Origin of the sequence: Streptomyces sp. NBC_01224 (genome assembly GCF_036002945.1) — a bacterium.
Classification (GTDB): Bacteria; Actinomycetota; Actinomycetes; order Streptomycetales; family Streptomycetaceae; genus Streptomyces.
In genome coordinates this window covers 4851438-4908500 of sequence record NZ_CP108529.1, presented here as the reverse complement: position 1 = coordinate 4908500, position 57063 = coordinate 4851438, and the positions used below count along the sequence as shown (strand labels likewise).

The window sequence follows — 57063 nt, the reverse complement described above, 5'->3', positions numbered from 1 at the left end:
CGGCCAGGTGAGCGTCACGTCGACGCCGTCCGGCATCCCGAAGCAGTCGTCCCACGGGCCGGGCAGGGGCGGGATGCGGCGGCCGGTCGGTAGATGGTTCTCGCCACGCTCCTCCTGCCAGGCCGCGTCGAAGGCGATCTCCACGTTCTTGCCGCCGAGATCCCGCAGGAACCAGGGGTGCCAGCCGGCCTGCGCCGGGAACGAATCCCCGTACGTCTCGATGCCGAACGCAAGCGTGAGCGAGTCCTCGGACAACTCGAAGGTCTGGGTCACCCGGCCCGGATACGGCCAGGGGTCGGCAAGGTCGTAGTAGAACGCGGCCTCCCGCTCGCCCACTCGGGCGGTGCGCCAGGCGGTGTCCCTGCCGGTGCCGTGGATGGCGTGCGGCGGGGAGTTCAGCGGCAACCGGTGCGGGACGTCGCCGTTGTGGAAGAGCCCGTTCTCGGTGCGCCCGCACCACGGCACCATCGGGAAGCAGCCGTACCACTCCCCCTGCCGCAGCACCTCGGTGCCACCGATCCGCAGGCTGCTGATGCGACAGCCGTTGGCGGGGTTCACGGTCAGCTCTGCATCGCCGACGGACAGCCGGACGTCCTTCTCGCTGCTACTCACCCGACCGACATTACTGGCGCTGCTACTACCTCCGCCGCCTCAGCGCCCTGCTCACCACGACGGCGGAGGCGAGCGCGAGCGCGGCGGCGGGAGCGATCCAGCGGAGTGTGGCGCCCGCGGTGGTCGAATCGGGTGACGGTACGGGGGCGTACCTGCCGCGCGGCGGCGCGTGGTCGACCTCCTCGGCGCTGCGGCCGATCATGGTGCGCCTGGCGTGCGCGGCCTCGGCCGGGGGGCCGTCGGGGACGGTGAACTCCACCTCCGCCACGGGGTCGAGCGACGGCGGGGGCGCGGGGGCGTCGAAGACGGAGCCCGTGCCCGGGGGTTTCTCGGTGGAGGGTGTCTCGTCCGCAGTGGCGCCGTCGTCGGTGTCGTCGGCGGCTTCAGTGGTGTCCGCGCCGGTCGCGTCGGCCTCCTCGGCCGCCTCCTCGATGGCCTGTTCCACGGCTTCCCCGACGGACCGCTCGGCCCCGCCGAGGTCCTTGCCCGCCTCGTCCTCGCCCGCCAGCGTCTCCGTCACCAGTTGCTGCACAAAGCGGTCCAGCAGTCGGTGGGCCGTCGCGAGCGCCGCCGCCGGGTCCAGCTCCAGGAGGCGGCCGTCGCCACTCGCCGTACCCGCGAACCCGATCGCCGTACCACCGTCCTTCTGCGTCAGGCTGATCGTCAGAGCCAGCTTCGCCGAGCCGGTCCCCCTGGCCTCGACACCCTCGCCCGCCACCAGGATCCCGTCGTTCCCGTCCGGGCCGTCCTGCGGGGAAACGGTGAGCCGCAGCGCACCGCGGTACGTGATCGTGTGGCCGTCGACCCGGACCTTGAGCCGGCCGGACAGCGGGCCCGCGGACGCGTCGGCGTCCTGCTGGAGCCCCGGTACGCAGCGCGCGACGCGGGCGGGATCGCCCAGCGTCCGCCGAAGGGACGGGACCGGAACCGGAACGAACACCTCATGCTCCATGGAAACCGAGCCTACTCAGCCCCGGCCATCACGTCAGCGGTTCCGCGTCGCAAAGCCGACGGGCGTACGGCGTACGGCGTCCGGCTCACCGGTCCTCCCAGTACCGCGGATGTACCAGCGTCGACGGCAGCAGCCCGCGCAGCCGTCCGCTCTCCGCGTCCCGTCCCGCGCGCATCAGCGAGGCCTGCGTCAGCGACCGCAGCTTCGGCGCCCCCGGGGCGAGCCGGAGCACCGGCGCCCTGACCGGCCGGGCGAGGACGAAGCCCCAGCCGTGCTCGGCCTGCGCCCGGTGCGTGGCCCTGTCGGGGCCCGCCGCGAAATCGGAGAGCCGGCCGCTGATCCGGTACGGGCGGGTGTGCAGACCTGCCGCCCTCATCGACGCCTCCACCGTCCAGTACGTACGCGGCCGGGTCACCGGCGGGCCTCCGTGCACCACCAGCCGGCCGCCCGGTGCGAGGGCCTCCGAGACCAGGCCGTAGAACTCCGCCGAGTAGAGCTTCGTGCCGACGGAGATCCCGGGGTCGGGCAGATCGGAGATCACCACGTCGTAGCTGCCGTGCACCGCCCGCAGCCAGTTGAAGGCGTCGGCGTTGACGGCCGTCAGTCGCGGATCGCGGTACGCGTGGGCGTTCAGCGCCGAGAGCGCACGGTCGGTACGGGCCAACCGGGTGACACCGGGATCGAGCTCGACGAGGGTGACGCTGCGTACGTCCGGGTAGCGCAGCACCTCCCGGGCGGCGAGACCGTCACCACCGCCCAGGATCAGAACACGGGCGCGTGGCCCGTTCATCGCCGGGTGCACCAGCGCCTCGTGGTAGCGGTACTCGTCGCGCGCGCTGACCCGCAGCCGCCCGTCCAGATACAGGTCCAGGGAGCTGCGGCCCGCCCCCGTCAGCACCACCTCCTGGACCCCGGTCTGCACCGCGACCCGCACCCCGTCCCCGTACACCGCACGCCGCGCCGCCCGCTCGAAGTCACCGACCAGCGCGGTGACGGTGGCGAGTACGGCGATCACGGCCACGTTGACGAGGATCAGCAGCCACCGGGAGCGCGGGGTGAGGTCCCGCCGGAACACCCACAGCACCAGCGCCCCGCCCGCCGCCGCGTTGACCGCGCCGGTGAACAGCGCCCCGGTGAGCTGTCCCAGCACCGGCAGCAGCAGAAAGGGGAACGCGAGCCCGCCGACCAGCGCACCCACGTAGTCGGCGGCGAACAGATCCGCGACGGTCCCGCCCGCGTCCTGCCGGTCGACGCGCTGGATCAGCGTCATCAGCAGCGGGATCTCCGCCCCGATCAGGACGCCGATCGTGAGCGAGAACCCGACCAGGGCGTACCGCGACTCCCCGATCCAGGCGAACGACGCGTACAGCACGACCGCCGAGGAGCCGCCGACGAGTGCGAGCGCCGCCTCGATCAGCCCGAAACCGACTGCTGCACGGCTGCGTAAACGTTTCGCGAGGAGCGAGCCGACGCCCATCGCGAACACCATCACGGAGAGCACGACGGACGCCTGGGTGACGGAATCACCGATCAAGTAGGAGGCGAGCGCCACCAGTTCGAGCTCGTAGACCAGACCGCAGGCAGCACAGATGAAGACAGCGGCCAGCACGAGACACCGACCGGTCCTCGGCCGCACGGGAAGACGCCCCGCGCCCCCTCGCAGCGACACCTGCTGATCGATCATGATGCGAACGCTACGTCACGACGAGGTGGCCGCCTGTCACCCACAAGGGTGCAAGTGGCGCGCTCACAACGGAGTTGGGCCGCGTCAGAGCGCTGCCGCCGGCATCCGCACTCCCACTCGGGTGCGCGTCACCACCAGCTGCCCCTCCTGCGGGTACGCATGCCAGGTGCGCCACCGCACCTGGCCTTCGGTCCGCTGGGCGAGCATGGCGGTGAAGGCGTGCGGGCTGCCGGGGAACGTCCCGGCGAGACCGTGGGGATGGTCGGTCACGAGCGCGAGGAGCTCCTGCGCACGCCCCGCGAACGAGCCCGCCGAGAGCGTCTCGACGCGCGCCGCGAATTCGTACTCCCACTCTCCGAGCCGCTTGGAGACACCGAGCGGCAGCGGTGTGCTGCTGCCCGGGATGCACGCGACGGTTTCGGAACAGTTGCCCCGGTCCTCCTCCAGGAGCACTTGGTGGGAGGCGCCGAGCAGGCGCAGTTGGAGTCGGGCACCGGCGAGATCGAGGTCGAGCACGGCCAGGGCGGGGAGCGGTTCGCGCCCCAGTGCCCAGGCCAGGTCTGCAGCGCGGGTGTCGGAATAGGCCGTCTGGAGGGTCGTGAGCATGGGTCGGCTCCGCAAACAAGCGTGGACACATGGACAGGGGACGCCTCCGACGTGATGCACGTGGGAGGTGGGAAGCGCCCGATCAGGTCCAACTCGGGTCCGAGGGCTGGATGTTCTCTCAACCGAGGGAATCACGAAGTAAGCCGCATCCACAGCGTTTTTGCCCAACTTGACGCGGTTTCCATCCCCTCGGGGGCCTCTCGGTTCATCTGTTCACCGGTATCTCGGGAAAAGCCCCAACAAAAAGGTGCCCGGCGGGAGTTCATCCGCCGGGCACCTGTGGGGCACCGGAACCGCACGGGCCCGGCACCGGGCGTGTGGCCCTGCCCGGTCACGGATCAGCTGCCCCGTGTCAGCTGCCTCCGCCGCATCCGCCCCCGCCGCCGCACGAGGAGCCGCCACCGCACGAGGAGTGACCGCCGCCGCACGAATGCCCCCCGGAGTGCCCGCCGGAGTGCCCGCTGCTGCTTCCGCAGGACGAGCCACCGCCACCGTCACCCCCCGCCCACCAGCTGCCACCCGCGGCGCTGCCGCCGCTCGCGCCCCGGCGCGCGCCCCGCCCGCGCTTCTTCTTCCGGTTGCCGGCCCCCACCAGCGAGATGACCAGCCCGATCACGGCAAACGCGATCACCACTGTGACAAAGGTTCCCACCGACCTCACGTCCTTCTGTTCCCCCGAAGCGAGGTCCCTCGCTTCCGTCCGCTTCCTGCGTGAGTGGGGGATGCCCCCGGCCCCGTGCGGCCAAAGCAGACTTGAGCAACTCCAGAGCTTCCGCGCAGGACGGCGGCCATGACACGGGGACGACCGCTGCTCAACCGCCGCCTCACCGAGTTCGGCACAACGATCTCCGCGGAGATGTCGGCGCTTGCCGTACGGACCGGCTCCATCAACCTTGCCCAGGGCTTCCCCGACACCGACGGCCCGAAGAGATCAGAGAGGCCGCGGTCCGGGCACTGCGCGCCGGGCACGGCAACTGGTCTCCGAGGTCGCGACACTGCACGACCTGAAGGACGCGCTTGTACGCGACATCTCGGCGAAGGCCGGCGTTCTCCTGGAGCAGGAGGCGGAGCCCGACGAGAAGTGCGAGTTTCCCTCTCCGCGATCCCCACGCCGCGCGAGGCCGCGACCGGCTATGCGTCAGGATGGCCCCGGAGCATCGACGGGTAGCCGAGCAAGAACGGTGGAGACATGAACGCCAGGCCACTGCTGAACCGAAGGCTGAACGGACTCGGGACGACGATCTTCGCGGAGATGTCGGCGCTGGCATCCGCGACGGGCGCGATCAACCTGGGCCAAGGCTTCCCCGACACCGACGGGCCCGAAGAGATCAGAGAGGCCGCCGTCCGTGCCTTGCGGGAGGGCAAGGGCAACCAGTACCCGCCCGGCCCGGGCGTTCCGGAACTGCGCGCCGCGATCTCCGAACACCAACAGCGCTTCTACGAACTCTCCTTCGACCCCGATACCGAGGTCCTGGTCACCGCCGGCGCCACCGAGGCCATCGCCGCCACCATGCTGGCGCTGCTGGAGCCGGGCGACGAGGTGATCGCCTTCGAACCCTTCTATGACTCCTACGCCGCCTGCATCGCGATGGCCGGTGCGAAGCGCGTGCCGCTCACGCTGCGAGCGCCGTCCTTCCGCCCAGACCTGGATGAGCTGCGCGCCAAGATCACCCCGCGGACCCGTCTCCTGCTCCTCAACACCCCGCACAACCCGACCGGGATGGTCCTCTCCGCCGAAGAGCAGAACGCCATCGCTGTACTCGCCGTCGAGCACGATCTGCTCGTCGTCACCGACGAGGTGTACGAGCACCTTGTCTATGAGGGCACGCACCGCCCCATCGCGGCCCTGCCCGGCATGCGTGAGCGCACCGTCTCCATTTCGTCCGCCGGCAAGACCTTCTCGTTCACCGGATGGAAGGTTGGCTGGGTCACGGCGAACGGCCCGCTCGTCTCAGCGGTCCGGACGGCCAAGCAGTACCTGACGTACGTCAGCGCGGGCCCCTTCCAGTACGCGATCGCCGAAGCGCTGCGCCTGCCGGACTCGTACTTTGACAGCTTCCGCGCCAACCTCCGCCGCAAGCGCAACCTGCTCGGCGACGGCCTGCGCGCGGCCGGGTTCGAGGTCTACCAACCCCAGGGCACTTACTTCATCACCACCGACATCACCTCCTTCGGCGAGAAGGACGCCTACGCCTTCTGCCGCGCGCTCCCCGAACGCTGCGGCGTCGTCGCCATCCCCAACTCCGTGTTCTACGACGACCTCGACGCCGGCCGCAGCCAGGTCCGCTTCACCTTCTGCAAGGGGGACGACGTCCTCCAGGAGGCAGCCAGTCGGCTGCGGCACCTGGCGTCTTGAACCCGCGCCCCCTTCATCCCGAATGAAGTACGGACCCCAACCTGACCAGGGGCTTTACGTGTAACCCGGCGCGGTGCGGTGCCAGCCGCCTGCGCCGTTCGGCACCGGTCCCCACGAGAGGAGGGACCGGTGGCGAATGGCGCGGCGTCGTTTTCCGGACGCGCCGGGGCGGGCGGCGCGGAGGAGTCCAGGGGCGAAGGGCCGGGTGCCGGGGGAGCTGTTGACCATGGCGATCAGGACGACGATCCCGGCGATGGTGAGGACACAGCCCGCGGTGATCAGGGTGCGCTGGGTCAGCCGAGCTCCTCCGCAGTAATGTCTCCGCGTCGGCGAGGCCACGCTGCGCGAGCTGTTGGACGCCTGACCGACCGAACGCCCGGCCCGGCGCGTATGCCGTACCCGGCTCCTACACCGGTCACAGGCCGAGCGGACTCTCCCCTCCGGTACGGCCCGCCCGGTCTGCCCGTCCCGAAGTCCCTCGGCGTGCCCGCCGTACCGTTCACCGGCAGCCGTAACGGAGTTTGAGCGGTTTCCACGGGACACACCCCGCACCCCACCGCACACAGGTGAACGGCCGGGGAAGGACGGCGGACGCCGGCGACCGCGTCGTGAACACTCGGGAACGGTTGACGGACGATGCGCCCGCGCCGCCGGAACGCCACAACTCCCCATGTTCCACTGCCCCGGACAAGGCATCGCCGCATCTCCCGGCGCACCGGCGCACATCCAGGGGCGGACAGCTCCGCGTCCTCACAGGCCCGTCACAACTTAACGGCACACCGAACCACTTCCGGATCGGACGCGTAGTCACCAGTGACACATTTATGCCGCACCTCCTGTAGGGAATTCATGACGCGCAGATGGCCGCTCATCACCACGATCACCGTATTGACCGTCGCGCTGGCCTTCGTCGTCGTCCAACTGGTGCGCGGCCAGGACTCCGGGAAGGAACAGGCCGGGGCGAAACCGGCCGCGTCGAGCCCCGGCGTGCCGGGAGGGCTGGAATCCGCGTCGTCGACGCCCAAGAAGCACGCCGGCAAGGGCAAGAGCCCGGCGCCCTCCGGGGTTCACCCCAGCACGGGGACCACTTTCCCCGACACGGGGACCACGAGGCACACCTCACCGACGGGGCAGACGACAGCCCAGGCCAAGATCCCGGAACACGCCGCGGACAAGGCCCGTACGACGACCCCGGCGCCCGTCGTCATCAAGCCGGTCGCGAAGCTGCACGCCGCCACGTCCTGGAAGTCCGACCGGCTGCAGCTGGGCATGCAGGCCGACGGCAACCTCGTGCTCTACGACCGGCAGGAAAAGCGGGTGCTCTGGGCTGCCGGCACCTCCGGCAAGGACAACATGGCGGCCTTCCAGGATGACGGCAATCTCGTCATCTACACCGCAGCCGGTCGAGCGATATGGGCCTCGAACCCCGCCGGCTTCACCAACGCCACCCTGGTCATCCAGCCCGACGGCAACGTCGTCATCATGGCCGGTGGGAAGCAGGTGTGGGCCACGAACACGCACATCTGACGCCGACAGCAGGCCCGTCCCGGGCGCCCCACAGCCGCCACCACGCCTCTTCTTCCCCAACGCGAGGAACGTGACGCCATGCCCCTGCTGTCCAGCATCAGCATGGCCGCGTATCTGATGTCCGGCGGCAGAAGGCTGCTGATTCTGCTGGGCATCGCCTTCGTGGTGCTGTCGATCGGCGTCACCGTTGCCGTCCGGATGCAGATGCGTGGCCAGGCACGCAAGAAGAAGATGCGAGCCCCGGACCTCTACCTGGAGCATCTGGTCGAGGTGCGGGGCGTCGCCCGGCAGGTCGCCGAGAACCAGCGGCTGGTCGCGGCGTGGTCCTTCCCGTCCCCCTACCGGCTGTGAGCGATCGCCGCCGCGCGCCGACGGGTGTGGGAGCGCCGCGCCACCGACCCCGACTTCCTGCGGATATGTGTCGGCGTCGGGACGGCGCCGCTGTCGACGCCCATCCGGCCGGCCACCCGGAACGATCCGACGGTGGAGTACGACACCCGGGCCAAGGCCGCCGCCGACCGGCTGATCGAGTCGATGTCCACGGTCAGCAGCCAGCCGGCGGTGGTTGATCCGGGGCGCGCCGGTGTCGTCAGCGTGCTGGGGTCGTCGGATGCGGCCCGCGGGGTGGTAAGAGCCCTTCTGTGCCAGCCGGCGGTGCGGCACGCGCCCGACGACGTGGGCATGGCCATCGTCACCGGCGGCGAGGACTGGGAGTGGGCCAAGTGGCTGCCGCACACCCACGAGCCGGATGCCACCGGTGAGGCCAAAGTGGTGCCGCTGGCCGCGGAGGACTTCGAAGGCATCGCCGGCTACCTGCGGACGCGACTGGAGCAGGCCGCGGAACGGCCGGACGTCAGGCATACCGAGGCCGGCGCCCCGAGGGCGGCGCCGGCCTCAGCCATGCTGGGCCCGGCCGTTCTCCGACTGGTCGAGCCAATGCCCGTCCTCGTCGTCCACCGAGGCTCGGAGAAACCATCGGTCCCGGATCGAATACGGGTCGAGGCCCGCAGAGCCGCCGCGCCTGTCGGGGGCACACCGCTCAGCAGGACCCGAGCCCCTGCGCTATCGCCCTGCCGCCCGCCAAAGGCCATTACAACCACCCGATCGTGGTGGAGCCAGAAGAACTCGGAAATGTGGGCGCGAACCACCCCCTTGAGCGCCCCCGACCTGCCAGGACCGGGGCCAAAAGAACTCGGAACCCTGGTCCCAAAACAAGTGCTTACAAACAGCCCCCGGTCTGCCCGTCCAGAAGTCCCTCGGCGTGCCCGCCGTACCGTTCACCGGCAGCCGTAACGGAGTTTGAGCGGTTTCCACGGGACACACCCCGCACCCCACCGCACACAGGTGAACGGCCGGGGAAGGACGGCGGACGCCGGCGACCGCGTCGTGAACACTCGGGAACGGTTGGCGGACGATGCGCCCGCGCCGCCGGAACGTCGCAACTCCCCATGTTCCACTGCCCCGGACAAGGCATCGCCGCATCTCCCGGCGCACCGGCGCACATCCAGGGGCGGACAGCTCCGCGTCCTCACAGGCCTGTCACAACTTAACGGCACACCGAACCACTTCCGGATCGGACGCGTGATCACCAGTGACACATTTATGCCGCACCTCCTGAGGACATTCATGACGCGCAGATGGCTGCTCATCACCACGATCACCGTATTGACCGTCGCGCTGGCCTTCGTCGTCGTCCAACTGGTGCGCGGCCAGGACTCCGGGAAGGAACAGGCCGGGGCGAAACCGGCCGGAGCGAAACCGGCCGCGTCGAGCCCGACCGACGACAAGAGGAACAGCGACGGCCCCATCCCGGCCGGCTACCTCGGCACCTGGTCGGGCTCCATCGACAACGCCGCGGGCCACTCCACCCGGGAACTCGTCATCCAGCAGGGCACGGTCGGCCGGAGGGTCCTCACCCTCACCGCGGACGGCCCGCTCGACGGTGGCGGCTCCTACCACTGCGTCTTCCAGGCGGACCTGACCGCGGAACCGTCCCCGACCGGCCCGGTGGAGGTCGGCCCCTCCACGGTCGTCGTCGGCGAACCCATGACGTCCTGCACCGCGGGCAAACCCACCACGCTCACCCTGCTCCCGGACGGCTCTCTGCGCCGCGAGAACACGGACACCGGCGAGAAGCTCACGTACACCAAGGCCGACTGATCAGCGCAGCAGGGCAGACACCGCGTTCAGCAGCAACAGCGTGTGGACGAACCGGTCCGGCGCGGTCGGCGGGAAATACCACGCCAACGGCCATGTACGGCCGGCCAGGGCGGGGATCGGCACATAACTGATCCGGCCCACCGCCGCGTTGAACGGAATCGCTCCGGCCGGCCAGGACTTGCGTACGGTACTTCCGGCCGGGACGAAGAAGTACACCGCCCGCCGCCCGTTCGCCTCGGTGACGACGGGCCCCGGCTCGCCGCCCGTAATCGCCTCCATCAAGAAGGCGAGCCGCCGCCCTTCGTCACCGTCCACGCGCACGGCTTCGAATTGCGCGCCCGCCTTGCGGAGTTGAAATCCGGAAGCCGGAATCCATTCACGTTTCAGTTCACTTCTCGGCGCATCCACGGGACCAGTCCGCCCCCGGTTGGCTAGCGTCTCCCTTGACTGACGAGGGGGGTCACAAACCCGTCGACCTGCGCGAACTCCCCTGAACCTCAGTTGAATCCGGCGGGGCCGGGTAGTGACCGGTTGAGACCGGTCGAGTCGAAAAGGGATCGCAGCCGTAGCGGAGTTGGAGCGGATTCCACGGGACACACCCCGCACCCCACCGCACACAGGTGAACGGCCGGGGAAAGCCGGCGGACCCCGGCGACCGCGTCGTGAACACTCGGGAACGGTTGACGGACGATGCGCCCGCGCCGCCGGAACGCCACAACTCCCCATGTTCCACTGCCCCGAACAAGGCATCGCCGCATCTCCCGGCGCACCGGCGCACATCCAGGGGCGGACAGCTCCGCGTCCTCACAGGCCCGTCACAACTTAACGGCACACCGAACCACTTCCGGATCGGACGCGTGATCACCAGTGACATATATATGCCGCACCTCCTGAGGACATTCATGACGCGCAGATGGCCGCTCATCACCACGATCACCGTATTGACCGTCGCGCTGGCCTTCGTCGTCGTCCAACTGGTGCGCGGCCAGGACTCCGGGAAGGAACAGGCCGGGGCGAAACCGGCCGCGTCGAGCCCGACCGACGACGCCGAGTCGCTGCAGGGCCTCGGCTGGTGGCCCCTGCACCAGTCCGGCACCGCGAAGGCCGGCGAGCACGACGCCGTGGTCAGGGGCGGCACGCAGTGGACCGACGGCCCCGAGGGCGGCGCCGTGCAACTGGACGGCACCAGCGGATACGCGGACTCCAACACCCGGCTCGACACCGTGGGCAAGGACTACTCGGTCGCCGCGCGGGTGCGCCTCACCCCCCAGGGCATGACCGGCATCCACACCGCCCTGTCCCAGGACGGCGACCGGATCAGCACATTCTTCCTCCAGTACTCCGGCCCGGACGGGAACTTCGCCTTCAGTTTCGGCGGTGCCCGTACGGTCGCGAAGACGCCCGAGAAGCCGCAGCCCGGCCGCTGGTACCACCTGACCGGCACGTACAGTCAGAAGGACCACCGGATGCAGGTCTACGTGGACGGCCGGCTCGCGGGAACCAGGGTGGCCTCCAGCAGCGTGAAACCCACCGGCACTGTGGTGATCGGACGCGGCAAGTTCGATGGGAAGGCGGCCGACTACTGGAACGGCGACATCGCCGACATACATGTCTACAACCGGGAGTTGACGTCCCGTGAGGTGGGCTCGCTTTCCTCTCGCGAACCGGGCTGACCGGCGCTGACGGGGCGAGTTCACCGCCGCCGCAGGCTGACGGGCGCCGCACGGGCGCACGGCGGCTCGCGGCGGCGCCTGCCGGTTGTCCCGCAGCCGGCGGAACCCGCCTTCCCCACAGACGACCGGAGAGGAAGGGCCCTTGTCGGCCAGCGCTTCGACCGAAGGCCTCATACCTGGCCCCCGCGCCGCGGAACCCCACCCCGACGAGTTCCTCAGAGCGCTCTACCACTTCCACGGCAGCGCCTTGCTGCAGTTCGCCGCACGGCGGCTGGAGGGCGACTGGCACCGCGCCGAGGACGTCGTCCAGGAAGTCGCGATACGCGCCTGGCGGCACGCCGAGGAACTCGACCCGACCACGGATTCGGTACGGCCCTGGCTGTTCACCGCGCTGCGCAATCTGGTCATCGACGGCCACCGGGCCCGCCAGGCCAGACCACCGGAGACCGGTGACCCCGAACTCGCCCACCTGCCGGTGTCCGACGGCGTGGACCACATGCTCACCTCCCAGGTGCTCATCGACGCCTTGCGGGACCTGCGGCCGGCACAGCGCGAGGTCCTGCTGCACGTGCACTACCTGGGACGCAGCGTCAACCAGACGGCCGAGGTCCTCGGCGTGCCGCCGGGCACGGTCAAGTCGCGGACGTACTACGCCGCCCGCGCCCTGCGCGAGGCGCTGCACAGCCGCGGGCTGTACGCGGGCGACGTGTACCGCGAGGCCGGATGACACTTATGCCAGACGTCCCGCGTGCCGGGTGATCTCCAGGCCGAGCGGCCCGGTGTCTAGCGATCCGCCCGCACCGGCACGCCAGCGCCACCCCGTGGGTGCCTCGCCGACCACCAGCAGCGCGTCCCCGCGCCGCAGACCGGCCAGTGCCCCCTCCCGTCGCGGGAGCTGCGAGGCGTCCACGACGAACAGGTGCGGCGCCTCGCCCTGGACGGCGATCCGGCTGCTGCCCTCGATCAGCCGGAAGATCTGGGTGACGTCGGGCGAGCCGGGCTCCGGCGCTCCCGTGCCCGCCGACGCCGCCACCGTGGCGAACGCATCCTCCAGGCTGGCCGCGCTGTGCAGACGCGAGGTCCGCGGCTCGTCGCCGGAAAGGAGCCCGCCGTCGGCCAGGGATCCCACCAGGGTGACCTCGGCGAGCGCCCCCACCGGGCCGGCGAGCGCCTCGGTGACGACGGCCCGCACCAGGCTGCGCACCTCCTTGTCCGGCCCCGTCACCGACACGGGCCCCGCCGCCCGGGAGAGGTCGACCAGCACGCGGTCGGGTCCGTCCAGGCCCACCGTCACCGTCAGCGCGTACGGCAGGGCCGGTTCGCCCTCCGGGCCGGGGCGGTGCAGATCGTCGGGCGAGATCGTCCAGCGCTCGCCGTCCGCCTCGACTCTCCAGGGCGCGGGGGCGGCCTCCTCGGCCCCGGCCAGCAGCAGTGCGAGCCGCTCCTCGGAGTAGACGACGGCGTACAGGTCGGGCAGCGACCGGCCGGAACGCAGGCATTCGCCCGTCAGCCGGCGCAGGCCCGCGTTGACCACGTCCAGCGCCTCCCGGCCCACGACGGCCGCCGAGGCCGCGACGGGCTTCGGCGGGCGGGGTGGCCGGCGTCGCTCGGTGACGATCAGCGCGGCCACCGCGCCGATCAGCGCCAGCCCCAGCACCACGGCCAGGACGTACCAGATCATCTTCTGACTCCTTGTCGGGACGCCCCGGCGGCGGAGCCGGGACGGTCGAGAACGGGGGCTGCACAGTCGCTGCGCCGTGCCCCCGATGGCCACTACGGCGCCCGTCGGCGGATGGTTCACCGGTGCGCCGGGTGAACCATCCGCCGACGGGCGCCGTAGGTCCCGTCAGTGGCACGGCAGCCGCCGAGTGCGGCTGCCGAGGCCCCCCATTCACGCCGGCTGGAGGACGTTCTCGTGTCGTTGATGTTGACCGTGGTCGAGGAGGGCGGTGACGCGTTCGACGTCCACCTCGACGCCGATCCCGACACGCCTGTGCGCGCTGTCGCGGAGGCGCTGGCCGGGGCAGGAGGCGTCCACCGGCCCCCGGAGGGCCTCGGCCTGTATGCCGGCGACCGGCTGCTGCCCGCCGATATGCGGCTGCGGGACGCGCCGCTGCACCACGCGGCCATCGTGGGCCTGGGCCGCCCCGCGGGCACCGTGTCGGCCGAACCGGCCGGGCTGGTGGAGGTCCGTACGGTCGGTGGGACCGGCGCGGGCACCGTACACCGGCTCGACATGGGGGAGTACCGGATCGGGCTGGCCCACGACGGGACCGCCCAGGTGCTGCGCGCCGTACCGGACCGTCCGTTCGCCGTCCTGGCGGTGGGCCCCCAAGGACGCTGCCGTATCACGCCCGACGCCTCCGCGCCGGGCGACGGCACCCTGCAACTGGACCGCGAGGACCTCGCCGAGGCGACCGCCTGGCCGGCCGGCGCACAGCTCCTCGTCGGAGACAGCCTGCTCGAACTCGCCCTCCCGCAGAAGCCGGACGCGGCCGTGCAGCCGTCGGAGGACGGCACCGGCTGGGACTACAACCGGCCGCCGCGGCTGCGGCCGGCCGAGAACGCCACCCGCTTCACCCTGCCCTCCCCGCCCGCCCCGCCCGCCGCCCGGCCGCTCCCGTGGATCACCGCGGCGGCCCCGCTGGTGATGGCGGGGGCCGGGGCGCTGATATTCGACCGTATGTCGATGCTGCTGTTCGGGCTGCTCTCCCCGGTCGCGATCCTCGGCAACTATCTGATGAGCCGGCGTACCGGGCGCCAGACCCACTCCGGCAGTGTCGCCGCCTACGAGGAGAAGAAGGCACGCATCGAGGGCGACGCGGCGAAGGCCCTGGCGGCCGAACGCACCGCCCGGCGCCGCGGTTTCCCGGACCCGGCCGAGGTCCTCCTGACCGCCGTCGGCCCCCGGCGCCGCCTGTGGGAACGCCGTACCTCCGACGCCGACTTCCTCGAACTGCGCATCGGAACCGCCGATCTGGCCTCCGACGTGGTGCTCCAGGACCCGACGAAGGACGAACACCGCCGCGAGGACCCGCGGACCGCGTACGACGTCCCGGTGACCGTTCCGCTGCGGGAGCACGACGTCCTGGGCATCGCCGGCGAGGGCCCGGCCGCGCGCGCCGTGTCGCGCTGGGCGGTCGCCCAGGCCGCTGTCCTGCACAGCCCCCGTGACCTCCAGATCTATCTGCTGACGACCGGCGAACGGGGCCGGGACGGCTGGTCCTGGCTGCGCTGGCTGCCGCATGTGCGCAAGAAGTCCGGCGACACCCCGGCCAGCATCGGCTACGGCACGGAGACCTGCGCCCGGCGGGTCGCCGAACTCACCGCGCTGATCGTCGAGCGCGCCGGACGGCAGGACCGGCGGAGCCGGCCCGCCGGGCCCGACGTGCTCGTCATCCTCGACGGAGCCCGCAGGCTGCGTTCGCTGCCCGGCGTGGCGCAGATCCTGCGCGACGGACCGGCCGTCGGCGTCCGCGCGGTCTGCCTGGACGCCGAGGAGCGGCTGCTGCCCGAGGAGTGCCACGCCGTCGTCGCCGAGGAGCCCGGCGGAACCGTACGGGTGGGACGCTCCGGGAGGGGCACCGTCGGGGGCATCCGGCCCGACGCGGTGTCCCTGGACTGGTGCCGTTCGCTGGCCCGCGCGATGGGCCCGCTGCGGGACCCGGGCGGTGCCGACGAGGAGGCCGCGGTGCTTCCCGGCTCCGCGCGGCTGCTCGACGTCCTCGCCCTCGACCCGCCGCAGGCCGCCGGCATCCGGGCGCGCTGGACGGCCGGGGGCCGCTCGACCCGGGCAGCCGTCGGCGTCTCCCTGGACGGCCCGTTCTACCTGGACCTGCGGCGCGACGGCCCGCACGGGCTGGTCGCCGGCACCACCGGCTCCGGCAAGTCCGAACTCCTCCAGACTCTGGTCGCCTCGCTCGCGGTGGCGAACCGTCCGGACGCGATGACGTTCGTCCTGGTCGACTACAAGGGCGGCTCCGCGTTCAAGGACTGCGTCGACCTGCCGCACACCGTCGGCATGGTCACCGACCTCGACGCCCACCTCGTCGAGCGGGCCCTGGTGTCGCTGACGGCGGAACTCACCCGGCGCGAGCACATCCTCGCCGCGGCCGGCGCCAAGGACATCGAGGACTACGTCGAGCTGCTGGAGCGCAACCCGGCGGGCCGCGCGCCGATGCCCCGGCTGCTCATCGTCATCGACGAGTTCGCCTCGATGGTGCGCGACCTGCCGGACTTCGTGAAGGGTCTGGTCAACATCGCCCAGCGGGGCCGCAGCCTCGGCATCCACCTGATCCTGGCGACGCAGCGCCCCAGCGGCGTCGTCTCCTCGGAGATCCGCGCCAACACCAACCTGCGCATCGCGCTGCGGGTGACGGACGCCGGAGAGAGCACGGACGTCCTCAACTCCCCCGAGGCCGCCGGGATCTCGCAGGGCACCCCCGGTCGCGCCTATGTGCGCCTGGGCCAGAACTCCCTCGTGCCGTTCCAGTCCGGACGGGTCGGCGGCCGTCGGCCCGGTGCCGCGGCGATCTCGCTGCCGGCACCCTGGGCGGTGACGGTCGGCTGGGAGCGGCTCGGCGAGCCGCTCCCGGCGCGGCCCCGCGGCGCGGCCGTACCCGCCGAGGTGGAGACCGACCTCACCGGGCTCGTCACGGCGATCCGCGAAGCGGACCGGGAGATGGGCATCCCCGCGCAGCACAGCCCCTGGCTCCCGCCGCTGCCCGAGGTCCTGGTCACCGGCGAGCTGCCGGCGCCCCCGCCCTCGGACTACGACCTCGCGCCCGTCGCGTACGGCGTGGTGGACCTGCCCGCGCAGCAGGCCCGGCTGCCTCTGGTGATCGACCCGGCGACGCTCGGGCACCTGCACATCATCGGCTCGCCCCGGCAGGGCAGGTCGCAGACACTGCGCACCATCGCCGGCACCCTGGCCTCCGCCCATTCCCCGGACCGGCTGCACATGTACGGCATCGACTGCGGCAACGGCGCGCTGCTGCCCATCGAGGGGCTGCCGCACTGCGGGGCCATCACCCAGCGCACCCAGCCCGACCGGGTGGCCCGGCTGCTCGCCCGGCTGTCCGAGGAGCTGACCCGGCGCCAGGAGATGCTCGCCGCCCGTGGCAGCGCCGACCTGCCGGAGCTCCGCCGCGCCCTGCCGGAGGCCGAACGGCCGCCGCACATCGTGCTGTTCATCGACCGGTGGGAGGTCTTCGACAAGCAGCTCGGCGAGTACGACTCCGGGAACCTGCTGAGCTCCGTGCTGACCCTGCTCCGGGACGGCGCGAGCGTCGGCATCCACCTGGTGATGACCGGTGACCGGGCGCTGTTCTCCAGCCGGGTCAACGGCTCCACCGAGGACAAGCTCGTGCTGAAGCTGAACGAGAAGTCCGAGTACGGGATGATCGGCATCACCCAGCGCAACGTGCCCGACGAGATCCCGCCGGGCCGCGCGTTCCGTGCCGCCGACAAGGCGGAGGTGCAGATCGCGCTCCTCACGGACAACCCGGAAGGCCAGGCGCAGGCCGTGGCGCTCCAGCGGATCGCCGAGTACTGCCGCGAGCAGGCGGCCCAGCTGCCGGACTCCACCCGGCCGTTCCGCGTCGACACCCTGCCGGACCGGCTCACCTGGGAGGAGGCGATCCGGTACGTGCCGCAGCCGCTGCCGTCCGCACGGTGGGCCCTGTCCGGTGTCGGCGGCGACGAACTCATCGCGTCCGGGCCGGACTTCGCCATCACGTCGACCTTCCTCGTCGCCGGGCCCGCCCGCTCCGGCCGCAGCACCGTCCTGGCGACTCTGGCACTGTCGCTGCTGTCGACCGGGATGCCGATCGTCGTCGGCGCGCCCTCCAGGTCGCAGCTGCGCCAACTCGCCGGACGGCCCGGTGTGCTCGCGGTCTTCGACGAGTCCGACATCGACCCCACCGCGCTGGAGGAGGCACTGGCGTCCTCGCCGCAGGGGGCCGTGGTGATACTGGACGACGCCGACCTGCTGCTGAAGACGAAGGCCGAGCCCGTCCTCACCCAGATCGCCAAGTCCGGTGCCGAGAACGGCCGGGGCCTGGTGATCTCCGGGCAGACCGACCGGCTCTCCTCCGGCTTCTCCGGCTGGCACACCGAGGCCCGCCGCAACCGGTGCGGTCTGCTGCTGAAGCCGCAGAACATGAGCGACGGCGAACTGATCGGCGTCAAGGTGCCCCGCAGCCGCCTGGGCGCGACCCGCCCGGGGCGGGCGATCCTGCACCTGGGCGACGGCGTGCTGCGCACCGTCCAGGTCCCGGAGACGGTGCTTCCGCCGGCCGGGAGCTGAGCGCCTGTGCGAGGGTTCCGACACCGGCTGTGAGGTCTCACGGCAGAGGGCTCCCGCCCCGGCGATCGCCGGGGCGGGAGCCCTCACGCATGACGGGACGCGGCCCGGATCAGGTCGATCCCTCCACGTAGCTGGGGTCGTGCTTGATCGTGCTCGTCGTCCCGTTGGGGACGGCGCCGTTGATCGCCCAGGCGAGACCGGCCAGTCCGATGAGGTTCGAGCTCTGGTCGATCCACCCCGCCGTCTTCGTCCAGATGTTGGTGATACCCGGCAACTGCTTCAGGATGTCCGGTGTCTTCCACACGCCACCGGGGATGTTCTTCAGCAGGTTCGCGACCAGGTCGCCCGGGTTCTTGAACCCGGTGAACGACTTGATGGTGGGGATCACGCTCTTGATGTTGATCTGGATCGCCTTGAGATCGCTCGTGACGGTCTTGAGGGTGTTCGCGATCCCGCCCAGATTGGCGATCTTGATCAGGCCGATGCCGCCGAGCACCAGCCCCAGGCCGCTGAGGACCATGTCGAGCACATCCCACTCGCCCGACTGAATACTGTCGACGATGTTCATGATGAAGGGGATGGCGGCGGTGACCAGACTGGCGATCGTCAGGATGAGCCCCAGGCCCTGCAATCCGGGGATGAGCATGGCGATGATGCCCAGGGCGGCGCTGATGAAGCCGAGCACCTTCTTGAAGATGTCCTTGATCTTCTCCCACAGGCTCTTGCCCGGGACCGCCTCGCTCGTCGCGTCGTCCAGGGCGCGGGCCGCCGTCGAGGCGTCCGTCTCGCGCAGCTCCCGCGCGTCCTCGGCGAGCATGCGGGCGGCATCGAGATCCCGCTGGGCGCTGTCGGCGTCCCCCTGCGCCGCGGACTGGTCGTTCCGGGCATTCTCCATGGCCTGCCGCGCACTGCGCCGGGCCGCCTCGTCGTCCGGCGGGGGCGGATCCGCCGCGTCCAGGCCGCTGATCACGGACCCCGCCGCGGCGGCGGCATCGGTGGCCCGCTGCAGCCGCTCCTTGGCGTCCCGTCCTTCGACCAGGGCGTTGTCGGCCTTGCGCTGATGGTCCCCCAGCTGGTCGGCGTAGGTGTCCAGCGCGCGGGCCGCCTTGTCGTACGAACTGTGCAGCTTCTCCACCTGATTGGCCAGGTCCCCGAGCTTGTGCCGGAGTTTGTCCATGGCCTTGCCCTCGCCGAGCTGGCTGTTCTTCAGACCGCTGACGATGGGGAGCGCCTGGTCCGCGTCGCCGGCGACGGCCCGGTACTGGCCCGCGAGCTTCCCGAGCATCTCCGCATCGCCCGGCGTCGGGTCGTCCGAGAACCCGAAGACCGTCTCCCAGTCGGACACCGCTGGCCGCGCCATTGCCGCGCCCTCACTTTCCGTTCTCGTCCGTGCCCTGCGGGCTCTGTGCGACCGGCACAGCTGTGCCCTTGCTCTCGACTTCCACGAAGCGCAGCGTCCCCGCGATGGCGTCGAACACCTCGAAGAACTGGTCCTTGAGCTCCACATTGGGCGTGGAGCTGGAGACCAGCAGGTATTCCCGGCGGTCCGGGATCGGGAACAGCGTGTGCAGCAGCGCCGTACGCACCGGCGTGCCCTTGTAGTCGATGTCCTCGATCGAGGCGATCCGCCCGACCGGTCCGACGTCCGGAAGCTCCAGCAGATCCACCTCGCGCGGCGGGTACCCGCTGCTCTGCGGGTCCCCGGCCTGCATGCTCGCCCCGAACAGCACCTCGGCCAGATCCGCCGACTGGTCCTCCGGCACGGGCATCCGCAGCACGACGGACGTGGCGCTGAGCATCGCGTCCCCGCCGGGGAACCTGACCATCCCCGCCGCCTGGAGCGCCCCCCGGGCGTAGGCCTCGCGGGCGGTCCGGCGGGTGTCGCGGATCAGGCCGTCGAGCCGCTCGCGGGAGAGCTGCGGAACCCCCTTCGCCTGGTGCTCGATACGGCGGCGGATGGACGCGTCCCGGGTGCTCGGGTCGAGGTCCAGATACCACCAGGAGCCGGGGTAGCGCAGCTTGTAGTGCGCGGGCGCCCCCGTAGCCCGGTCCGTGACCGGATGCGTCATGACGCATGTCCCTTCTGCCAGCAGGCTCTCGTCAGGTCTTCTTGGAGTCGTCGAGCGTCTTGACGGTCTCGTCGTCCGTCTGCGTGAAGGCGTCGGAGATCTTCTTCGTGTTCTCGGAGAAGACCTTCACGTTGTCCTGCACCTTCTCGTGGCCCTTGCCCCATGCGTCGTCGAAGTCGGCGAGGGAGTCGGCGAGCGTCGAATCGCCCACATCGTCCTTCGATCCGACGTCGCTGAGCCGCGCGGTGTTGTTGATCCGCTCCCCGATGTCCTCAAGTGACTTGACCGTCTCGTTCAGGTCCTCAAGGGGGACGCTGATACGGGTCATCGGTTCCTCCTCTCCGGCCGCCGTCCGGTCCCGCCGCAGAAGGGCGGGACCGGACACAAGGGCACGTCAGCCGATGGAGCCGGACGTCTGGTCGTCGGTGTCGACGAACGCGTCGGCGACCTGCTTGATGAACTCGCTGACGCCCTGCAGGCCCTCGATCGCCTTATCGGTACCGTTCTTGTACTCCTCCCAGAACGGGCGGAACTTGGTCTCGGAGCCCGGCGTCGCGTAGGCCGCCTCGACCATCTCGTCCATCTTGGTGTTGGCCTCGTGGAGGCTCTGCTGCATCAGTTCCTTCTGGTGCTGCAGCCAGGTCGACGCCTCCCGCATCTCTTCCGGGCTGATCTTGATGTTGCCGCCGGGCATGTCGGTTCCTTCTCTCGTTTCGGGTCGCCGCGGTCGCTGAGCCGCGCACACCGGGCTGTACGGGGCACCCGGCGGGGCGGTTCATGTCTGTTGCGGAACAGTGACGAAAGTGGCGGGCCAACGCCCTGATCAGGCCTGCGACGAGACCCCCATGGCCCGCAACAGCCCATCCCGGCAGCGGAGTGACGTTCCCTCACCGAACCACGAGGGGCTGCGCGCCGATCTGCGGGCCAAGCGGGACCTGCTGAGCGGCGGGCTCGCCGAGGCCGGTTTCGAGGTCTACCGCCCGTCCGTGACGTACTTCGTCACCACCGGCATCCGCCCCCTCGGCGAGAGCGACGACTTCGCCTTCTGCCGGGCGCTGCCGGAACGGTGCGGGGTCGTCGCCATCCCGAACGCGGTCTTCTACGACCACCGGGAGCAGGGCGCGCCGTTCGTACGGTTCGCCTTCTGCAAGCGTGACGACGTGCTGGCCAAGCCGGTGTCCCGGGCTCAAGCGGCTGTAGCCCAAGGGCCGCCCCGCCGTGAAAAAACCCGGCCCGGGACGGCGGTCATGGAGACCGCCGTCCCGGGCCGGGCTGTCACTGCCGTGCGGGACTCAGGCGTCCGGAGCGGCCTGCTCCGTGCCGTCCGTCTTCTCCTCGGCCGGCGTCAGGCCCAGACGCTCCTGCAGCCACTTGTCGAACTCGATCGAGGCGCGCACCCAGCTGACCGTCGACGAGACGAAGTGCTCCAGGCTGACGCCCGTACCGATGAGCATCTGCGCCTCACCGATGAGACGGACCGAGACCTCGGTCTCCTCCGAGCCCTCCTCGGGCTCGTGGGTGTGCGTGTAGACCTTGGGCCACAGGGTGCGGCGGTTCCAGTCGTCGATCGCGTCGAGGAGGACCGGACGCTGGTCCGCGGCGTGCGGGCGGTCGTAGAACGTACGGACCGAGAAGACCTGCTGCTCGTCCTCGCCGCGGAACATGAAGTACGTGCGGAAGTCCTCCCACGGCGCCGCGAGGTCGCCCTCGTCGTCGACGACGTACTTCAGCTCCATCTGCTCGAGGAGCTGCTTGACGAGGTCCTGGTCAGGGACAACGGGGCCCTCGGCTCCTGCCGCCTGCGGTTCGGGCTGGCCCCCGAAATTAGGAATCGAGGAAGGATCGATAGACATCGCTGGGTACTCCTGTGGATCGCACGTGGTTTCCTTCCGTCGACCCTAGCCGCGTTTGACGGCCAGTAGGTCTACGCCCTCCGGGGAATCGTCCCCGCATCGGCTTCCCGCGCCCGCGACCAGGCAACGGCGACAGGGATCGCACACAGCACTCCGAGGAGTCCGGACGCACCGATGGTGTCCGCCGACGACCCGGACAGCTCCGCTGCCAGGCCACCCAAGGCGACACCGATCCCCTGCATGGCGATCAGCCCCGACCTGGCGAGCCCCAGCGCCTGGCCACGCTGGCCGGCCGGGGTCAGGAGCACGAAGGTGGCTCCGGCGGTGATCTGATAGGCGGAGCACACCCCCGACGCCATCAACACGAGCACGGCCACACCTACGCCGGGACCGAGCCAGTAGATGAGCAGCGGCAGATTCGCGCCGACCGCCAACGGCCCGAGCAGGCGGCGCCGCCACTCGTCCCCGACCCGAGCCCGCCCCAGAAGAGCCGCACCCAGCACCATTCCCGCCGGATGCGCGGCGAGCAGGAGTCCCACCGAGGCGGCGCCCCCGCCGACCTCGTCCGCGAAGGGGGCTGCCAGCCCCTCCGGCAGGACGACGAACCCCGCGAGCCACCCCAGCGCGACCAGCGACCGCAGCCTGCGATCCGACCAGATCAGTGCGGCCGCACTCCCGACCTGAGCCCCGAGCCGCGGCTTCCGCTCGTCGGCACCTGCCGCGGGACGGGCCTTTACGCCGAACCTGACCAGGGTCGCCGAGAGAAGGAAAGTCACCGCGTTCACACCCAGGGACAGGTGACTGCCCAGCCATACGACCAGCACACCCCCACCGGCGAAACCGACCAGCTGTCCGGCCTGGTGAGTGATCAGCATGACTCGCTGGCCCCGCTCGTATCTCTGCTCGCCGAGCACAGTCGGCAGCAGTGCGCCCTGCGCAGCGCCGAAGGGTGCCTCGGCCAGCTGCGCCAGCACCAGCAGCCCGGCCAGCAGCGGCAACGGCGTCCCGGGCAGGGCCATCAGCGCGACCAGCACCGCCCGCACCAGGTCGCATCCGATCATGACCGTACGCCGGGGGAAACGGTCCGCCAGGCCGGACAGGAGCACCCCGGACAGCAGAGCGGGCAAGGTGGTCAGCGCATACGTCGCCGCGGTCCATCCGGCCGAGTCGGTGCGTTCGAACACCAGCAACGACAGGGCCACGCGTGCCAGCTGGTCACCCAGGATCGACTGGGCATAAGCGGCCCAGAGGGTACGAAATTCGCTGAGGTGAATGAGATTGTCGCGTCTGGGCTTTTTCGGACCCGGACCTATCTCATCGCTTGTCCGCTCGACCATGCGGGCACGCTACCGGCTGCCGAATTCGGTCTCTAACCCTCCTTGTGAGCAGGTCACGAAAGGCGGCCCGAGGTGTCCTGATTATTCACGCGACCCCGGGTGGGCGCTGCGGGCGCCCGAGCAGGAGTCCCGTGTCAGGGGCGGGCGGGTGCGACCCGGGCGGAGCAGGGTGACGTGATCCCGCACCTCGACGCGGCGTGGGACGTTTGGCTCAATATCGATGTTGAACACCGGACCACCCATGACGACGGAGGATTTTCCGCTCTCCGGAAATCACCGCAATTCTTCCTCAATTGCACTGCGGCGCAGACGACGAGTCCCCGGCCGGGACGCGTGGTCTTCCGGCCGGGGACATGACGTCGAACAGCTCGTACGCCGTCTACAGGATCTACAAGGTCTTCCCCGAGGTCGCGGGGCCGACGAGCAGGCCGTCCCCGACCCGGTCCACCCGGACGGTGTCCCCGTCCTTGACCTCGCCCGCGAGGATCTCCTTCGCGAGCCGGTCGCCGATCGCCGTCTGGATGAGGCGGCGCAGCGGCCGTGCTCCATAGGCCGGGTCGTTGCCCTCCTCGGCCAGCCAGGCCAGGGCCTCCGGCGTGACGTCCAGGGTGAGCCTGCGCTCGGCCAGACGCCCCGCGAGCCGGTCGATCTGGAGCTTCGCGATGTGCGAGAGCTCGTCGCCGGACAGGGCGGAGAAGACCACCAGGTCGTCGAGCCGGTTGAGGAACTCCGGCTTGAACGAGGCCCGTACGACCTCCAGGACCTGTTCCTTCTTCACCTCGGGCTCGGTCAGCGGATCCATCAGGAACTGGCTGCCGAGGTTGGAGGTCAGGATCAGGATGGTGTTGCGGAAGTCCACCGTCCGGCCCTGTCCGTCGGTGAGCCGGCCGTCGTCGAGGACCTGGAGCAGGATGTCGAAGACCTCGGGGTGGGCCTTCTCGACCTCGTCCAGCAGGACGACGCTGTACGGGCGGCGGCGGACCGCCTCCGTGAGCTGGCCGCCCTCCTCGTAGCCGACGTAGCCGGGCGGGGCGCCGACGAGACGCGCCACGCTGTGCTTCTCGCTGTACTCGCTCATGTCGATGCGGACCATGGCCCGCTCGTCGTCGAACAGGAAGTCGGCGAGCGCCTTCGCGAGTTCCGTCTTACCGACACCGGTCGGGCCGAGGAAGAGGAACGAACCGGTGGGCCGGTCGGGGTCGGCGATTCCGGCGCGGGTACGGCGTACCGCGTCCGACACCGCCCGTACGGCCTCGGTCTGCCCGATGAGGCGCTTGCCGAGCTCGTCCTCCATGCGGAGCAGCTTCTGGGTCTCGCCCTCCAGCAGGCGGCCGGCCGGGATGCCGGTCCAGGAGCCGACGACGTCGGCGATGTCGTCCGGGCCGACCTCCTCCTTCACCATCGTGTCCTTGGCGGCCTCCTGCTCGGCCTCGGTCGCCTCCGCCAGCTCCCGCTCCAGGCCGGGGATCTCCCCGTACAGCAGCTTGGAAGCGGTGTCGAAGTCGCCGTCGCGCTGGGCGCGTTCGGCCTGGCCGTGCAGTTCGTCGAGGCGTTCCTTCAGTTCACCGACGCGGTTGAGTCCCTGCTTCTCCTTCTCCCAGCGGGCGGTGAGGCCGCGCAGCTCCTCCTCCTTGTCGGCGAGGTCGCGGCGGAGCTTCTCCAGACGCTGCCTGGAGCCGGGGTCGGTCTCGTTCTTGAGGGCCAGCTCCTCCATGTGGAGGCGGTCGACGGCGCGCTGGAGTTCGTCGATCTCGACAGGCGAGGAGTCGATCTCCATGCGCAGCCGGGACGCCGACTCGTCGACCAGGTCGATGGCCTTGTCGGGGAGGAAGCGGGAGGTGATGTAGCGGTCGGACAGGGTCGCGGCGGCCACCAGCGCGGAGTCCGCGATGGAGACCTTGTGGTGGGCCTCGTAACGGCCCTTGAGGCCGCGCAGGATCGCGATGGTGTCCTCGACGCTCGGCTCCGCCACCAGCACCTGCTGGAAGCGGCGTTCCAGGGCGGCGTCCTTCTCGATCCGCTCGCGGTACTCGTCGAGCGTCGTCGCGCCGACCATGCGGAGCTCGCCGCGGGCCAGCATCGGCTTGAGCATGTTGCCCGCGTCCATGGCGGAGTCGCCGCCGGCGCCTGCGCCGACGACGGTGTGCAGCTCGTCGATGAAGGTGATGATCTGCCCGTCGCTCTCCTTGATCTCGGAGAGGACGGTCTTCAGCCGTTCCTCGAACTCACCGCGGTATTTGGCGCCCGCGACCATCGCGCCGAGGTCGAGCGAGACGAGCCGCTTGTTCCGCAGGGACTCGGGGACGTCACCCTTGACGATGCGCTGGGCGAGCCCCTCGACGACGGCGGTCTTGCCGACGCCGGGCTCGCCGATGAGTACGGGGTTGTTCTTCGTACGCCGCGACAGGACCTGGACCACACGCCGGATCTCCTGGTCACGTCCGATGACCGGGTCGAGCTTGCCGTCCCTGGCGGCGGCCGTGAAGTCCGTACCGAACTTCTCCAGGGCCTTGTACTGACCCTCCGGGTCGGGTGTGGTCACCCGGCGCCCTCCCCTGCTCTTCTCGAACGCGTCCAGCAGCCTCTTCGCACTGGCCCCCTGAGCGCTCAGGATCTCACCGGCGCGGCCGCCCTCGGCGGCGATCCCGATCAGCAGGTGCTCGGTGGAGAGGTAGTCGTCGCCGAGCTCCTTCGCGCGCTGCGCGGCGTCCGCGATGACGGCGAGCAGCTCGCGGTTGGGCTGCGGAGGGGCGACGGTCGACCCGGTGACGCTGGGCTCCGCGCCCAGGAGCCGCTCCGTCTCGGTGCGTACGGCGATCTGGTCGGCCTCGACGGCGGCGAGCAGGTCGATGATGTTCGCGTTGTCCTCGCCCGCGAGCAGCGCGAGCAGCAGATGCCCGGGGGTCAGATCGGGGTGTCCGTCCTTCACGGCCCTGCTGGTGGCCGCGTTGATGGCATCCCGGCTCTTGTTGGTCAGCTCGGCGTCCACGTGCGCTCTCTCCTCCTTGCGGTGACTGGTCTCTCCACATCACTGACTAGATCAACGTGCACAAAGTTGAGTCTATTCCACTCAAGCTAGCTGAGTCACCTCTTCCGGAGTGCTCTCCCGGGTGCGATTCCGAGTCAACCGGCCGGAGAGAACCTCCGCCACCGCAGGGGCGGGCCGCGGATGCGCACTCCCTACCCTGTTCCCCATGGCAGTCGACGTGACGAATCCGAGCCCCGAGTACCTCGCGTTCTGGCGCGAGTACCACCTGTGCACCCTGACCACACCCCGCCCCGACGGCACGCCGCACGTGGTGCCGGTGGGCGTGACGTACGACCCCGAGGCCGGGCTCGCCCGCGTCATCACCAACAAGGGCAGTCAGAAGGTCGCCAACATCCTGGCCGCGGGCCCGGCCGGCGCCCGGGTCGCGGCCTGCCAGGTCGACCGCGGCCGCTGGGCAACACTGGAGGGTCGCGCGACGGTACGCACGGAACCGGACGTGATCGCCGACGCGGTACGCCGCTACGCGGAACGCTACGAACGCACACCGGCACCCAACCCGGACCGCGTCGTCATCGAGATCACCCTGGACCGGGCGCTCGGCAGGGCGTGAGCAGGACTGCGGGCTTCCGGGGCTTCCGGGGCAGCACAACGGCGCCATCGTGTTCAGGTCACGATGGCGCCGTTGTGTGGGGGAGTGCCGAGCGACATGTAACGACGGGGGATCGCTCAGGCACTGCGGGGGGTGGCGGAAATAGTCTCTGGCTCGAACAGCTGGTGGTCCCGCCGGTCGAGGTTGACGAAAATCATGTCGTACCGAATCGCGCAGCGAACGGGCTGCGGGGCTCCACGCGGCTTGCGGAGGCACCGGTAGGCACGTACTTCGTCGTCTTCTTCACGTGCGACAACGATGGGGTCGCCGAACAGAGTGACCATCAGCGAGTCGCCACAGCGGGGGATGGCAGTGACGAGATCGATGAAATGCCAGCCTGATCGGTAGGCCGTGGCCATTTCCCGCCGGAAGGTCCGGTCGTCCGGCGGGATGGTCATGCGCCCTGATGGGTCGGTTCGGACCAGGCGATGTCACCGGGCTCGACTGCCGCGTCGACGCTCCATGCAATGTCGCCCGGCGCCGACGCCTGAGTGGACCACGCGATGTCACCCGGCGCAGACGCCTGAATGGACCAGGCAATGTCGCCCGGCGCAGACGCCTGAGTGGACCACGCGATGTCACCCGGCGCAGACGCCTGAATGGACCAGGCGATGTCGCCCGGCGCAGACGCCTGAGTGGACCACGCGATGTCACCCGGCGCAGACGCCTGAGTGGACCAGGCGATGTCGTCCGGCGAGGATGCTGCCCCGCTGCTCCAGGCGATGTCGCTGGCGCCCAGTACCCCGAGTCCCAGGGCCGCGACGAACGAGGCGGCAAGCGCCGAGCGAAGCATTCGCTTATACATAGTCGGCTTCGTCCTCACTTGTGGATTCTTCTCCCCCGCACCTAAGACGATGTCTCACCTGGGCACACGAACACCACCGAGTCGATGCATCATGTTCCTGCATGTTCAGGAACCTGGGGGGTGGAGAATATGGTCACAAGCGATACAAAGCCGACACATCCTCATGGGATCACCGAGCTGTGCGAAGCGGGAGTCCGCCTCTACGCCAGCGCTTTGCGCTCGGGACGTATCGCCCGAAGCGAGGTGGAACCGGCGCCCTGCCTCATGGACTTCGCCCTGCTGCACCCCGACCCCGACGACCCCGACTGGCTGCGGCCCGTCCCACCGTCCGCCGCTCTGGCGAAACGCCTGCACCCCATAGAACGCGAAATCCAGGAGCGCCGACGGCATTCGGTCCTGCTTGCCGAGTCCTTCGAGCCGTTCATGGACATCAGCGCACAGGACCCGCCGACCACCCACGCGATCACCGTGCTGGAGGGCTTCAACCGCATCAACGCGGCACTCGATCTCGCCACGGCGGAGTGCCGCTCCGAAGTCCTCACCGTCCAGCCCGGCGGCGGCCGTAGCGAAGACCGCCTCAGCGAAGCCCTGCAAAGGGGCCTCTCCGTGGTGGACCGCGGTGTCAGCATTCGCACTCTCTATCAGCACACGGTGCGTCACAGCCCCGGCACCCTGGCCTACGCCGAGCGGATGGCCGACGACAACGTGGAGATCCGGACGCTTGAGGAGCTCATAGAGCGACTCATCGTCTTCGACCGCACGGTCGCGTTCATACCCGCCCAGGACGACCGCCAAGTCGCCCTGGAACTGCGCCATCCCGGGCTGGTCGAGTATCTCGTCAAGGTATTCGAGCAGCTCTGGACCCGTGCGGCTCCACTCCTGGAAGAGGTCAAGTACGACCCGACCCCCAAGGGAATCAGTGGCGTCCAGCGCTCCATCGCCCAACTCCTCGTAGATGGATATGTCGACGACTCGATCGCCCGGCGCCTCGGCATGAACGTCCGCACCTGCCGCGCGCACGTCGCCAAACTGTCCGCCGTCCTCGGCAGCAACAGCCGGGCGCAACTCGGCTACCTGATAGCCCGGTCAGGGATTCTTGAACAGGATCCGGGCTGAAGGGGCCGCAATCGCAATACGGGGGAGAACGACCGCGGCCCCCTGCACCGGAGAGGTTCATCACCAGGCACGACGAGCGTCCCTCCCCCACTACGTCTGGGCATCGGCGTCCGCACCCGCCGCGCGCACATCTCCCGGCTCATGCGGATGCTCAACGCCTCCGGCCGGACTCAACCCGGCGCCCTCATCGTCCAGTCGGGGACGGCCGAGGAAGTGCCTCGCCGACCGCCCGTCACCAACCAGAGCGGCACCACAGCCGTCTGCGTCCTCGACGAGCCCGTCGTCCCGGGGCAGGTGTACGACCTGGCGGGCGGCCGGCGCGGTCCGTGCGACGAGTGCGGCGTTGTACGAGCGGTTCGACTACTCGGTCGACCAGTTCTCCGACGAGGTGTACGAACAGGCCCTCTCGGGGAGGCCGTTCGTCCAGGGCACCGGCGCCGACCTCAGGGCCACACCCGTCCCCGCGGCCCTGCGCCCCGAGGACCGCACGGGTACACCGGCCACCGTCACGCGCTGGATTCCGTCCCACGTCCACCGGCCGCTCTGGTCCGCCCCGAGCCCTGTCAGCCCCTCCTCGGTGAGCAGCACGCCGGGGCCGGGTTCGTTCGGTGGGGCGCCTATGTGGGCCGCTGTGCCGGTGATCCAGAAGAGGCCGACCATGGACATGCGTGACTCCCGACTGCGCCACCGGGCGGATCGCCCCGGCCCGGTGCTCCGGAACGAGCGGGGACGGTGACAGACCCCCGCCCCATTGTCGCGAGCGTGATCGAACATGGGCCGGGTTCCGGCCGGAGCCCGGGGGCGTACACAGGGCGGCGGGCGCACGGCGAAGGGCCGGGGGCCGACCCGTAGGTCGACTCCCCGGCCCTGAACGAAACGAATCGTGAGCGAATCGTCCGGCCCGACGGCCGGACCCGCTCAGTCCTTCGGCCGTTTCGGCCGCCAGACCACCAACGCGCTGGTCTGCTGCACATCCTGATACGGCACCAGATCGCGCCGGTACGAGGCATGAACCTGGGCCTCGCGCTGCTGCATCGCCACCGCCGCGCCGTCCACCGCCGCCGAGAGCTCGGCGACGCGCTGCTGGAGGGCGGCGACCTGGTTCTCCAGTTCGATGATGCGCTTGATGCCGGCGAGGTTGATGCCCTCGTCCTGCGACAGCTGCTGCACGGTGCGCAGCAGCTCGATGTCGCGGGCCGAGTAGCGCCTGCCGCGCCCGGCCGTACGGTCGGGGGAGACCAGGCCGAGGCGGTCGTACTGGCGCAGCGTCTGCGGATGCAGGCCCGAGAGCTGGGCCGCGATCGAGATCACGTACACCGGTGACTCATCGGTCAGTTCGTACGGATTGCGTCGTCGGCCGTCCACCTCAAGCTCCCTTCGCAGCCTGGAACAGCTCCGCCCGCGGGTCGTGGCCCGCAGTCGCCTTCCGGTAGGCCTCCAGCGCGTCCCTGGCCTCGGTGCTGAGGTCCTTGGGCACCGTCACCTCGACGGTGACCAGCAGGTCGCCCCGGGTGCCGTCCTTGCGTACGGCGCCCTTGCCGCGGGCGCGCATCGTGCGCCCGTTGGGGGTGCCGGCCGGCAGTTTCAGGGTGACCGGCGAACCGCCGAGCGTGGGCACCTTCACCTCGCCGCCGAGCGCCGCCTCCGTGAAGTCGACGGGCACGGTGACCGTGAGGTTGTCGCCCCTGCGGCCGAAGACCGGGTGGGCGTCGACATGGACCACGACGTAGAGATCGCCGGCCGGTCCGCCGCGCTCGCCCGGGCCGCCCTTGCCGCGCAGCCGGATCCGCTGGCTGTCCGAGACGCCCGCCGGAATCCTGACCTGCATGGTCCGGGAGGACTTCGCCCGTCCGCTGCCCTTGCAGACATCGCAGGGGTCCTGGGCGATGAGGCCCCGGCCCTTGCAGTCCACGCAGGGGTCGGTGAGCGAGAAGCCGCCGCCGGTGCCGCGCGACACCTGGCCGGTGCCGAGACAGGTCGGGCAGACCCTGGGGGTGCCGTTCTTGTCACCGGTGCCGGAACACGCCTTGCAGGGCGCCTGGCTGGACATCCGCAACGGGACCGTGGCCCCTTCGACCGCCTCGATGAAGCTGAGCGTCACCTCGGACTCGATGTCCTGGCCGCGGCGCGGCTGCACACGCGTCCCCGTACCGCCCCGGTTGAACAGGCCGCCGAAGACATCGCCCAGGCCGCCGCCGCCGCCGAAACCGCCGGCTCCGCCGCCCGCGCCCCCGCCCTGGGTGCCTCCGAAGAGATCGCCCAGGTCGAAGTTGAAGTTGCCCCCGGCGCCTCCGGGGCCGGCCCTGAAGCCGCCGTTGCCGAAGAGGGCGCGCGCCTCGTCGTACTCCTTGCGCTTCTTGCTGTCGCCGAGGATGTCGTTCGCCTCGGAGATCTCCTTGAAGCGCTCCTCCGCCTTGTCGTCGCCCTTGTTGGCGTCCGGGTGGAACTCGCGGGCGAGCTTCCGGTACGCCTTCTTGATCTCGGCGTCGGTGGCGTCCTTGGGGACGCCGAGGACCTTGTAGTAGTCCTTCTCGACGAAGTCCTTCGTGCTCATCGACGTCCCTCCTTCCGGACGATCGGCCATGCGGCCGGCCCGTTGGCCGGTCGCACGGCCGGGCGGTGGGCCACGAGGTGGTCAGACGGGATGTCAGACCTCCTCGGTGCCACCGCTCTCCTCGTCGGTTGCCTTCTCTTCCTTGGCTGCCGCACCCGGCTGGGGTTCGGCCACCGCCACCCGCGCGGGGCGGATGGTGCGCTCGCCGATCCGATACCCCGGCTGCAGGATCGCCACGCAGGTCGTCTCGGTGACATCCGGCGCGTACGAGTGCATCAGGGCTTCGTGGATCGTCGGGTCGAAGGGCTCGCCCTCCTTGCCGAACTGCTGCAGGCCCAGCTTGGCGACGACCGTCTCCAGTGATTCGGCCACCGACTTGAACCCGCCCACGAGCTCGCCGTGCTCACGGGCCCGGCCGACGTCGTCGAGCACGGGCAGGAGCTCGGACAGGAGACCCGCGACTGCGATCTCCTTGACCGTGGCCCGGTCCCGCTCGACGCGGCGACGGTAGTTCTGGTACTCGGCCTGGAGCCGCTGGAGGTCGCCCGTGCGCTCGTTGAGCGCGGTGCGGACCTGGTCCAGCTGGGCCGTCAGACCGACTGTCTGTACTGCGTCCCCGGCCGGGGACGCCTCCTCCTCGGGAGAGGAAGGGACGTCCTTCGGCTCAGCTCCGTCAGAAGTGGCGCCGGAGGGGACGTCGGGCTTCTCCTCGAAACCCGGAGTCTCCTCGGTCACACCGCACCGCCCTTCGCGTCCTTCTCGTCGTCCACGATCTCGGCGTCGACGACGTCGTCGTCGGCCTTGGCCTGCTGGGCGCCCGGCTGCGGGTCACCCTGCGGGCCGCCCTCGGCCTGGGCGTTGGCGTACATCGCCTGGCCCAGCTTCTGGGAGACGGCCGCGACCTTCTCGGTGGCGGTACGGATCTCGGCGGTGTCCTCGCCCTTGAGCTTCTCCTTCAGCTCGGTGAGCGCGGTCTCCACCTCCGTCTTCACGTCACCGGGGACCTTGTCCTCGTTGTCCTTGAGGAACTTCTCCGTCTGGTAGACGAGCTGCTCGCCCTGGTTGCGGGACTCGGCGGCCTCGCGACGGCGGTGGTCCTCCTCCGCGTACTGCTCGGCCTCCTCACGCATCCGGTTGACCTCGTCCTTCGGCAGCGAGGAGCCGCCGGTGACGGTCATCTTCTGCTCCTTGCCGGTGCCGAGGTCCTTGGCGGCGACGTGCATGATGCCGTTCGCGTCGATGTCGAACGCGACCTCGATCTGCGGGACGCCACGCGGGGCCGGCGGCAGGCCGGTCAGCTCGAACATTCCGAGCTTCTTGTTGTACGCCGCGATCTCGCGCTCGCCCTGGTAGACCTGGATCTGCACGGACGGCTGGTTGTCCTCGGCCGTCGTGAAGATCTCGGAGCGCTTGGTCGGGATCGTGGTGTTGCGCTCGATGAGCTTCGTCATGATGCCGCCCTTGGTCTCGATACCGAGGGACAGCGGGGTGACGTCGAGGAGCAGGACGTCCTTGACCTCGCCCTTGAGGACACCGGCCTGGAGCGAGGCACCGATGGCGACGACCTCGTCCGGGTTCACACCCTTGTTGGCCTCCTGGCCACCGGTCAGCTCCTTGACGAGCTCGGCGACGGCCGGCATACGGGTGGAGCCACCGACGAGAACGACGTGGTCGATCTCGGAGAGCTGGATGCCCGCGTCCTTGATGACGTTGTGGAACGGGCTCTTGCAGCGGTCCAGGAGGTCGGCGGTGAGCTGCTGGAACTGCGAGCGCGTGAGCTTCTCGTCCAGGTGCAGCGGGCCCTCGGCGGACGCCGTGATGTAGGGCAGGTTGATCGAGGTCTCGGTCGAGGACGAGAGCTCGATCTTCGCCTTCTCCGCAGCTTCGCGCAGACGCTGGAGAGCCATCTTGTCCTTGGACAGGTCCACGCCGTGACCGTTGGCGAACTGCTTCACCAGGTAGTCGACGACGCGCTGGTCCCAGTCGTCACCACCGAGGTGGTTGTCACCGTTGGTGGCCTTCACCTCGACGACACCGTCGCCGATCTCCAGCAGCGATACGTCGAAGGTGCCGCCACCGAGGTCGAAGACGAGGATCGTCTGGTCGTCCTTGTCGAGCCCGTACGCCAGCGCGGCGGCCGTCGGCTCGTTGACGATACGCAGGACGTTCAGGCCCGCGATCTCGCCGGCCTCCTTCGTCGCCTGACGCTCGGAGTCGTTGAAGTACGCGGGGACCGTGATGACCGCGTCGGTCACCTTCTCGCCCAGGTACGACTCGGCGTCCCGCTTCAGCTTCTGCAGGATGAAGGCGCTCATCTGCTGCGGGTTGAAGCTCTTGCCGTCCAGGTCGATCTTCCAGTCAGTGCCCATGTGGCGCTTGACGGAGCGGATGGTCCTGTCGACGTTGGTCACCGCCTGACGCTTGGCGACCTCGCCGACCAGCACCTCGCCGTTCTTCGCGAAGGCGACGACGGACGGCGTGGTCCTGGCGCCCTCTGCGTTGGTGATGACGGTGGGCTCGCCGCCTTCGAGAACGCTGACGACGGAGTTAGTCGTGCCCAGGTCGATGCCGACCGCACGTGCCATTTCAATTCCTCCAGCTTGACTACTTGAGTGGAACTGACTCAAGGATGCACGACAGGCGTCCCAGTGTCAACAGAGTTGAGTCGGGCCGACTCAACTATCGTGCACGCACCTCGCGCGCACAAGGAGATCAAGGGCGACACCCACCCGCCCCACGGGCCACGCAGGCCGCCCCCATCATCGCGCCATGGGATCGTTCTGTCACAAAATGCCGTGAGTCACGCAAAACCGGCACCAGATCCGCCCGACCCCCAGGCAGGTGCGAACGATGCAGAGGCAGAGACAGGGGCAGAGGCCGGGCCGCACGCCGGGCCGCGCGCCGATCCATATGCAGGTACAGCGGCGGGAGTGGACATGGGAGTGGCTACGGGAATGGAGGCAGGCGTGGCCGTCGGCCAAGCGCGTACTGGACCTGACCCTCGGCTCGGCCCTGCTGGCCCTGGCCGCCCCCCTGCTCGCCGCGGGCGCCCTCGCCCTCGCGGCGCGGCGGCTCCCCGGCGGCGTACTGACCCACTCACCCCGGATCGGCCTGGGCGGCCACCTCTTCGTACTGCACTCGCTGCGCACCCGGCGGCTGCGACTGGATCTGCTCTCCCGGCTGCCGCACGTCGTACGGGGAGACCTCTCCCTGGTCGGCCCGGAGCCCCTGGCACCGGACGACGAGCGGGCCCGGACGCCCGGAGCCGATGCCGATACCCCGGAAACCGCCGCCACCACCGCCGCGAGACACTGGCGGCAGGAACTGAAACCGGGCCTCACCGGCCTGGCGCAGGTACGCTCCCGCTCCGGAATGCCATGGGACGAGCCGGCCCTGCTCGACCAGCACTACGCCGAGCACCACTGGGTGGGACTCGACCTGGCCATCCTGGCGAGAGCCGTACACACTCCGCTGCGCAGGGCGATCCGCGGACTCACCCGGCGCGGCAAGGCACACCTGAGCGACACAGATCACCGCCGATGCGGCTACAGCGCGGCGGAATAAGTGGATAGTGTCAGCACAGACTGATTAAGTTACTGCTTAGTAATTGCCAGTATTCGCTCGTAGACGCTGGATCCCACCCTCGCAGGCCCGAGGAGCCCCCAAATGCAACTCGCCGCGATCATCGTGTCGCTGGTGCTGACTGTGGTCGGCGTTGCGCTCATCGCCCGAGCCGTCGCGCAGATCTACCGGTTCGTCAAGCTCGGACAGCCGGTCCCGGCAGGCAGCCGCACCGACAACCCGAAACAGCGCACGATCACCCTGGTCAAGGAATTCCTCGGCCATACCCGGATGAACCGGTGGGGGATCGTCGGCTTCGCGCACTGGTTCGTCGCCATCGGCTTCCTGACGCTGCCGCCGACGCTGCTCCAGGCATACGGGCAGCTCTTCAAGGCCGACTGGGTCCTGCCGATCATCGGCAACTGGCTGCCGTTCGAGATGTACACCGAGTTCATCGGTCTGATGACGACGGTCGGCATCCTCGTGCTGATCGCCATCCGGCTGCTGAACCTGCCGTCCCGGGCCGGCCGCAAGTCCCGTTTCACTGGCTCCAAGGCCTGGCAGGCGTACTTCGTCGAGTACGTCATCCTCGGCATCGGTCTGGCGATCCTGACCCTGCGCGGTCTTGAGGGCGCGATCCACCACGTCGAGGGCTACGACGCCGCGTACTTCATCTCATACCCCTTGGTCCTCGCGTTCAAGGGCCTCGCGCTCGGCACGCTGCAGAACCTCATCTACTTCACCGCGATGATGAAGATCGGCATCTCGCTGATCTGGATGATCACGGTCTCGCTCAACACGAACATGGGTGTCGCCTGGCACCGCTTCCTCGCCTTCCCGAACATCTGGTTCAAGCGGAACGCGGACGGAGCGGTCGCGCTCGGCGCGCTGCAGCCGATGACGTCGGGCGGCAAGGAGATCGACTTCGAGGACCCGGGCGAGGACGACGTCTTCGGTGTCTCCCAGGTCGAGCAGTTCTCCTGGAAGGGCATCCTCGACTTCTCCACGTGTACGGAGTGCGGTCGCTGCCAGTCGCAGTGCCCGGCCTGGAACACCGGCAAGCCGCTCTCCCCGAAGCTCCTGATCATGTCCCTGCGCGACCACGCGCACGCCAAGGCCCCGTATCTGCTGGCCGGTGGCGGCAAGGACATGGAGGGCAACGAGAAGGCGTCCGAGGAGCAGCTCAAGGACGTCCCGGCCGCGGCTCTCGCGGAGGCCGAGCGCCCGCTGATCGGAACGGCCGAGGAGAACGGCGTCATCGACCCGGACGTGCTCTGGTCCTGCACCACCTGCGGTGCGTGCGTGGAGCAGTGCCCGGTCGACATCGAGCACATCGACCACATCGTCGACATGCGCCGCTACCAGGTGATGATCGAGTCCGCGTTCCCGTCCGAGGCGGGCACGATGCTCAAGAACCTGGAGAAGAAGGGCAACCCCTGGGGGCTCGCCAAGAAGCAGCGCGTCGAGTGGACCAAGGAGGTCGACTTCGAGGTCCCGATCGTCGGCAAGGACGTCGAGGACCTGTCCGAGGTCGACTACCTGTACTGGGTCGGCTGCGCGGGCGCTCTCGAAGACCGGGCCAAGAAGACCACCAAGGCCTTCGCGGAGCTCCTCCACATCGCGGGCGTCAAGTTCGCGATCATGGGCGGCGACGAGAAGTGCACCGGTGACTCGGCCCGCCGCCTGGGCAACGAGCCGCTGTTCCAGCAGCTCGGCCAGGAGAACGTCGCGATGCTGAACATGGCGTTCGGCGAGTCCCTCGACGAGGACGGCGGGGTCGAGACGACGAAGAAGCCCAAGTCGTCCAAGAAGATCGTCGCGACCTGCCCGCACTGCTTCAACACCATCGCGAACGAGTACCCGCAGCTCGGCGGTGAGTACGAGGTCATCCACCACACCCAGCTGCTCCAGCACCTCATCGACGAGGGCAAGCTGATCCCGGTGACCCCGGTCGAGGGCCTGATCACGTACCACGACCCGTGCTACCTGGGCCGTCACAACAAGATCTACACCCCGCCGCGCGAGATCATCGCGAAGGTCCCGGGCCTCAGGAACGAGGAGATGCACCGCCACAAGGAGCGCGGCTTCTGCTGCGGTGCCGGTGGCGCCCGGATGTGGATGGAGGAGCGGATCGGCAAGCGCATCAACAACGAGCGCGTCGACGAAGCCCTCTCCCTCAACCCGGACATCGTCTCCACCGCCTGCCCGTTCTGCCTCGTCATGCTGACCGACTCGGTCAACGGCAAGAAGAACGACGGCAAGGCGAAGGAGTCGGTCCAGGTGGTCGACGTATCGCAGCTGCTGCTGGACTCCGTGAAGACCCCGGCCGACCCGGCCGGCGAGGCGGAGCCGGCGGACGCACCGGAGCCCGAGCCGGTGAAGTAGCCAGGGCTGTCGTGCGACAGAAGCGGCCGGACCTGCCTCGGGGGCAGGACCGGCCGCTTCTGTATTCCCGCACGGCTGCGCATGGGGCCGACCCCCCAGGGTTCCCCTAGGGGATGTCACAGCTCGGCCGCAATGGCGGGCAGGTTCCCCAGGCCCTCTCACCGCACCCACGCAGACCAGGTACGTTCGACGACGTGGCTGGATTCAGGATCGGACGCGGCCGGGACAACCGCACCCCGCAGCAAGCGCAACAGCAACCGCGGCAGCAGCCGTACGGCACACAGGCACCACCGCCGTACGCCCGGCAGCCATGGCCGCCGACGGGAGGCAACGGCGCCCCGCCCCCGTACAACAACGGCGGGCACGGTGGAAACAACGGGCCCGGCGAGCACAACGGCGGCTACGGCAACGGCTACAACAGTGGCGGCCACGGCGAGCCGGAGTATTTCGGCGACCCGTACCAGCAGCCCCACCACCCCCACGGGTCCCCCCAGCACGGCGACCCGTACGCCAACTCCCCCGGTCACACCCAGGCGTTCAGCATCGGCGAGGACCCCTACGGCGACGGCAACACCTACCGCGCCGGCCAGGCCCCCGCCCAGCCCGCGGGCCCGCGGCTGCCGTGGAAGGACCTGATCACCGGCATCGTGCTGCGCCCGGGACCGACGTTCTGGCAGATGCGCGACTACCCGGTCTGGGGCCCGGCGCTCATCGTCACGTTCCTGTACGGCCTGCTCGCCCTCTTCGGCTTCGACCAGGCCCGGGACGACGCGATCCACGCGACGATCTCCACAGCGGTGCCCTACGTCGTCATCACGGGCATCGGCTTCGTCATCGGCGGCCTGGTCCTGGGCGCGGTCACGCATACGCTCGCCCGCCAGCTCGGCGGCGACGGCTCCTGGCAGCCGACCGTGGGCCTCTCCATGCTGATCATGTCGATCACGGACGCCCCCCGCCTGATATTCGCGCTCTTCCTCGGCGGCGAGAACTCCCTGGTCCAGGTCCTCGGCTGGATCACCTGGCTGGCCTCGGCCGCGCTCTTCACCTCGATGGTGAGCAAGTCGCACGACCTGCCGTGGCCGAAGGCGCTGGGCGCATCCGCGATCCAGCTGATCGCGCTGCTGTCGATCATCAAGCTGGGCACGATCTGACGGCATCCGACCATCTGAGGAAGAGCCCCCGACACACCGCGTCGGGGGCTCTTCCTCTTGCGGGTGCGACTGCTCGCGGATGACCGTGCCGCGCATCTCGGCCACCCCTGACCACACACCACCGGCCGCGGACCGCCGGCTCTACGCGTCGAGAACCTGCCCGCTACGCGGCACGACGGGCTTGTCCACGCTCCACGGGAAGTTGATCCAGCGATCGGTCTTCTTCCACACGTACTCGCACTTCACGAGCGAATGCGGCTTCTCGTAGATGACCGCGCTGCGCACCTCGGCAACGTGATCGATACAGAAATCGCGCACCAGCTTCAGCGTCTTCCCGGTATCGGCGACGTCGTCGGCGATCAGAACCTTCTTGTCCGAGAAGTCGATCACATTCGGAACGGGCGCGAGCATGACCGGCATTTCCAGGGTCGTACCCACCCCGGTATAGAACTCCACATTCACCAGATGAATGTTCTTGCAGTCCAGGGCATAAGCGAGCCCGCCCGCGACGAATACCCCGCCCCGCGCGATGCTCAGCACGACATCGGGCTCGAATCCGTCGTCGGCCACGGTCTGCGCCAGCTCACGCACCGCATGACCGAACCCCTCGTACGTCAGGTTCTCCCGCACATCACCGTTCATTCCGGCATCACACCTGGGTCCGGTGGAAATTCATGAACGACCGCGACGCGGTCGGCCCGCGCTGGCCCTGGTACCGCGATCCGTACCGCTCGGAGCCGTACGGGAACTCCGAAGGCGAACTCAGCCGGAACATGCAGAGCTGCCCGATCTTCATCCCCGGCCACAGCTTGATCGGCAACGTGGCGAGATTCGACAGTTCCAGGGTCACGTGCCCGGAGAAACCGGGGTCGATGAATCCGGCGGTCGAATGCGTCACAAGACCGAGCCGCCCCAGCGAACTCTTGCCCTCCAGCCGCGACGCAAGATCGTCGGGCAGCGAGATGACCTCGTATGTCGAAGCGAGCACGAACTCACCGGGGTGCAGGATGAACGCCTCGTCCCCGTCCGGCTCGACCATGCGCGTCAGATCGGCCTGCTCAACGGCTGGATCAATATGTGGATAGCGGTGGTTCTCGAACACCCGGAAGTAGCGGTCGAGCCGCACATCGATGCTCGAGGGCTGCACCATCGACGCGTCGAACGGATCAATGCGTACACGTCCGGCGTCGATCTCGGCCCGGATGTCCTTATCTGAGAGAAGCACGCCCCGAGGATACGCAGAACGCGCGGGCCCGCCCCAATCCGGGACCGCCCCGCGCGCCTGTGACCTCTCCTAGCGCTCCTCGAACACCACAGGCACGGCATGCCGAAGCCGCGCACAACGAGGACAGCGAATGAGCCGCCCGGGACCGATCCGCCCGGACCCGAGCTGCTGCATCGGGAACGAAGCGGTAGCGAAAACGTGCCCTTCGGCACAGCGGACGACGGTGCGCTCCATGGAGTCCATCAAGTCCCTTCCCCAACAAGCCTTGGACGAAAAAGCCACATTAGGGGATGAACGGGACGCCACTCCAGGCGGCACTCCGACCACCCACGCTACGCCCCCAACTCCCGCCCACGGCACCCGCATCCACCCTCCCCCCGCAACGAAAAGGCCCCACGGCTCAAACGCCGGGGACCTGGCATGGGGTACAGTGTGGACGGTGCAGAGCTGATCAATCGGCTCGCTTCGCGGGTGTAGTTTAATGGTAGAACATGAGCTTCCCAAGCTCAGAGCGCGAGTTCGATTCTCGTCACCCGCTCCATAATGAAGGCCCTGGTCATCGATCGGGGCCTTGCTTGTTGTCTAGACCATTTAGAGGGCTCCGTGCCCTCCGCGTGCCCTAGGGCGTGTCCGATGGGTCGTGTGACTCACCCTCGGGTCGATCGTTTCGGTCGACATGGGGCGGGGTGATCTTTCGGATGAGGAATGGGCTCGGCTGGAACCTCACCTGCCCAGGCGTGTGGGCCGAGGTGGGCGGTGGCAGTGCCACCGCCGTGTGATCAACGGGATTCTGTTCCGGCAGCGGACGGGCCTGCCGTGGAGGGATCTGCCGTCCCGTTTTGGGAAGTGGAAGACGGTGCATGACCGTCATCGCAGGTGGTCAGCGGACGGCACGTGGGAGAGGATCCTGCGAGCCGTCCAGGCCGACGCCGATACCGAGGGCCGGATCGACTGGAGCATGGTCAGCGTCGACTCGACCTCATGCCGAGCTCACCAGCACGCGGCAGGTGCGCACTCTCGTCCGCCAAGAGTTCCCGGCAGTCGTAGCACCCCCCGTTCGACACCGGGCCGATGAGGCCCTGGGCCGTTCGAGGGGCGGGCTGACCTGCAAAATCCATCTGGCGGGCGAGGGTGGACGTCGCCCTCTCGCATCCGTCATCACTCCTGGCCAGTGGGGCGATGCCCCGCAGTTGATCGCCGTGATGGAACAGATCCGGGTCCCCAGGCCGGCTGGCGGACACCCACGTACTCGGCCCGACCACCTTGGCGGCGACAAAACCTATTCGTCGCGTCGAAACCGCCGCTACCTGCGGCGGCGTCAGATCAAGCACACCATCCCGGAGCCCAGAGACCAGCGTGCCAACCGCCAAAGGCGAGGCAGTCAAGGCGGCCGGCCGACCAGGTTCGACAGGGAGATCTACCGGCGCCGCAATGAAGTGGAGCGGACGATCAACCGGCTGAAGTCCTTCCGTGCGGTCGCGACTCGCTATGACAAAAGGGCTTACGTCTTTCACGGGACGGTCACCATCGCTTCGATCCGGCTCTGGCTTCGTGCGTGAGACATGGCCAGGTCGCTGCCGATTTTGTTGCGGCTTATCCCATGACCGGACGGTTGGCGGAGGTGTACTCGTCCGCGACGTTGAAGACGCTGGCACAGAGCGGGCATTCCGCACGTCCGAATAGATGAGAAATTCCGTCGGCGAGTACCGTCTGACCTGCGTGGACGGCCATCTCGAACATCCACCTGCCAGTTCCGGTTAGCTTCTCGGCGGCCAACGGCCGCAAATCCCTTCGTTCCACATCACCCAGGTTCCAGTCCTGGGCCGCTGAGTACTTCCCGTAGTTGCCGATGGCGATCCTGACCCCGACCTCACAGTGCGGACACGCCAAGGGGTAGAAGTCATCCTCGAAGTCGCCAAGGACCGCCGCCCAGTGGTACTCCTCCTCGACCGCGAGCAGGGCACGCAAGGACACGAGGAAGTCAGCTGGCCTCGACCGCAGGTGCCTACCCAGCACCTCGCGGAACTCCGCAATGGCGCCGGCGCAATCCGCCAGGAGATCGTCGCAACTATGGTGCCCTGCTGCACGTTCGAGAATCTCCCCCGCCAGGTGCCGCGCCTTCGCGCTGCGCGGCGTGAGCCGCACCAGACGCGGCAGGGCAGCGAAACTGGCCGGGGACACCAAGTCATGCTCGAGAACGAGCCGCCATCCCAGTTCCTTCCACGCTGCTGGGTCGTCATCATGCTCGACCTGCTCCAAGAGCTTCGGAACACGACCGACCTCAAACCAGCAATCATGCATATCCACCCAGGTGACCACTCCGGCATTGAACCTTGCCCAGGTGGGTCAGGGGCGATTCCGTGGTTGCGGGTTAGTCATGATGCATCCCCGAGCGACCCGTCGGACAGGCCCTAAGTCGCCCGAAAGCGCTGTTTCGCGAGCCGTTCACGACCCGCCCCAGAGAACGCTTGTCCAGACATCTCGAATCACGAGACGCACTTCTTGTGACCTGGGTCACTGTTCGGGCGGTCAAGTGCGAACTCTCGACTGCAAAGAGTCTGCGTCTAGCGGACCGCCGTCGACACGGGCAGCAGTTCGAACAGCCGCACATGAGCAGCCAGCGTCAGAGCGGAGGTCCAGAGGAGAAGAATGCGCTGATGCTTCGCGTCAGACGTGACGCCTCGTTGAGCCCATGCCGCGCCGCCAAAAGCACGTATACGGCCACCGGGAAGGCCAGTATTGCCAATGGCGCCATCAGCTCCGCCGGGGCACCTAGCCACGCGAGGAGCAACGAGAAGAGCGTGACGCAGAGTACCGACCACATGCACGCCTTCGCCAAGCGGAGACCGTCCACCCGGTCAGGTGCCAAAGAGCCCTCTCCAGATTCCTCGCTCGGGAGCAGTGCCTCCGGGAGCATCTCCTGAAAGCGATCGACAGCGATGCTGCTCGCGGCAGTCGCGGCAAGCAGACCAAGCTTCCGCGCCGCGCCCTCGCGATCCCGCATAAGTTCGTCTGCCGCCTGCGTAAACGCCGTCTCCACCAGCCGTACGTGGCTTACGAGTTCCTTTCGGATTGCCCGGCCAGCCCCGAACGCAGATGCAGCATCTCCGGCGACCTCCCGCAGAGGGAGACCCACTCTTCTGACCTTCTTGCGGAGTCTCCCTGCATCCGTGTAGTGGCTTTCCGCCATACCGACCAGATCCCCACTGGCCGAGAGCAAGCTGAGGAGCGGGTACAGCGGCTCGTAGCAGCGCGCGATGTGGTCCGCGCGCCATAGCGACCACACAAATACGAGGACCACCGAGATGCAGACGAGGGCCCCAGCCGTCCGCGGGTCACCCCCGGGTCCGAGGACGTAAGCGGAGTAGGACCCGCAAGATACGGGACCAGCATCGAGAATCCCGCCAGGTCGGCAGGCCGGGCCGTAAGTAACGACGGCCGTGATGCCCAGAACCACGAAGGCGACAAGCACTCGCCGCAGCCTCAGCAGATAGGGGCCCCACCGAAACGCGAGTGCCTTACGGACACTGTGCGCATCGAAGGCGATACCCAGATCAGCCGCAGCCTTTTCCGCCCGCCCTACGCGCTTCTCGACCTGCCGGTTGTGCACCCCCCGTACTGGATGCCGCCACTGCGGCGATCCCGCACCACTCACTGTTCCCCCTGTGTCCTCGGTGAGAGGCAGCGTAGATGCAACGTCTGACAGCACGAGCGAAGATGGGCATCACTGCCCGAGGCGTATCCGCGTCTCCGCCACTGCGGAAGCGAGCGGCACGTCGGCCGGACGAACATCATTCCGCCACGTAACAAGCCCGGGGCTGTGTTCAGACAGCCCCGGGCCAGTCTGCTCGTTACGCTTCGCGAGCACTCTGCGACTCAACAACCGCCGCTGCCTTGGCCCGTTGGGCACGAACCAAGTCATCGATGCCGTCCGCGACCTCCATTTGCCGCTCCATCGGGGAATGCTGGTAGACCATGGCTGCCTTCTCCGAGGACTGGCCGGCGCGGACCATCGTGTCCTTGAGCGTGGCTCCCGACTGGGTGGCAGGGTGTGGCCGGTGTGGCGGAGGTCGTAGAAGCGGAAGCCCTCTGGCAGGCCGACCTTGGCCCGGGCCCTCCGCCACTTGCGGCCGAAGGTGGACCGGCGGAAGGGAGCGCCCTTCTCCCCGACGAACAGGAGCCCGTCGGGTTCCTTCTCGGCATACCAGTCGAGGTGACGCTTCACCTCGATGTACAGGAAGGCCGGGAGGAAGACGGTTCGCCTTCCGGCGGCCGACTTCGTGTCGCCTTCGATGCGACGGCCGGTGGTCAGCTCGGGTGCGGCGTCACGGATCTTGACCGCGAGAGGGTCGAGCGTGACGTCGGGGCGCCGGAGGGCGGCCTGTTCCTCCGGGCGCATGGGCCCGTAGGCGCCGAAGTAGACCATCAGCCGCCACCTCGGTCCCATGGCGTCGGCGAGCGCGTCGACCTGTTCGACGGTGGCCGTCGGGCGTTCCTTGGCTTTCTCGCTGCCGGCGCCCCTGATCCGGCAGGGGTTGCGGCGGATCAGTTCGTCGTCGGTCGCCGTCTCCATGATGGCTTTGAGGAGGCGGTAGGACTTGGCGACGGTCGTCGCACCGGTCGCCCCCAACCGCTCGGCCCGCCAGGTGCGCACGCCCGGCGGCGTGATGTCGTCCAGGTTCACCGTGGCGAATTCGGGCAGCAGGTGCAGGCGCAGGAGCCTTCGGTACAGCTCCTCCGTGGTGGCGGAGAGCCCGCGCTCCTCGACCCACTTCATGGCGTACGTCTCGAAGTTGACCGAGCCGGCGTCGGGGTCCACCCAGTGCTTGCGCTCGATGTCGGCCTGGGTGAGCGTGAGCCAGGACTGGGCATCGGTACGCGTCTCGAAGGTCTCCGGGGCGGTGCGGCGGCTGCCGTCCGGGGCCCAGTAGCGCACCTGCCACCGCCCCGATGGGAGTTGACGAACGGTGCCGAATTCGCGCCGCCGCTGCAGCTTGCGGGCCGCCATCAGGCGGCCTTCCCGAAGCGGGAACGCGTCTCGCCGAGAGTCGGAACGGCGCGTTCCTCGATGTACGCGGCGATGGCGCTCTCGGGTATCCGTACGGGCTTGCCGAGTTTGACGTAGCGGATGCGGCGCTCCTGGATGAGTCGCCGGATGAAGCGCACGCCGGTGCCGAGGCGTTCGGCGGCCTGCTCCACGGTGAGGAGGGTGTCGGTAGTGGTCACCTCCCCCTGGGGTCGCGGGCGCTGGACGGGGGCGTGCGTTATCGCCGAAGGGCGCAAGTGAGTGCTCCGGTTCCGGCCGGCGGATGGGGCGGCAACCCCGCGCCTGGCCTCGTGTCGTTCAGGGATGGGATGGGCAGGACGGCCACAGCGAGGGTTTGCGTTTCCGCTGCGCCAGTTGGAGTGAGCGGCTATGCGTCGGAGGCGGGGCCGTACTCTTCGTTGCTCTTCATCAGTTCGGCGGCGATGGCGTTGGAGACCATCACGTCAGCCTCCTTACGGATGTCCGGGTGTTCGGCGAGATAGGCGTCGAGCTGGTCGCGGGCCTTCCGTGCCTCGTGGTTGGCACGGTTGGAGGCTCTGTAGGCGGCTACGACGTTGTCGATCAGCTCCATGGCCCGGCCCATGGTCGCCAGGCTGGGCGGCCCGACGAAGTTGCTGAGCGGGACGCCGAAGATCTCGGCGAAACCGATGGCCTCGTCGAGGTTGATTCGACGCTTGCGGTTCTCGATGCGCCAGACCGCAGACGGGTTCATGTCGAAGCCGACGTCGTTCATTCGGTCGGACAGCGTGGTGGTGCTCCAGCCGCGCTTCTCGCGCTCCAGCTTGACCCGCACGGCGGCGTGCTCCTCGCCGCTGAGGAGCACCCCCTCGGGGGCTCCCTCGTCATCCGGCATTGCCCCTCCTCCCGTTCACTGCGTGTACCGCCGGTTTTGCGGCATGGAACAAGATTAACATCCGTTCTGCGGATCGCATAGCGCTATGCGATCCGCATAGTCCGTGGTACCGTAAAGCACCCCAGCAGACCGCACCGATCCGCTGAGGCATGCCTTCAACCAGCCCCGACATACAAAAAGCCCCCCGGTGACCCAACACCGAGGGGCTCAAAGCGCAAACCTCATGCCGCCCATCCCTGAACGACTGACCTGCGAGGCCGGGATTGCCGTCCCATTGGCCCGCAAGCGGAGGAGCTACATGTCCAGTATGGACGATCCCGCCCAGAGCACGCCATCCCTTCCGAACACCGCCGTCGTATGGCCGCCGGTGGCCATACCCGGCCGCCCCGCCGAGCCCGTACCGTCGTCCGCAGAGGAGCCCGAACCCGCTCCGGTGTCCGAGGGCGAGGCGGTGCTGGCGGAGCTGCGGGAGCAGCTTCGCCGGTACGTCGTGTTGCCAAGCGGGGAAGCGTTCACGGCTGTGACCCTGTGGGTTGCGGCCACGCACCTGCAGACCGCATGGCAGCACGCTCCGCGGCTGGCTGTCGTGGGGCCGGCGAAGCGGTGCGGCAAGTCGCGGCTGCTGGACGTGATCACCGAGAGCGTTCACGATCCGCTGATCACGGTCAACGCGTCGGCCGCCGCGGTGTTCCGGTCGATCACCGCCACACCGCCCACCCTGCTGGTCGACGAGGCCGACACCCTCTTCGGCTCCGCGAAGGTCGCGGAGAAGAACGAAGAGATGCGCGGTCTGCTCAACGCGGGGCACCAGCGCAACCGCCCCACCCTCCGAGTCTCCGGGCCCAACCACGAGGTCGCGAAGTTCCCCACCTTCGCCATGGCGGCCCTCGCCGGCATCGGTGACCTGCCGGACACGATCATGGACCGGTCGATCGTCATCCGGATGCGCCGCCGCAGGCCGGGCGAGAAGGTGGCGGAGTTCCGTACCTTCCGCGACACCCCGCCCCTCCACGCCTTGCGTGACCGGCTCGTCGCCTGGCTGACTCCGCTGCACGCCGACGCGATGGAGCTGACACCGGCCATGCCGGTCGAAGACCGCGCGGCCGACACCTGGCAGCCGCTGGTGACCGTCGCCGACCTCGCCGGCGGAGCGTGGCCCGACCTCGCCCGCACCGCCTGCCGCATCATGGCCAAGCACGAGGCCGAGCACGACCAGGACCGCAGCAGCCTGGGCATCCGCCTGCTGGCCGACATCCGCCGCGCCTTCACCACCGAAGGCAACCCGCCGGCGCTTCGCACCAGCCGACTCCTCGACATCCTCAACCAGGACGACGAGACACCCTGGGCGGAGTACACCGCCAACGGCCTGACCCCTCGGGGCCTGCAACTCCTGCTGAGGGAGTACGGCATCAGCTCGGCCACCCGCCGCTTCCACGGCAACGTCCAGGCCAAGGGCTTCACCCGCGTGCAGTTCGCCGACTCCTGGGCCCGCTACTGCCCCGAGCCCGCGCCCGAAGCCACGACCGGGACCTGCCCCGGCACGACCCGTCGCGACTCGTCTCCGCGCAGGTCAGCGCGGTGACGAGTCGTGGTCCGGTGACGAGTCGACTCGTCACCACCGCCGCACTCGTACCAGTCCTGACCAGGCACGCGACGAGTCGCGACGAGTCGCCCCGCCCTCAGGGCCACATCAGCCACACCTTGCACCCCTGGAGCATTTCCCTTTGTCCTCCCCCACCATCGCCGCGGCACCGTCTGCCCCGCTGCCGCTGGCCACCGCGATCCGCACGGGAGTGTCGCTGCTGGCCGTGGCCGCCTTCGCACTGTCCTACGACGCTCTGCGTCAGATGGCCGCCGCCAGCCACATCCACCGGGCGCTCACCTATGCCTTCCCGCTCGTCATCGACGGGTTCATCGCCATCGGGATCGGCGCCCTGCTGGTCCTGCGGACCGCGCCCCTGTCCGCCCGCCTCTACGTCTCCGCCCTGGTCGGTGTCGCCACCGCCACAAGTATCTGGGCCAACGTCCTGCACGCCGTCCGCCTCAACCAGCAGACCCGCCACAACGGGCTTGCCCTCGATGACATCACCGTCGGAGTCATCTCCGCCATCGCCCCACTCGCCCTGGCCGGAGCCGTCCACTTCTACCTCCTCGTCGCCCGACGCCCCGCTACCCCCGACCGCCACAACACCGACGACGACGTGCCGGAGCCACTCGCGAAGCGAGAGGCGGAGACCCCGCAGCAGCCCGGTAGGCCGGGAGGCAAGCAGCCGAGCGTTCCGCTGGAGCAGGCCGTGGCCATCGGCCGCACGGCTCCCCTCGGGCGAGCCGGCCGTGCCTCGCGCCGCAACATCGAGAAGGCCGTCAGGGACCAGGGTTTCGGTATTTCTCGGAGCCGTCTGGACGAGGTCAAGGACCTGCTGCAGGCCGAACTCGACGACGCCCCCACCGGTACCGGCTGACCCTGCATCCCACGTCGCCCCAGCCCGTTCCTCCCGTGAATCAGCAAGGGAGGAGCGGGCCCTCTCCCTCCGCCACCGCTTGCAGGAGCCCACATGCACAGGCCCGTCCACGAGCCCTCGTCAGCGCAGCAGCAGATGACCTCCACCCCGGCATCAGGCGGAGCAAGGTATGGCGTTGGACCGTCCAAGGGCCGGTCCAACGCAAGTGCCTCCGCCCCGGGGGTGGCGGAGGAGCTCGGGCGCCAGGGGACGCCCGAGCGGAACAAGCCCGTCGACACCACCACCCGCACCGTGCTGCCGCAGCGCGCCGCCGAAGCCGCCGCACTGCGCCGAGTCGCACGCCGCCGCCAGCGCAAAGAGACCCAGCGCAAGGAACGCGTCGACGTCCGCTACAGCACCGACGAGAAGACCGCGATCCTCTCCGTGGCCCGGTCATTGAACATCGCTGCCGCCCACTACGTCGGCGCCGTCGTCATGGCCCACATCCACGGAGACCTCGCACTGCCCGGCCAGCGCACCCAACTCGACGACTACATCGACGAACTCACCGCCCTCCGAGGCGAGGTCGCCAAGATCGGCCACAACATCAACCAGATCGCCAAGAAGCTCAACTCCGGCGACCGCCCACACCCTGGGGACGCCGCACTCCTCGACCATGCGGAACGCGCCCTCGGCACGGTCGGCGCCACCATCCGCCACATCGCAGCAGGCACCAACCAGGCAGCCGCCACAAAGGGGCCACGGTGATCGCGAAGATCAGCAGCGGCAAGAGCACCGCCGGCCTCATCCGCTACCTCTACGGCCCCGGCCGGGCCAACGAGCACACCGACCCGCACCTCGTCGCCTCCTGGGACGGCTTCGCGCCCGACCCCGGCCGCACCGACGACACCGCCGCTACGAAGAAGCTCCTCGTGGCCGACCTCGACCTACGCGTCCAGCAGGCCAGGCGACTCGGCCGGGCCCCGGAGCAGCACGTGTGGCACTGCTCCGTCCGTGCAGCACCCGGCGACCGCATCCTCGACGACGCCGAATGGGCGGACATCGCCCGCCGTGTCGTCACAGCAACCGGCATCACACCGACAGAAGATCCGGACGGCTGCCGTTGGGTCGCCGTCCGGCATGCCAACGACCACATCCACATCGCCGCCACCAAAATCCGAGGCGACCTGCGCACCGCACGCCACTGGAACGACTACCTCACCGCCGACCGCGAACTCGCAGCCGTCGAGAAGGAATACGGCCTTTTCCAAGTCGTACGCGGAGACCGCACCGCCGCGAAACGGCCCACCCGCGCCGAGCAGGAGAAGGCCCGCCGCACCGGCCACGACAAGCCCGCCCGCGTACGCCTGCGCACCTTCGTCCGCACGGCAGCGGCTGCCGCCACCAACACCGAGGAGTTCCTCGGTCTGCTCACCCGTACCAACGGCGTCCTCGTCGAGGTCCTGCACTTCCCCTCCGGAGAACCACGCGGCTACAAGATCGCCCTGGAAGACGACACGAACACCGGAGGGGAACCGGTGTGGTTCTCCGGCTCCACGCTGTCGCCCGACCTCTCCCTCCCCAAGATCCAGAGCCGTCTCACCGCAGCAGACATTCCGGCCGACAACCCCCATGGACGCCTCCGGCCGCACCCGTGGCACCAAGCCACCGCAGCCACAGAGCGCATCCCCCACCACCTCGGCCGACCGGAAGCCGAAGCCGCCCAGGCCCACTTGGCCGCCCTCGGCGAAGCACTCGACGCCGTAGCCCTTACCGCGCCGCCGGACATCCGCACCGAACTCCGCGCAGCGGCCTCCGCGTTCGAACGGGCAACCCGTTCACGCGTCCACGCCGAGCACCACCACGCCCGCGCCCTGCGTGGGGCCGTGAAGGCAATGCTCCACGAGCCGACGCCCAAGGACGGAGCCTTCCTGGCGATGTTCCTCGACGCCGCGCTCCTCGCCGTCATCGCCGCCGCCCGCTGGCACGACCAACGACAGCACAACCAGCAGACCGCAGCCGCCCACCAGACCCTGCTCCACCTCCAGACCGCCTACGACCGGACCTCATCCGGGTACCTGCTTGCCGCCGCCCAGCATCGACCGCCTCAGAAGGTCGCAGTCCGGTACGCCCAGCTCATCCGCCAGGCCGCCCCCGCACACGCCGACCAAGTCTTCGCCGACCCCGCCACCGATGCGCTCACCACCGCATTGGTTGACGCAGAGGCCGCAGGCCACGATCCCGGACGCCTGTTGCAGCAGGCGGCAGACGAACGCGCCCTCGACGACGCCCGCTCCCCTGCACGCACACTGGCCTGGCGCGTACATCGGCTCTCGCAGAGGCCCGCTCCAAGCCAGCGAGCTCTGGCGGCACAGAAACGCAGCACCGTTCTACGCCACGTGGTTTCTCCGGAGCCTGCGGCGTCGGCCACGCCCACCGCTACTACATCTACATCTCGCCCTCGGCGGAGGTGATCGCCTCTCGGCGGCGCCACAGTGTGCACGAATCAACTACTTCTTCCCGACCGGAGCTGAGAGAGGACGTGCACGACCGGCAAGTCGTACTGGTCCTTGTCTCGCTCCCAGAAGGAGAGCACCCGAGCCGTGGCCTCGGCCATGTCCGTGGGCAGGTCAGCCTCGCGGAGAGTGTCGGCGACCTCTTCCATCTCGGGCGCCCAGCGCCAGGCCCGGGCTGCCACGCTCGGCAAGTACTCCGGATCAGAGAGGATCGCGGAGATCATGATCTCGGCTTCGCCTGTGAGCTGATCACCGACTCCATGGGCGTCGGCGAGCGCATGGGCGACGCCGGCGAGGGTACGAGCGGCCTTCTGGTAACTGGCAAAGGCCATCTTCAGAGCGGAAGCAGAACCGACGGCGTCACCGACCCGGCATACGTGCAGGGCAGAGTCCACGAACAGCGACGCCACCAAGTCGACGGCGGAGCCGACCCCCGCGAGATAGAGCCGTGCCGTGCGCCAATCACCTGGTGGCCGACCGAAAACGGAACCGTCAATGACTGCGGAGCCGGGACGGATCTTCCCGGCGATGCGCTGCACGCGCTGCGGACTGATGGCATTGACATCGACGTACACCCCAGCGAAGGCGTGCGCAGCCACGGCCGCTGCCACATCCTCCGCCGCCTGCGGTGGGCAGACTGAGAGAACGACCGCGCTACGGGACAGCGCTTCCGCGAGCGAGTCGCAAGCTGTGGCGCGGACCTCCCTCGCGCGGCGCCATGTGTTCTCACTGCGTTCCTTGGGCACCCACAGCACCTCATGGCCGCCGGCGACAAGCTCAGCGGTGACCGCCGCGCCCATGGATCCCGGGTGCAAGACGGTCACGACGGTCACTGGCTGCCTCCGGCGAAATGCGACGTGGTGTGTTCCTCATCAACATGATCCGCTGCCGTAGAGCAGCAACGGCGGAGGGCTCAGCACCTGGCTCGGACGGGCCGGTCGCCGATAAGGCAAAAGTTCCCCCTGCCTCGTGTTGGCCCTTCATAGCGAAGCAGGGAACACGGCTGTGGCACCCCTGTCCCGGCGGCTCGACTCACGCGCAAGCCACGTCATGGGTACCGTGCTGGAGACGAACTCTGTACGGACAGACCGGCGATCGCGCCGGATCGTCCGGCGGCCGGGAGGTGTCCTGATGCTGGAGGAAGCCGAGGAGATCGGCAAGCGCGTCCGCAGGGCGAGGCTGCGGTTGGGTATGCCGCAGGCCGACCTGGCGATGGCCCTGGGGAAGTCGCAGGGCTGGGTGTCGAAGATGGAACGTGGCCTGATCGAGCTGGACAGGGTCGGGCTGCTCAACCAGGTGGCCGCAGAACTGCACGTCCATCCGAACGACCTGATCGGGCGTCCGTACAGCAGCTCTCCCGACGAGAACCAGTGGCAGGTTGCCGCCTCGTCGATCCTGCGCGAGCTGCGCCGCTACGACCTCGTCCCCGTCTTCGACGGGGCTCCGAGGCCCGCATCACAGCTGTGGCGTGAGGTGACCCGGCTGCACCGCCTGCGGGACACCGCCTCCAACGTGGCAATTCTCCGGGTTCTCCCGGACCTGTTTCGCGAGGCGCGCGCCTTGGCGGAGGAGTCGGAGGGCCACGAGCGGGAGGAGGCGTATGCCATCTACGCCGTGTGCTGCAAGTTCGCACACACCGCCGCCCACTCCCTCGGGCACCCCGAACTGGTCGCCATGGCCTGCGAGCGCGCCGCGTGGTCAGCCAGGTTGTCGGGAGATCCGGTGCTGCCTGCCGTCGCCGACTGGATGAGGGTCTGGGACATGTGGGCGACGGCTGACTGGGCCGACGCTCTGACGCTCTCGGACAAGGCGATGACCTCGGTAGAGCAGGAGTACGACCGTGGCGAGCCGCTGGCCGTGCGGGCCTGGGGCACGCTGCAGCTGCGGGCCGCGGTATCCGCCGCCCGAGCCGGCCGCGCCTCGGAGGCCGAGGACCGGATCGGACACGCGAAGGACGCTGCCGAACGCATGGACGCGTACGTCGGGGCACCGGTGTACGACCGGCATTCGCTGACGTTCTCCGCCGGGAACGTGCAGATCCACGCGATCAGCGTGGCCCTGGAAATGGGCGAGCAGGGCAAGGCGCTGGAGATAAACCGCCGTACCAGCCCAGCACTGGTCGGGTCACTGCCCAACTCCCGGCAGGGACACCACCACATGGATGTCGCGCGCGCCTGGCTGTGGGACGGGAACCGAGGAAAGGCCCTGGCCGAACTGGAGACAGCCGAGCGGATCGCGCCCCAGCTCGTACGGAACCACCCCATCGCCCGCTCGACGCTTCGCAGCATCGTCTACGCGGAACGAGCAGTCACGCGGGAGAAGCTGCGGCGCATGTCCGACCGCTTTCACCTCGACGGATAGGGGTCGTATTCCTCCGGCTCATATTCGAGGGTTGCCCTGTCCCTAACTTCAGGGCATGACGCGACGACGTTCTCCCTACCTTCCCTCGCAGGGAGCCGGGTTAGGTACCGCAGCTCCCTTCGTTCCCCGGCTTGGCGACCTCGCCACCGACAGCGCCCACGAGGACCGTGTGGGAGTCGTGGTCGCCCTCCCTGGTGAGGGCTCCGCCACGACGTACCACCTGCGCCCGCCCGGGGGCGGGACCCAGTGGTCCGCGCCCGCCGACGGGACGACGCTCAGGCCCGTGCCAGTGAAGGCCACCCACGCCACGCTGTTGGCCGGCCGGGACGCGGTCTACGACCCGAGGGCCCGGCAAGGGTCGGTCCCCGTCGAGGTCCACTTCGATGACGGCTCGACCCTCGACGGCGCGCTCATCCTTACCTCGGCGGAGCTGGAGCGGTTGTACGCGCAGACCAGCCGCCTACTTGATGCACACGAACGCGCCCTCGGCAGCACCTCGTGACCGGGGCTCGGCGCCGCCATGCCCGAAACGCCGCGTCCAGAACCGCACGGTCCGACCACGGAGGCCGAATCGCACTCACGTTCCTGGCCGTCGCCGGCCTGGTCGGCCCGGCTTGGGCACTGCGTGAGCACGCCGGCCCGCTCCTCGAAGGCGCTGGCCACCGGCCCTCCGCCGCCGCACCGGACGCGAGCCTGCCCTCCGACCGCTGAGGCCGCTCCCGGCACCGAGACCGTCTGCCTGCGCTCGGCCGCCGGATCCTTCCACGCTGCTCTCTGGTCGAGCGGCGCTGAAGAACCGTCCCGCTCAGCGCGGCTTCGGCTCCCCGGAGCGGGACGGCCTGCACCCCGTCAGCCATCTGGAACATCCACGCGTGATTCTCCAGGGAGGGATCGTGGACATCCCGTACATCGTCATCGACCAGCTCGTCCCCGACCAACAGCAGGTCTGGAACACGTACTTCGGCAACGCCGACCGCCCCCGCTACATCGAGGAAGGCATCTGGCGCCGCACCCAGGAGAAGGCCACCGCCGGCCAGTCCGGCTGGGCGGCCTCCGACGACGCCCGGCGGCGGATCATCCACTACCGCTACCGGTACGGCTTGGTGCCCACCACGGCTGCGCCGGCCATCGGCTTAACCGACCTGTACCTCTATCACTCCGCTGCGGCCCCTGCCGACGAGATCGACGCGCACCACGACGCCCTGTGGAATTCGCTCGCCACCGGCGGCTGGAAGGAAGCCCCCGGTGGATTCTTATGGACGCGGCGGGATTTGAAGTGCCGGATCACCGAGCACGACATCCACCCCCAGGACGCCGCCGCAGGCCGCGTCCTTCCAGCCAGCTACCGGAGCCTGGACGTGCAGATCGCCTCTGTGTCCTACGCACCGCCGCCCGCTGTCCGGCAACTGCCGTGGAACGTGCTCTCCACCGGAATCCGGTTCAAAGACCGCCCCGGCACGCCGACCCGCGTTCCAAACCTATCCGTCCTCGCGGACCTGCGGCCGTTCCAGGTGGAGATCGGATGCGGTACGTCGGTCGAGGCGGGGATCCCGCCCCTGCACCGGCTCCACGAGATCTACCGGGTCACCGACCGCCAGGGCCACGAGCCGCGTGAGCATCGCTTCACCCTCTCCCCGACAGCGGACACACTCCTCCATGAGGTGCTGACGGAGCCGGAGGAGAAGACTGCGGAATTCGTGGAGATGTTCCGTGCCTGCTTCCTGGCCGAGCCGACCCCGGCCATGCGGGCGCTGAAGGAACTGAAGGACGCTGGGCACCTCGTCGGTCCGGTCATCACCAACAACTTCGACGTGCTCGCCGCGCGCGCCGGCCTCGACGAGTGCTTCATGCGCCGCTACGACCAGGCCGTACCCGACGTCGATTGGGTCGATGGCGCCAAGGCCCTCCTCGTCGTCGGCCTGCACGCCGACCGACGCAAGGTCCAGGCTCGCGCCCGTGATCGCGGCATGCAGATCGTCTACCTGGATCCGGAGGGCTTCTGGCACGACGGCCAGTTCATGCCGTACCCGCTGGAGGGGCCCCAGGACGGTGACCTGGTGTGCCGGGCAACCGCCGCTGAGGCGCTGCCCGCACTCGTCAATCTCCTGAAGCAGTCAGCTGGTTGATTCACCTGCACGAAGAGGGGCGCGCCGGGTGGTGGCGCTAGCGTGACGCACCCGGCCGGCCCGGACCCCCCGGGCAGGCGACAACAGGGAAAGGAGCGTCGACCCATGCGCGTATCTGTCATCGGCTGTGGTCACCTGGGCATCCCCCACGCCGCTGCCATGGCCGAGATCGGCCACGATGTCATCGGCGTGGACCTGGACCAGGCGAAGATCGACCGCCTCAACGCCGGCGAGTGCCCCATCTACGAGGACGGCCTGCCCGAACTCCTCACCACCCACACCGCCACTGGACGACTGCGGTTCACCACCAGCCTCGAAGAGGCGGCCGAGTTCGCGGACGTCCACTTCCTCGCCGTGGGCACGCCGATCGACGCGGACGGACGCAGCTACGACACCGGACAGGTTTTCGGCGCCGCCCGCGCCCTTGCCCCGCACCTGTCTCGCCCGACCGTGATCATCGGCAAGTCCACGGTCACCGTCGGCACCTCACGCGACCTCGGCACACTCCTCGCGCGTCTCTCCCCGGCCGGTGAGGACGTAGAGGTCGTCTGGAACCCGGAGTTCCTCCGCGAGGGCCACGCCATCGACGACACCCTGCGACCCGACCGGATCGTCGTCGGCGTCCCCTCGGCCCGCGCGGAGGACGCCGTACGCCAGGTCTACGCACCTCTCCTGGCGAACGGGATCCCGCTGTTCGTCACCGACCCCGCCACCGCCGAACTCATCAAGGGCGCCGCCAACGCCTACCTCGGCATGAAGATCTCCTTCATCAACGGCGTCGCCGACATGTGTACCGCCGCCGGAGCCGACGTCCAGCAGCTCACCGAGGCCATCGGCCTCGACCCCCGTATCGGCCGCGGCGGCCTCAACGCCGGACCCGGCTACGGCGGCGGCTGCCTCCCCAAGGACGTCCGCGCCTTCACAGCCTCAGCCAGCACCCTCGGAGCCACCGAGGCAGCAACCCTCCTGCGGGCGGCAGAGCAGGTCAACGAATCCCGCCCCACCGCTGCGCTGAAGCTCATCGAGCAGACCCTCGGCCACCCCGTCGACGGCGTACGCGTCACCGTCTGGGGAGCTTCCTTCAAGGCTGGCACCGACGATGTCCGCGAATCCCCGGCCCTGGCGATCGCCGCCCTCATGCACCAGCGCGGTGCGACCGTCACCGTCCACGACCCGCACGCCGTGCCCACGGCACTGCACCGGCACCCGGAGCTCGACTACGCCGAAGCCCTCGACAACTCCGTCCAGGGCGCCCAACTGATCGTCCTGGCCACCGAGTGGCCCCACTTCCGAGAGGCCGACCCCAAGGCCCTCGCCCCACTGGTCGCGGACCCGGTCCTCGTCGACCTCCGCAACCTCATCGACGCCGACGCCTGGCGCATGGCCGGATGGACCGTACGCCAGCTCGGACGACCCGCACAGGAATAGCCGAACCCATCGACCCGGAGGTCCGCCATGGACACCCTGTGGGACAACATCGAGAAGCTCTCCGCCGTCTGCCGAGCGGCTGGCGCCCATCTCCCCGACGAGGAGCTCAAAGCTCTCCAGGTCGGCAAGGTCGCCGAAGAAGCCGGCGAGGCCATGCACGCCCTCCATGGCCTGAAGGGCCTCACCACCTGCAGCGACGACCACACCTGGTCCGAGGTCCAGAATGACCTGGTCGGCGCCGTCATCGCAGCCCTCCTGGCCATGCACTACATCAATCCCACGGGCGCCCGCGCAACCTTCGACGAGATCCTCCACCGCCGCACTCGCAGGGGCCGCGAGGCCGCTGCTGCGGCCTGACGGCCTCCGGAGTCGCCGCCGACTGCACCCACCAGGTGCGGTCGGCTGCCATGCTCGGGTTTAAGGCACAACAGGCACCTGATTCCAGCGCGGGAGAACTCTCCCTACATCATCAAGACCCGCGCACGGCCTGGGGCGTGTGCCGCCTCAGCGGCGCGGACTGCCTCTGTCTTCACCCCGTCTGGCCGTGCTGCCTGCTGGGAGGGAGGTAAGGAAGTCATCGATCACGGTGAGGCCCCCATGCCCAGGAGACGTCCAACTCCTGACGCGGAAACTGTCACCAACGTCGATCCACCTCATTGTGTTAGCCGCTTTTAGCCGCTGTCAGCAGGGGCGCATTAGTTCAAAAGAGATCTGAGTAGG

At 69.2% G+C, this 57063-nt stretch carries 51 protein-coding genes, 1 tRNA gene and 3 pseudogenes (2 of these 55 running past the window's edge); 25 read left to right on the top strand and 30 right to left on the bottom strand.

What is annotated here, in order from left to right:
* The 4 genes from OG609_RS21925 to OG609_RS21910 all read right to left on the bottom strand — a co-directional run.
* Positions 1–612: the 5' portion of an aldose epimerase family protein gene (locus tag OG609_RS21925; RefSeq protein ID WP_327274370.1), read on the bottom strand. Its footprint begins 183 nt before the window's first position; the window shows 612 of its 795 coding nt (coding positions 1–612); it begins with the start codon at positions 610–612; its stop codon lies beyond the left edge, outside the window.
* Positions 613–637: 25 nt separating this feature from the next.
* Positions 638–1564 (bottom strand): carbon monoxide dehydrogenase, encoded by a 927-nt coding sequence (locus tag OG609_RS21920; protein WP_327274369.1) that lies wholly within the window; start codon positions 1562–1564, stop codon positions 638–640.
* 85 nt (positions 1565–1649) lie between these two features.
* Positions 1650–3248, bottom strand: coding sequence for a polyamine aminopropyltransferase (locus tag OG609_RS21915; RefSeq protein ID WP_327274368.1), 1599 nt, complete (start codon positions 3246–3248; stop codon positions 1650–1652).
* An 84-nt stretch (positions 3249–3332) separates the two neighbouring features.
* Positions 3333–3854: a DUF2617 family protein gene (locus tag OG609_RS21910; protein ID WP_327274367.1), complete on the bottom strand. Its 522-nt coding sequence runs from the start codon at positions 3852–3854 to the stop codon at positions 3333–3335.
* A 790-nt stretch (positions 3855–4644) separates the two neighbouring features.
* Between OG609_RS21910 and OG609_RS21905 the strand changes: the two are divergent.
* The 4 genes and pseudogenes from OG609_RS21905 to OG609_RS21890 all read left to right on the top strand — a co-directional run.
* Positions 4645–4838 (top strand): annotated as a pseudogene (locus tag OG609_RS21905) (aminotransferase); the annotation flags it as partial.
* Between the two features lie 205 nt (positions 4839–5043).
* Positions 5044–6210: a pyridoxal phosphate-dependent aminotransferase gene (locus OG609_RS21900; protein WP_327274366.1), complete on the top strand. Its 1167-nt coding sequence runs from the start codon at positions 5044–5046 to the stop codon at positions 6208–6210.
* 849 nt (positions 6211–7059) lie between these two features.
* Positions 7060–7737, top strand: a complete 678-nt coding sequence (locus OG609_RS21895) for a hypothetical protein (protein WP_327274365.1) — start codon at positions 7060–7062, stop codon at positions 7735–7737.
* Between the two features lie 78 nt (positions 7738–7815).
* A complete protein-coding gene (locus OG609_RS21890; RefSeq protein WP_327274364.1) occupies positions 7816–8088 on the top strand; it encodes a hypothetical protein in 273 nt (90 codons plus the stop codon).
* Here OG609_RS21890 and OG609_RS21885 read toward each other — a convergent pair.
* On the bottom strand, positions 8076–8540 hold the full coding sequence (locus OG609_RS21885; protein WP_327274363.1) for a hypothetical protein: 465 nt from the start codon (positions 8538–8540) through the stop codon (positions 8076–8078). The two genes, OG609_RS21890 and OG609_RS21885, sit on opposite strands and share 13 nt — an antisense overlap.
* A gap of 823 nt (positions 8541–9363) precedes the next feature.
* Here OG609_RS21885 and OG609_RS21880 point away from each other — a divergent pair.
* Positions 9364–9897, top strand: coding sequence for a hypothetical protein (locus OG609_RS21880; RefSeq protein ID WP_442817989.1), 534 nt, complete (start codon positions 9364–9366; stop codon positions 9895–9897).
* Here OG609_RS21880 and OG609_RS21875 read toward each other — a convergent pair whose 3' ends face one another.
* Positions 9898–10284, bottom strand: a complete 387-nt coding sequence (locus OG609_RS21875; protein ID WP_327278132.1) for a hypothetical protein — start codon at positions 10282–10284, stop codon at positions 9898–9900.
* Between the two features lie 515 nt (positions 10285–10799).
* Here OG609_RS21875 and OG609_RS21870 point away from each other — a divergent pair.
* Positions 10800–11570, top strand: a complete 771-nt coding sequence (locus tag OG609_RS21870) for a LamG domain-containing protein (protein ID WP_327274362.1) — start codon at positions 10800–10802, stop codon at positions 11568–11570.
* A gap of 142 nt (positions 11571–11712) precedes the next feature.
* Complete coding sequence (locus OG609_RS21865; protein ID WP_327274361.1) at positions 11713–12297, top strand: sigma-70 family RNA polymerase sigma factor; 585 nt, start codon at positions 11713–11715, stop codon at positions 12295–12297.
* Positions 12298–12300: 3 nt separating this feature from the next.
* Here the strand turns inward: OG609_RS21865 and OG609_RS21860 are convergent, their stop codons facing one another.
* Positions 12301–13251, bottom strand: coding sequence for a hypothetical protein (locus OG609_RS21860; protein ID WP_327274360.1), 951 nt, complete (start codon positions 13249–13251; stop codon positions 12301–12303).
* Positions 13252–13494: 243 nt separating this feature from the next.
* On the opposite strand from OG609_RS21860, the gene OG609_RS21855 reads away from it, so the two are divergent.
* Positions 13495–17877: an FtsK/SpoIIIE domain-containing protein gene (locus OG609_RS21855; RefSeq protein WP_327278131.1), complete on the top strand. Its 4383-nt coding sequence runs from the start codon at positions 13495–13497 to the stop codon at positions 17875–17877.
* 109 nt (positions 17878–17986) lie between these two features.
* Here OG609_RS21855 and OG609_RS21850 read toward each other — a convergent pair whose 3' ends face one another.
* From OG609_RS21850 to OG609_RS21835, 4 genes are all read right to left on the bottom strand, one after another.
* Positions 17987–19237, bottom strand: coding sequence for a hypothetical protein (locus tag OG609_RS21850; RefSeq protein WP_327274359.1), 1251 nt, complete (start codon positions 19235–19237; stop codon positions 17987–17989).
* Positions 19238–19247: 10 nt separating this feature from the next.
* On the bottom strand, positions 19248–19946 hold the full coding sequence (locus OG609_RS21845; protein WP_327274358.1) for a hypothetical protein: 699 nt from the start codon (positions 19944–19946) through the stop codon (positions 19248–19250).
* A gap of 31 nt (positions 19947–19977) precedes the next feature.
* Positions 19978–20274, bottom strand: coding sequence for a hypothetical protein (locus OG609_RS21840; protein WP_327274357.1), 297 nt, complete (start codon positions 20272–20274; stop codon positions 19978–19980).
* Positions 20275–20340: 66 nt separating this feature from the next.
* The gene (locus OG609_RS21835; RefSeq protein ID WP_327274356.1) at positions 20341–20640 is read right to left on the bottom strand and encodes a WXG100 family type VII secretion target; all 300 of its coding nucleotides are present in this window, start codon (positions 20638–20640) and stop codon (positions 20341–20343) included.
* A gap of 211 nt (positions 20641–20851) precedes the next feature.
* On the opposite strand from OG609_RS21835, the pseudogene OG609_RS21830 reads away from it, so the two are divergent.
* Positions 20852–21130 (top strand): annotated as a pseudogene (locus tag OG609_RS21830) (aminotransferase class I/II-fold pyridoxal phosphate-dependent enzyme); the annotation flags it as partial.
* A 108-nt stretch (positions 21131–21238) separates the two neighbouring features.
* Here the strand turns inward: OG609_RS21830 and OG609_RS21825 are convergent.
* From OG609_RS21825 to clpB, 3 genes are all read right to left on the bottom strand, one after another.
* Entirely contained in the window at positions 21239–21799 is a 561-nt protein-coding gene (locus tag OG609_RS21825) for a YbjN domain-containing protein (RefSeq protein ID WP_327274355.1), read from the bottom strand.
* Between the two features lie 71 nt (positions 21800–21870).
* Positions 21871–23136: an MFS transporter gene (locus OG609_RS21820; protein WP_327274354.1), complete on the bottom strand. Its 1266-nt coding sequence runs from the start codon at positions 23134–23136 to the stop codon at positions 21871–21873.
* Between the two features lie 388 nt (positions 23137–23524).
* On the bottom strand, positions 23525–26125 hold the full coding sequence (gene clpB / locus OG609_RS21815) for an ATP-dependent chaperone ClpB (protein ID WP_327274353.1): 2601 nt from the start codon (positions 26123–26125) through the stop codon (positions 23525–23527).
* Positions 26126–26330: 205 nt separating this feature from the next.
* Between clpB and OG609_RS21810 the strand changes: the two genes are divergently transcribed.
* Positions 26331–26735: a pyridoxamine 5'-phosphate oxidase family protein gene (locus OG609_RS21810; RefSeq protein WP_327274352.1), complete on the top strand. Its 405-nt coding sequence runs from the start codon at positions 26331–26333 to the stop codon at positions 26733–26735.
* Positions 26736–26851: 116 nt separating this feature from the next.
* Here the strand turns inward: OG609_RS21810 and OG609_RS21805 are convergent, their stop codons facing one another.
* The gene (locus tag OG609_RS21805; protein WP_093899390.1) at positions 26852–27172 is read right to left on the bottom strand and encodes a (2Fe-2S)-binding protein; all 321 of its coding nucleotides are present in this window, start codon (positions 27170–27172) and stop codon (positions 26852–26854) included.
* A complete protein-coding gene (locus tag OG609_RS21800; RefSeq protein WP_327274351.1) occupies positions 27169–27579 on the bottom strand; it encodes a 5'-nucleotidase in 411 nt (136 codons plus the stop codon). Before OG609_RS21800 ends, OG609_RS21805 begins: the two co-directional genes overlap by 4 nt.
* Before the next feature lie 129 nt (positions 27580–27708).
* On the opposite strand from OG609_RS21800, the gene OG609_RS21795 reads away from it, so the two are divergent.
* Complete coding sequence (locus tag OG609_RS21795) at positions 27709–28695, top strand: helix-turn-helix transcriptional regulator (protein WP_327274350.1); 987 nt, start codon at positions 27709–27711, stop codon at positions 28693–28695.
* A 360-nt stretch (positions 28696–29055) separates the two neighbouring features.
* Here OG609_RS21795 and OG609_RS21790 read toward each other — a convergent pair whose 3' ends face one another.
* The 5 genes from OG609_RS21790 to dnaK all read right to left on the bottom strand — a co-directional run bounded on the left by OG609_RS21790 (position 29056) and on the right by dnaK (position 33834).
* Complete coding sequence (locus OG609_RS21790) at positions 29056–29361, bottom strand: hypothetical protein (protein ID WP_327274349.1); 306 nt, start codon at positions 29359–29361, stop codon at positions 29056–29058.
* A gap of 252 nt (positions 29362–29613) precedes the next feature.
* Positions 29614–30060 (bottom strand): heat shock protein transcriptional repressor HspR, encoded by a 447-nt coding sequence (locus OG609_RS21785; protein WP_093899393.1) that lies wholly within the window; start codon positions 30058–30060, stop codon positions 29614–29616.
* Position 30061: 1 nt separating this feature from the next.
* On the bottom strand, positions 30062–31249 hold the full coding sequence (gene dnaJ / locus OG609_RS21780; RefSeq protein WP_327274348.1) for a molecular chaperone DnaJ: 1188 nt from the start codon (positions 31247–31249) through the stop codon (positions 30062–30064).
* 93 nt (positions 31250–31342) lie between these two features.
* The gene (gene grpE, locus OG609_RS21775; protein WP_327274347.1) at positions 31343–31984 is read right to left on the bottom strand and encodes a nucleotide exchange factor GrpE; all 642 of its coding nucleotides are present in this window, start codon (positions 31982–31984) and stop codon (positions 31343–31345) included.
* A complete protein-coding gene (dnaK, locus tag OG609_RS21770; RefSeq protein WP_327274346.1) occupies positions 31981–33834 on the bottom strand; it encodes a molecular chaperone DnaK in 1854 nt (617 codons plus the stop codon). Before dnaK ends, grpE begins: the two co-directional genes overlap by 4 nt.
* Positions 33835–34099: 265 nt before the next feature.
* Here dnaK and OG609_RS21765 point away from each other — a divergent pair, with 265 nt between their 5' ends.
* From OG609_RS21765 to OG609_RS21755, 3 genes are all read left to right on the top strand, one after another.
* A complete protein-coding gene (locus OG609_RS21765; RefSeq protein WP_327274345.1) occupies positions 34100–34813 on the top strand; it encodes a sugar transferase in 714 nt (237 codons plus the stop codon).
* Positions 34814–34915: 102 nt separating this feature from the next.
* On the top strand, positions 34916–37195 hold the full coding sequence (locus OG609_RS21760; protein ID WP_327274344.1) for a (Fe-S)-binding protein: 2280 nt from the start codon (positions 34916–34918) through the stop codon (positions 37193–37195).
* A 194-nt stretch (positions 37196–37389) separates the two neighbouring features.
* Positions 37390–38346 (top strand): Yip1 family protein, encoded by a 957-nt coding sequence (locus tag OG609_RS21755; RefSeq protein ID WP_327274343.1) that lies wholly within the window; start codon positions 37390–37392, stop codon positions 38344–38346.
* A 141-nt stretch (positions 38347–38487) separates the two neighbouring features.
* Here OG609_RS21755 and OG609_RS21750 read toward each other — a convergent pair whose 3' ends face one another.
* Positions 38488–38988 (bottom strand): phosphoribosyltransferase, encoded by a 501-nt coding sequence (locus OG609_RS21750; RefSeq protein WP_327274342.1) that lies wholly within the window; start codon positions 38986–38988, stop codon positions 38488–38490.
* A 7-nt stretch (positions 38989–38995) separates the two neighbouring features.
* Positions 38996–39571: a dCTP deaminase gene (gene dcd / locus OG609_RS21745; protein WP_072487843.1), complete on the bottom strand. Its 576-nt coding sequence runs from the start codon at positions 39569–39571 to the stop codon at positions 38996–38998.
* Between the two features lie 467 nt (positions 39572–40038).
* On the opposite strand from dcd, the gene OG609_RS21740 reads away from it, so the two are divergent.
* Positions 40039–40112, top strand: a tRNA-Gly gene (locus tag OG609_RS21740).
* A 135-nt stretch (positions 40113–40247) separates the two neighbouring features.
* Positions 40248–41130 (top strand): IS5 family transposase gene (locus tag OG609_RS21735; protein ID WP_327274341.1). Its coding sequence is split into 2 segments (ribosomal slippage): positions 40248–40628 and positions 40630–41130, totalling 882 coding nucleotides; the frame shifts between segments, so codons are not numbered across the junction.
* A 34-nt stretch (positions 41131–41164) separates the two neighbouring features.
* Here OG609_RS21735 and OG609_RS21730 read toward each other — a convergent pair.
* The 5 genes and pseudogenes from OG609_RS21730 to OG609_RS21710 form a co-directional block, all read right to left on the bottom strand.
* Positions 41165–41890, bottom strand: coding sequence for a hypothetical protein (locus tag OG609_RS21730; RefSeq protein WP_327274340.1), 726 nt, complete (start codon positions 41888–41890; stop codon positions 41165–41167).
* A gap of 304 nt (positions 41891–42194) precedes the next feature.
* Positions 42195–43181: a hypothetical protein gene (locus tag OG609_RS21725; protein WP_327274339.1), complete on the bottom strand. Its 987-nt coding sequence runs from the start codon at positions 43179–43181 to the stop codon at positions 42195–42197.
* Between the two features lie 241 nt (positions 43182–43422).
* Positions 43423–44579 (bottom strand): annotated as a pseudogene (locus tag OG609_RS21720) (tyrosine-type recombinase/integrase).
* Positions 44579–44797, bottom strand: coding sequence for a helix-turn-helix domain-containing protein (locus OG609_RS21715; RefSeq protein ID WP_327274338.1), 219 nt, complete (start codon positions 44795–44797; stop codon positions 44579–44581). Before OG609_RS21715 ends, OG609_RS21720 begins: the two are co-directional and overlap by 1 nt.
* A gap of 188 nt (positions 44798–44985) precedes the next feature.
* Entirely contained in the window at positions 44986–45471 is a 486-nt protein-coding gene (locus OG609_RS21710; protein ID WP_327274337.1) for a helix-turn-helix domain-containing protein, read from the bottom strand.
* A 307-nt stretch (positions 45472–45778) separates the two neighbouring features.
* On the opposite strand from OG609_RS21710, the gene OG609_RS21705 reads away from it, so the two are divergent.
* From OG609_RS21705 to OG609_RS21690, 4 genes are all read left to right on the top strand, one after another.
* Positions 45779–47053, top strand: a complete 1275-nt coding sequence (locus OG609_RS21705) for a DUF3631 domain-containing protein (protein ID WP_327278130.1) — start codon at positions 45779–45781, stop codon at positions 47051–47053.
* 142 nt (positions 47054–47195) lie between these two features.
* The gene (locus OG609_RS21700; RefSeq protein WP_327274336.1) at positions 47196–47933 is read left to right on the top strand and encodes a DUF2637 domain-containing protein; all 738 of its coding nucleotides are present in this window, start codon (positions 47196–47198) and stop codon (positions 47931–47933) included.
* 93 nt (positions 47934–48026) lie between these two features.
* Complete coding sequence (mobC, locus tag OG609_RS21695; protein ID WP_327274335.1) at positions 48027–48680, top strand: plasmid mobilization relaxosome protein MobC; 654 nt, start codon at positions 48027–48029, stop codon at positions 48678–48680.
* Positions 48677–50386, top strand: a complete 1710-nt coding sequence (locus OG609_RS21690) for a relaxase/mobilization nuclease domain-containing protein (protein ID WP_327274334.1) — start codon at positions 48677–48679, stop codon at positions 50384–50386. The genes mobC and OG609_RS21690 overlap by 4 nt, the downstream gene beginning before the upstream one ends.
* A gap of 32 nt (positions 50387–50418) precedes the next feature.
* Here OG609_RS21690 and OG609_RS21685 read toward each other — a convergent pair whose 3' ends face one another.
* The gene (locus OG609_RS21685) at positions 50419–51261 is read right to left on the bottom strand and encodes an NAD(P)-dependent oxidoreductase (protein WP_327274333.1); all 843 of its coding nucleotides are present in this window, start codon (positions 51259–51261) and stop codon (positions 50419–50421) included.
* Positions 51262–51559: 298 nt separating this feature from the next.
* On the opposite strand from OG609_RS21685, the gene OG609_RS21680 reads away from it, so the two are divergent.
* The 5 genes from OG609_RS21680 (at position 51560) to OG609_RS21660 (ending at position 56700) form a co-directional block, all read left to right on the top strand.
* Positions 51560–52789, top strand: a complete 1230-nt coding sequence (locus tag OG609_RS21680; protein ID WP_327274332.1) for a helix-turn-helix domain-containing protein — start codon at positions 51560–51562, stop codon at positions 52787–52789.
* 55 nt (positions 52790–52844) lie between these two features.
* Entirely contained in the window at positions 52845–53291 is a 447-nt protein-coding gene (locus OG609_RS21675) for a hypothetical protein (protein ID WP_327274331.1), read from the top strand.
* Between the two features lie 391 nt (positions 53292–53682).
* Positions 53683–54915 (top strand): hypothetical protein, encoded by a 1233-nt coding sequence (locus tag OG609_RS21670; RefSeq protein ID WP_327278129.1) that lies wholly within the window; start codon positions 53683–53685, stop codon positions 54913–54915.
* 105 nt (positions 54916–55020) lie between these two features.
* Positions 55021–56343 carry a UDP-glucose dehydrogenase family protein gene (locus OG609_RS21665; protein ID WP_327274330.1) on the top strand — a complete coding sequence of 441 codons (1323 nt, stop codon included), beginning with the start codon at positions 55021–55023 and terminating at the stop codon, positions 56341–56343.
* 27 nt (positions 56344–56370) lie between these two features.
* Positions 56371–56700: a MazG-like family protein gene (locus OG609_RS21660; protein WP_327274329.1), complete on the top strand. Its 330-nt coding sequence runs from the start codon at positions 56371–56373 to the stop codon at positions 56698–56700.
* 324 nt (positions 56701–57024) lie between these two features.
* Here OG609_RS21660 and OG609_RS21655 read toward each other — a convergent pair whose 3' ends face one another.
* A protein-coding gene (locus tag OG609_RS21655; RefSeq protein ID WP_327274328.1) for an NACHT domain-containing protein crosses the window boundary here: on the bottom strand, positions 57025–57063 show its final stretch. The gene runs 3873 nt beyond the window's last position; 39 of the gene's 3912 nt are visible here — the last part of the coding sequence; its start codon lies beyond the right edge, outside the window — the gene reads right to left on this strand; its stop codon occupies positions 57025–57027.

Excerpts from the sequence above, each read along its gene's own strand:
- OG609_RS21870 (WP_327274362.1), top strand. The coding sequence starts at position 10,800 with ATGACGCGCAGATGGCCGCTCATCACCACGATCACCGTATTGACCGTC.
- OG609_RS21710 (WP_327274337.1), bottom strand. The coding sequence starts at position 45,471 with ATGCCGGATGACGAGGGAGCCCCCGAGGGGGTGCTCCTCAGCGGCGAG.
- OG609_RS21920 (WP_327274369.1), bottom strand. The coding sequence starts at position 1,564 with ATGGAGCATGAGGTGTTCGTTCCGGTTCCGGTCCCGTCCCTTCGGCGG.
- OG609_RS21795 (WP_327274350.1), top strand. The coding sequence starts at position 27,709 with ATGGTCACAAGCGATACAAAGCCGACACATCCTCATGGGATCACCGAG.
- OG609_RS21850 (WP_327274359.1), bottom strand. The coding sequence starts at position 19,237 with ATGGCGCGGCCAGCGGTGTCCGACTGGGAGACGGTCTTCGGGTTCTCG.
- OG609_RS21790 (WP_327274349.1), bottom strand. The coding sequence starts at position 29,361 with ATGTCCATGGTCGGCCTCTTCTGGATCACCGGCACAGCGGCCCACATA.
- OG609_RS21915 (WP_327274368.1), bottom strand. The coding sequence starts at position 3,248 with ATGATCGATCAGCAGGTGTCGCTGCGAGGGGGCGCGGGGCGTCTTCCC.
- OG609_RS21665 (WP_327274330.1), top strand. The coding sequence starts at position 55,021 with ATGCGCGTATCTGTCATCGGCTGTGGTCACCTGGGCATCCCCCACGCC.
- OG609_RS21810 (WP_327274352.1), top strand. The coding sequence starts at position 26,331 with ATGGCAGTCGACGTGACGAATCCGAGCCCCGAGTACCTCGCGTTCTGG.
- dnaJ (WP_327274348.1), bottom strand. The coding sequence starts at position 31,249 with ATGAGCACGAAGGACTTCGTCGAGAAGGACTACTACAAGGTCCTCGGC.
- dnaK (WP_327274346.1), bottom strand. The coding sequence starts at position 33,834 with ATGGCACGTGCGGTCGGCATCGACCTGGGCACGACTAACTCCGTCGTC.
- OG609_RS21820 (WP_327274354.1), bottom strand. The coding sequence starts at position 23,136 with ATGGTCGAGCGGACAAGCGATGAGATAGGTCCGGGTCCGAAAAAGCCC.
- OG609_RS21855 (WP_327278131.1), top strand. The coding sequence starts at position 13,495 with ATGTTGACCGTGGTCGAGGAGGGCGGTGACGCGTTCGACGTCCACCTC.
- OG609_RS21825 (WP_327274355.1), bottom strand. The coding sequence starts at position 21,799 with ATGTCTATCGATCCTTCCTCGATTCCTAATTTCGGGGGCCAGCCCGAA.
- OG609_RS21880 (WP_442817989.1), top strand. The coding sequence starts at position 9,364 with ATGACGCGCAGATGGCTGCTCATCACCACGATCACCGTATTGACCGTC.
- OG609_RS21890 (WP_327274364.1), top strand. The coding sequence starts at position 7,816 with ATGCCCCTGCTGTCCAGCATCAGCATGGCCGCGTATCTGATGTCCGGC.
- mobC (WP_327274335.1), top strand. The coding sequence starts at position 48,027 with ATGCACAGGCCCGTCCACGAGCCCTCGTCAGCGCAGCAGCAGATGACC.
- OG609_RS21845 (WP_327274358.1), bottom strand. The coding sequence starts at position 19,946 with ATGACGCATCCGGTCACGGACCGGGCTACGGGGGCGCCCGCGCACTAC.
- OG609_RS21840 (WP_327274357.1), bottom strand. The coding sequence starts at position 20,274 with ATGACCCGTATCAGCGTCCCCCTTGAGGACCTGAACGAGACGGTCAAG.
- OG609_RS21765 (WP_327274345.1), top strand. The coding sequence starts at position 34,100 with ATGCAGAGGCAGAGACAGGGGCAGAGGCCGGGCCGCACGCCGGGCCGC.
- OG609_RS21800 (WP_327274351.1), bottom strand. The coding sequence starts at position 27,579 with ATGTATAAGCGAATGCTTCGCTCGGCGCTTGCCGCCTCGTTCGTCGCG.
- OG609_RS21895 (WP_327274365.1), top strand. The coding sequence starts at position 7,060 with ATGACGCGCAGATGGCCGCTCATCACCACGATCACCGTATTGACCGTC.
- OG609_RS21760 (WP_327274344.1), top strand. The coding sequence starts at position 34,916 with ATGCAACTCGCCGCGATCATCGTGTCGCTGGTGCTGACTGTGGTCGGC.
- OG609_RS21910 (WP_327274367.1), bottom strand. The coding sequence starts at position 3,854 with ATGCTCACGACCCTCCAGACGGCCTATTCCGACACCCGCGCTGCAGAC.
- OG609_RS21860 (WP_327274360.1), bottom strand. The coding sequence starts at position 13,251 with ATGATCTGGTACGTCCTGGCCGTGGTGCTGGGGCTGGCGCTGATCGGC.
- OG609_RS21680 (WP_327274332.1), top strand. The coding sequence starts at position 51,560 with ATGCTGGAGGAAGCCGAGGAGATCGGCAAGCGCGTCCGCAGGGCGAGG.
- OG609_RS21660 (WP_327274329.1), top strand. The coding sequence starts at position 56,371 with ATGGACACCCTGTGGGACAACATCGAGAAGCTCTCCGCCGTCTGCCGA.
- OG609_RS21675 (WP_327274331.1), top strand. The coding sequence starts at position 52,845 with ATGACGCGACGACGTTCTCCCTACCTTCCCTCGCAGGGAGCCGGGTTA.
- OG609_RS21885 (WP_327274363.1), bottom strand. The coding sequence starts at position 8,540 with ATGCCTTCGAAGTCCTCCGCGGCCAGCGGCACCACTTTGGCCTCACCG.
- OG609_RS21750 (WP_327274342.1), bottom strand. The coding sequence starts at position 38,988 with ATGAACGGTGATGTGCGGGAGAACCTGACGTACGAGGGGTTCGGTCAT.
- OG609_RS21805 (WP_093899390.1), bottom strand. The coding sequence starts at position 27,172 with ATGACCATCCCGCCGGACGACCGGACCTTCCGGCGGGAAATGGCCACG.
- OG609_RS21705 (WP_327278130.1), top strand. The coding sequence starts at position 45,779 with ATGGACGATCCCGCCCAGAGCACGCCATCCCTTCCGAACACCGCCGTC.
- OG609_RS21900 (WP_327274366.1), top strand. The coding sequence starts at position 5,044 with ATGAACGCCAGGCCACTGCTGAACCGAAGGCTGAACGGACTCGGGACG.
- OG609_RS21835 (WP_327274356.1), bottom strand. The coding sequence starts at position 20,640 with ATGCCCGGCGGCAACATCAAGATCAGCCCGGAAGAGATGCGGGAGGCG.